We start from the raw sequence: 57,671 nt of genomic DNA, 5'->3' as shown, positions 1-57,671 counted from the left end.
TGTTCACGCTGATGGAGGACGTGGCGAATTGCGTAACCGCGCCCGAAAGCGGATTTTATTGGATTGATGCGGAAGTGGAGGATTTGGAGGTTCTTCAGCCTCTGTTCCACCTGCATGATTTGGCGGTAGAGGACTGCATGACGGAGGAAGAACAACGCCCCAAGCTGGAAATCTACGACGCTCAATATTTTATTGTCATCAACAGCATCCGGTTTGACGACGAGGAGATTTTTCTCCGCGCGCTGAACGTCTTTCTCGGGCGGCATTATATCATAACGGTAACCAAGCAGAAGATCAATGAACTGCGGAAGCTGAAGCCCATCCTCTGGGAAGAGGAGGTCAACACCTCCGACCGCTTCCTGTACCACCTGATCGACCTTGTGGTCGATAACTACTTCCTGGTCGGCGACCGGATTGAAGACCGGATCGAAAACCTCGAAGAGCAGATTCTCATGAACACCAAGAAGACGCACCTGAACGAAATCATCGGGCTGCGAAGTGAAATTCTATGGCTCAAGCGCGTCCTCGGTCCGCAAAAGGACCTGATCGCCGCTCTCAACAAGAAGGAGCTTCGGCTCATCGATAATCAGTTGCAGAAATACTTCGGAGACATCTATGAAAACGCGGTGAAGATTGCCGATACGTTCGATACGTTCCGCGACTTGATGGGCAACTTACGAGAAGCTTACCAGTCAAGCGTAGCCAACCGCGCGAACGAAATCATGCGCGTGTTTACGGCGCTCACCACCATCTTCATGCCGCTGACCTTCATCACCGGGATTTACGGGATGAACTTCGACTACTTGCCGGGCAAGGATGTTCCGGGGGGAGAATATTTCGTTCTCGGCGGCATGATCGTGATCGGCGCCTTCATGTTCTTCTATTTCCGCAAAAAGGATTGGCTATGAGCCCATCCCCTGATCCATCGCCCGAAGGCTTGTTTCGCCCTCTTATTTCGCGAATCTTCATTCGATCAAGAAAGCCCGTCTCTATCCCTTCATCCTGTTAGAGGATGCCCTAGGGGAGCGAGACGGGCTTTTTGAGCTGCCGCGCAGATCAGGCTTGAGCTGCAGCCGCTGACATGAATTCCGCCCCTTCCATCGCTCTACGGCGGTATTTCATCCGGAACAACCGCAGCCACTCATAGGCTTGGTCCAGCTCGCGGTCGCCCGGATTTGCTTTCGGCAGCAGCTTACTGACGACCGGCTTGAGATATCGATCGCCCAGCTCCTTAAACAGCTTCTCCGCAATCTCCTGCTCCTCGGGCCGCACATGCTGAAGCTCCGTCTCCACCAGCCGAGCGATGTCATAGCCATCCCGATCGAGCTCCTCCAGAGCGGTGAGAATGTCTTTGCGGCTGGTCTTCAAGGACTTAGCCAAGGCACCCAACCCGAGTCCTTGCGAGATATGCTCAAGAAGCTGCTTCCGGGTCTCCAGCTTGTCGGCTTGCTGGCGGCTCCTTTCCCTCTCCGTCTGCATCTGCCAAGCAGCGAAATCATCGGCAGGAACGGCCGCCGAAACCCAATCAAGCGGGAACGGCGTCTCCCTGACGTATTCGCGGGTGATGGCGAGAATGGAATCCCCATAGGCGTTCAGCCGACTGCCGCCGATTCCCGGAATTTGCGCGAGCTCCTCGACCGTATGCGGCAGAAACGCCGCGATCATCTGCAGGATCCGGTTCGATGCGAGGATATAAGCCGACTTGCTCTCCTGCTTCGCTTGCTCCCTCCGCCACAAGCGCAGCTTCTCGAAGGCATCTGCCTCATAGTGATTCTCGCTGTAGCAGTAGAGCCGTTGAACCCGGAGGCTCACCGCAAACGTCCGCTCATCGGAGCGCGTTTCGATCAGGGGGATGTACCCTTCCGCCAGCTTGCACTTGAGTCCGATCCGAAACACCTCAAGCAGCTGCTTCCAGGAAGATCCGAGGAACCATTCCTCCTCCTTCATTCCGTCTCCTTCTTGACTCAGCCAGAGAACCTGCCAGGCTTCCTCCTGTTGTGAAATGGTGACCTTCGCCCACTCCTTCTCTTGGCCGTCCTGCTTGCGTTCGAAGCTGTTCAAAAACACCAACGCCATTCCAACACCTCCATCGAATTGGGATCAAGACGCAAAAAAGCACCCCTGCTGCTTATGCAGCAAGAGGTGCTTCCTCTGTTTCTTGATTTGCCTTCATATTACCATTAAACCCAAGTGATGGCAATACGAAATCCAGGGGAGTTTGGATTCGAGCTTCTCTGCTATAGATCCGTAAAATTCACGGGTCCTAGAACCTCTGCGAGAAATTCTGCTAGCTCTGCCGCTTCCTCCTCCGAGAGCGAGAACAGCCTCTCCAGATGACCTTCCTGCTCCAAATCATCACCCGCCAGGATGGCGGTCTGGCCATTCTGCAAATCCGCAACCAATGTCTTACCGTAGAAGTGACCCGACTGTATCAGAGCCAGATCGAACCGACGCATCGTCGGCCCGATAAATGAGACGAAGCGGGTCGAGGTTTGCTCTGTCGTATCGTACAGGAAGTCGAGTTCACCCATCATCCGGTTCCCTCCCGGGTCAGATCTTCAAAATCCCGCCCATGCTGGCGTTGGTCACAAGCTTGGAGTAGCGAGCCAGATAACCCGACTTGATCTTCGGCTCGAAGCCCGGCCATTCGGCCCGCCGGCGTTCCAGCTCCTCGTCGCTCACCTTCAGCTCGATCCGCCGCTCGATCAGATCGAGCTCGATGATGTCGCCGTCGTGCACGAATGCGATCGGTCCACCCTCGGCCGCTTCCGGCGAGATATGACCGATGCTGATGCCGCGGGACGCGCCGGAGAAACGGCCGTCCGTGATCAAACCGACCTTGGCGCCGAGGCCCATGCCGACGATCTGCGAGGTCGGCGCAAGCATCTCGGGCATTCCCGGCCCGCCCTTCGGACCTTCGTAGCGGATGACGACGACATGGCCTTCCTTCACCTTGCCGCCTGCGATTCCGGCGAGCGCATCCTCCTGCGAATCGAAGCAGATCGCCGGGCCGACATGCTTGCCGCCGACGGACGGATCGACCGCTCCGACCTTGATGATGCTTCCTTCGGGAGCCAGGTTGCCGAACAAGACGGCGAGTCCGCCACGCTCGCTGTGCGGATTCGTCAGCGGATGGATGACGTTCTCATCCTGAATTTCACAGCCCTCCACGTTCTCAGCGAGCGTCTTGCCCGTTACCGTAATGCAGCTGCCATTCAGAGCTCCCGGCTTCTTCAGCAGCTCGTGGATGATCGCGCTGACTCCGCCCGCCCGGTGCACATCCTCGATATGATAGTCGGAAGCCGGAGCGATCTTCGCCAGATGCGGCACGCGATTCGCCACTTCGTTGATCCGCTTGATCGGATACTCGATTCCCGCTTCAGCCGCGATAGCCAGTGTATGCAGCACCGTGTTCGTCGAGCCGCCCATCGCCATGTCGAGGGCGAAGGCGTTGTCGATCACTTCCGGCGTGACGATGTCGCGCGGCTTCAGGTCGAGCTTGATCAGCTCCATGAGCTGACGAGCCGATTGCTTCACAAACTCGCGGCGCTCCTCCGAGATCGCGAGGATCGTGCCGTTACCCGGCAGAGCCAAGCCTAATACTTCAGCCAGGCAGTTCATCGAGTTCGCGGTGAACATGCCCGAACAGGAGCCGCAGGTCGGACAGCCATACTGCTCCAGCTCGTAGAGGCTGTTCTCGTCGATATGCCCCGCCTGATAAGCGCCAACGCCCTCGAACACAGAGGTCAGCGACAGCGCCTTGCCCTTGCTGTCGCGCCCCGCCTTCATCGGTCCGCCGCTCACCATAATCGTCGGGATGTTGACGCGCATCGCGCCCATGATCATCCCCGGCGTGATCTTGTCGCAGTTCGGGATGCAGACCATCCCGTCGAACCAGTGGGCGTTCACGACGGTTTCCACCGAATCGGCGATGATCTCGCGGCTCGGCAGCGAATACCGCATGCCGATATGCCCCATGGCGATGCCGTCGTCCACGCCGATCGTATTGAATTCAAAAGGCACGCCCCCCGCTTCGCGAATGGCTTCCTTAACGATTTTGCCGAATTCCTGGAGATGCACATGTCCCGGAATAATGTCGATGTAGGAGTTGCAGACGGCTATAAAAGGCTTACCGAAATCCTCTTCCTTGACGCCGGCCGCCCGCAAAAGACTGCGGTGGGGCGCACGGTCAAACCCTTTTGTGATCATATCGCTGCGTTTTTTGGCTGTTGCCATATTCGTATTCCGCCTCCCGTTGGATCCACTTACTCCGTATGGTATGTCAGATTGTCATGCTTCATTTTATCAATTCTAACATGTTTCCCCGTGGTTAGCATGCGGACGGAAGGCGGAAAGCAAAAGCTTTTTTCAATCTGCAGCATAAAAGGGTTCTATCGCTCTACGACCGCCACCATGATTCCGATATCGATCAAGACGAATCCAACCCCCAAAACCGCTCCCTCCTCTCGCGAATAAGCAAAGTACCGGACACCTGCTATACTCCGGCTCTTGTTACCCTACATTGCCTCCTTATATGAAAGGGAATCAAATGAAGGGACCTCGCCATTCTTTACAAGTCCGTGTCGAAATTGACGTATTATGGAGAAAGATCGCGAATTTACTTGAAAGAAACCGAGGAGTATGCAGATAATGAAGAAGTCATAGATAGACGATCACCGGAAATCAAACTCGAGAGGATTGCGCTATGAAAGTTGATATGAATTGCAAGAATCTGAAGGTCTCTCCTAGTCCTTCGCAGTGTATGGATCATTTTGGCTGCATCTACGAAAACAATCATCTCGTTACTCTTCTCATCGATCCAAAAAACGGCGGCATCGTCGATGCCAATCGAGCAGCCTGCACCTTCTACGGGTACACCGTGCAAGAGCTGAGAAAGCGATCGATTACCGATTTGAACGGAAAGCAAGCCTCAGAGCCGGATTCGTTTCTCCATCACGCCCTGCCAAACGGAGACTATTGGGGCAATCAGGTATTTACAGAGAAGCATCAATTGTCCGACAAGACGACAATCGATGTCGAGATCCATACCGGAATGATCACGATGCTGGGAAGATCCTGCATCTATTCCGTCGTTCACAATATCACCGAGCGGGTGCGGGCGGAGAAGCGGCTGAGGGAAAGCGAGGAACGATACCGGGACCTGGTGGAGCTGTGCCCGGAGGCCATCCTTGTTCACAACGAAGGGATCATTCGATTTGCCAACAAAAAGACGGAGAATTTGTTCGGGAAAGCCCGAATCGAGCTGATCGGCCAGAACATGCTTCACTTTTTCAATGAGGATTCCGTCAGCGGCCTTGAAGCCATCAAGCTGCGTCTCAACGAACCCGCCAGCGAGAGCTTCCGCTTTGAGCATCGGTTTGTGCGGTATGACGGCCGCATCTTTGACCTGGAGATCGCCGGCGCTCCAATCATCTACGAGGAACGGATCGCCATGCAATTGGTGTTAAGAGACATTACCAGGAGCAAGCGGGAAATCGAGCAAGCGGTGCGGCTTCAGGAGCATCGGCATACCGTTCCGTTCCCGCTGGACGGCAAGGCGGCTTTCGAGAAGCTGTACATCCCGGCTACGACGCTGAGCGGAGACTTCTTTCTTTTTCATAAGATCAATGAAGAACAGGTCATCGGCATCATCGGCGACGTAACCGGAAAGGGAATATCGGCGGCGCTCAATATTTCGGCGCTGCGGGTGCTGGTCGCAAACAGCCTGCTCATCACCCAAGACCCCGTTCGACTCCTGCATGACTTAAATCAAAAGGCCATTCAACATCTAGGCGAAGACTATATCGCAGCCTGCTGCTTTCTCTTCGATTTTGGCGAAGGTCGGCTGCTGGCTGCAGGAGCCGGGATCAACGAATTCGTCTATGCTCAGGGGGATAACGCGCAGCGGATTACGGTCAAAGGAGCTCCCCTCGGCATGTTCGCGAACAGTCAATTCGAAGAAGTCAATCTTTCCTTTCAGCGGGAGGACAAATTTTGCTTCTACAGCGACGGGATGGATCTTCTGTTCGACCTCGAAGAGTTGTGCGGTTCCGTGGAATCCTTGGAGAAGAAAATCGCCCAAGCTCATTTACAGGATGACTGCACCTGGTTGAGCTTTCAAATCAAGTAAAGAAAGGGGGGTCGAATAACATCTGTGCAAACGGAATTGACGCTATACGGTCTTGAGAATCATCTCTGCACCATAGACCGGATCATTCAGGAGCTCGGCATTGAGCCCTACTCCTTTGATGTAAAACTCATCCTGGTGGAAGCGATCACCAACGCTTTCTATCATGGAAATGGCGGTGATGGTCGGCTGCCGATCCATATCCGATGCTCGCTTGATGAAGACGGCTTGCACATTCAGGTGGAAGACTGCGGAGATGGCTCGAAGCCGGTCATGATTCCAGAGGAACTGAATCCATCCCGATTGCTTGATGAAGGGGGACGAGGGCTGTATCTGATCCGCTGCTTTTGCGATAGCGTGGAGCTTGTTCAGAATACGCTTCATATCAGCAAAAGAATCGAACTGGTTTAGTTTTTTAGCATTTTCGGTACCTGCTATTGAACTCGTTTAGGGGGGCAACCATGAAAGTAAGCCTTACGGTAAAAATCACCATCATTTTATTCTTGATTATCAGCATCCCGTTGTCCGTATCCGGGTTCATGTCCTACAACCTGGCTTCACAGGCGCTTCAATCGACCATTGAAGAAGAATTGAAGGACACAACGAATGCGGCCGCCAAAACGGTGGACAGCGATTTGAAGGAAGCGGGAAGCTATCTGCAGATCGCCAGCCAAAACGATACACTCTCCGAGCTTGCCGCCAAACCCGCGGACAGCCGTTTGAAGGCGAGCGCCTACCAATTCCTCTCCGGTATCCATAGTAACAATGAGGCTTTGATCGAATCGCTGATTCTAGCGGATGCCGACGGGAACGCCATCATCACGAGCAGCTCAGATTCCCCAAGCCTGAACGTGAAGGATCGGGACTATTTCCAGCAAGCCCTTCAAGGCAAAGAAACGACCAGCGATGTCATCTCATCTAAGGAAACAGGCAATCCGATCGTCGCGATCGCCCAGCCTTTGCAGTTGAATGATCGTGTTGTCGGCGTGCTGATCGGAACAATCGTCTTTGACACCCTCTCCGCCTCCGCTGCGGATGTCAAGGTGGGAGACGGCGGCTATGCCTATATGATCGACCATACCGGCCTCGTCGTGTATCATCCCGTGAAAGAGAAAATTCTCAAGGAAAACTTGGACGGCAACAGCAATAAAGAGTTGAACGCATTGGTTCAAGAGATGAAAGCGGGCAAAACCGATCAAGGGTTCTATACCTACGAGGGCGTGTACAAATATGTCGCCTTCCAGCCCGCCGGCAAATGGATGATCGCGACCACCGCCAATTACAAGGAATACATGGCTCCTGCGCTCGATATCCGCAACCGGACGATCCTCATCACCGTCACCTGTATCGTGATCGCCATTCTCTTCTCCTATTTGTTAACGGTTATCGGCGTGATCAGGCCGATCAAAAAGCTGGAAACGGCAATGGCTCTGGCCGGAGACGGAGACTTAACGGTACATACCTCCATTCGCACAGGTGACGAGCTTCAGGCGCTTAGCAACTCCTTCAATGCCATGATCAACAAGCAAGCGACAGTGATCAAGAAAATAAGAGCCGGGTCGGAGACGCTCACCTCCATGTCGGAAGAAATGGCGGCCTCCTCGGAGGAGATCAGCGCATCGATTCAGGAAATCAGCTCAAGCACGCAGGAGATTGCCATCGGCGCGGAGAACAATAACCAATCGGTTGTTAGCGCCTCGCAAGTATTGGTCCAACTGTCGAGCTTGGTTCAGATGGCGCAAAGCAAAGCGGCGGCGACCTCAAGCAACGCAAATGCAACGAACTTAGCCGCTCAGGAAGGCCGAGCGATGGTCACCAACACGGTGCAAGCTATGGACACCATCAACAGAAGCACGGCGGAGACGGAAACGCAGCTCCAGACGGTCCATGAGCTATCGGGTAAGGTCTCCGCAATCATCGGAACCATCAACGCGGTCGCCCGTCAAACAAACCTGCTCGCTCTGAACGCAGCCATTGAGGCGGCAAGAGCCGGCGAGCATGGCAAAGGCTTCAGCGTCGTGGCTGGTGAGGTCCGAAAGCTGTCCGATGAAACGAACATCAGCGCGAATGAAATCTCCGATCTGGTCCACGACATGATCGCCCGGATCGAAACGGCTGTAACCGCCATGAGAGGCGCTTCTGAGGCTGTAACGGGAGGCGTAACGATCGTCAACGAAACAGATCATGCCTTTGTGCATATCATCGAGTCCGTTGAAATGATCACAGCCAATGTGAAGGAGATTTTGGATATTACGAAAGACGAGGTTGCGACCTCCGATCAGATCATCAAGCTCATCGATTCGATGGGATCCATCTCGGAGCTGGCAGCAGCGAATAGCGAAAATGTATCGAGCGCAACGGAAGAGCAAGCGGCGACCGTCAACAATTTTGCCGCTTCCGCAGAGGAAGTAAGCGCCATGGCCAATGAGCTCGAGCTCCTCGTTGAGAAATTTAACATTAAGGGTGAATGATAGTGAAAGAGATCACGATTCAGGTGCCGGAGATCTTTTCGGTAGAAGAAGCCGGTCACTTCAGAGAGCATGTTCGAGCCCATATCAACAGCGGAACCATCCATTTTCTGCTCGACTTCAGCAACTGCCAATTCATCGACAGCACGGGGCTTGGGGTCATCGTCAGCTCTCACAAAAAATGCATGGAAAGCGGCGGAGGCATGAAGCTGAAGTCGCTCAACCGAAATGTCTTCAAGGTATTTGAACTGACGAGATTGACGAATGTTTTTGAGATCCTGTAACGAAAACAATGATAAAGCCAAGAAGAAGACCCTTTTGCGCTAGACGGCAAAAGGGTCTATTTCTATAGGCAGTATTAACTATTTACTACGTTGCCTAGCAGCTTAACAAGACTGCCTAATTCCAATTCATCAAATATTCTTGTGGCTGAATCATGGCGTAGATCCCACAGACAATCATTTAAATTACACTCGATAGGCACATCCAGCCGAATTCTTGCTAGGTCTCTTGAAAGATGCAACATATCTAGATTCTCTTCAATTTTCTTTTTAACACTTTTTGGGAGCAGATCCAGGCATTCTAGACAACCCTCAATAGATTTATACTCGCCAATCAACTTAAGAGCGGTCTTTTCACCAATACCCTTAACACCAGGATAATTATCTGAGGCATCGCCCATAAATGCTTTTAAATCTATGATCTGCAAAGGCGTTAATTGCTTGGTGGAATAAAGCGTCTCCAAATCATATACAGTGTAATTGGATCTTCCCTTGTTCATAATGACAACTTTAACTTGTTCCGTTATTAGCTGAAGCATGTCATGGTCACCAGTTAAGATAAACACCTCGGAGTCATTCTGAAGTGCATTTGATAAAGTTCCTATGCAATCATCTGCTTCGTATCCAACCAAACCAATGTTAGGAACCCCCATTTCCTTCACTACATCTTTAATCAAATCAAATTGAGGGCGAAGTTCTAAAGGGGCTTCCATACGATTTTGCTTATATTCGCTATAGGTCTCCGTACGAAAAGTGCTGCTCCCCATATCCCAGCAGCAAATGACATGTGTAGGGGTAAAGACATTTATTGCATCAAAAAAGTATTGTAGAAACCCATAAACAGCATTGGTGGGCAAACCGGCCTTCGTTTTTCGAATATATCCTGTAGATGAAGTTGCATAGAATGCTCTAAAAAGAAGAGCCATTCCATCAACAAGTAATACCCTTTTCTTTATTTCATTCAACATAATCTCTCCACTTCAATTTCAAATGCTTTTTCTTTATTCATAGTATCATGTTGTCAAAAGAGTATCCAACCCATCATTTACCAACCATTTTCATTTTCCACATTATCGTGCTTATCAAGTGGGATGTTAAATCACTTTTCCCGCTCCTTCTGAATCCATGCTCCAAGGATACTAAATAAACTCCCGAATAAAAATCCATGATTTATAGCTTCTAAATGAGAAAATTTACTCGAAATGTACATTTCCGACCTAATAAAGGGAATCGGAATCGAAGAAGTACCACCACCAATTATCGACATGACCGCCAAGAAAAGCGAATATAGAATTCCAATCCCTACCCCTAAGCAAATCATTTGAAACCATGTTTTTGCGTCATTTAATTTTGATGAAAGATATCCCCCTACAACAAAGGAGAAAAAGTGGATTGCAAGAATCGGAATGAATTTCATGTGAAGGAAAACACTTCCATGCAGAGAACCAATACCTGCCGTTATTTTAATCCCAACAAAATTGGTTAACAACACGACATCCGGAAAACCTCCATTACCTAAAGGAGACTTCGATTGCTGAAGAAATGCAAGATTGAAATTATCGAGGTCGGACAATAGCTTAAGTGTCAGTTTACTGTACATTTCGGTTATGATATGGCTTATAGCCAAGCTAATTCCACAAGATTATCCCCCAGGAACCCTCTTTTTAAGCCATCCAAGTACAATGGCATCGGGTACGTACGACAATTGAAAGCCGGATCTGAAGGAAACACCTCATTTTTTATTTTCAATGCGTATCCCAGTTGTTCGAACTAATCCAGAACGAGATGAGATCCAGCTTACTCGATTTAACATCGCTTCCTCCTCACTAATGTGTTTCACTCAATGCAGCTATTATATAGAACGAGTGAACTTCCGGCATCGTCCATAAGGGCAGACCGCCTTCACCCTTTGGGGCAGTTCCTAAATAACATCAAAGCACATGTGTCTCCCTATTATGGTTTTCCCCTGCCTGCTTTGCATTCCGTCTATTAAGCAGAATATTCCTAAAATAGATAAACACACTTGGAAGTTGGCCTAAAATAAAGACAGGATCTTTTCTGTAGATTGCATAAGTGGATAGAACGACACTGCCGAGAATACTGTATACCCAAAAGGACTGTGGAATAACTGTTTTTTTAGCCTTTTCACTGGCCAGCCATTGAATTATAAAGCGTAGCGAGAATAAGACTTGTCCGCTCAATCCAAACAATATCCAGAGGATTTCCCTCACTTTATAATGGCCAACTACCGTTCCCCACATAGAATCATCCCTTAATCCGATACATGATTACCCTTTTTTTGAGCCATCTGATAACAATTGCATCCATGAGTCCTACAAAAGCCCGATTCCTCACGCCATATTTGGATATACCATGTTTTCTTTCTTGATGAGTTACCGAAACCTCTATAACAGAAAAACCGTTCATTTTCGCTAATGTCGGCAAAAAGCGGTGCATCCCGTTATATAAATAAAAACTATCCGCAACCTTACGTTTGAAGAGTTTCATAGGGCAGCCCGTATCATAAATCGAATCTCCCGTGATCCAATTGCGAATTCCATTTCCAATGCGGGATGATATTTTCTTAAGCAGGGTGTCTTTCCGATCCGTCCGCTTCCCGTTTACAAAATCTACACGCTCGATGAATGGCATGAGTCTGAAAATATCCTTAGGATCCGTCTGCAAATCTGCATCCATAAGAGCAATTAATTCGCCAGTGGAAGCCTTCATTCCGGCCCAGATCGCAGCCGTTTGTCCGCAATTTCTCTCAAAATGAATGACCTTTATGGCTTTATCCATAAGGGCAATCTCATTCAGCAGCACAGCACTTCGATCTCTGCTTCCATCGTTCACAAGTATGATTTCATAACTTTCCACTTTCCCTTTCAATGCAGCAGTAATGCTTATGAAAAGATCGTATATATTTCCCTCTTCGTTATAAACAGGTACGACCACTGAAAGGCGAGTCATGGAGCAACCCCTCTCTGCCAAAGGATCTGATTGCTTATTCCATCTGAGAAACGAACACGAGGAGAATAATTAAGCAGGAGTGACGCTTTTTCAATATTAGCTTTGGTGAAATCAACATCGCCAGCTTGCGGGGGCGCTTGCTGTAATTTAGCGATTTTACCCGTCTCCGCTTCGATCGTTCGAATCATCGTCTGAAGAGAAGTGGCGGTGCCTGTTCCTATGTTCACAATTTCATAGACCTCATGGCCTTCTACATATTCAATAGCTGAGATCACGCCAGTAACCGTATCGTCGATGTAGGTATAATCCCTGGCTGTTTGGCCATCCCCATACACCGGAATTTCCAGTTCTAAGTCAACTTGTTTAATAAATTTTCTTATAGCCAGGTCTGGCCGTTGTCTCGGACCATAAACGGTGAAGAAACGCATCATCATTCCATGAATGCCATGTAAATTGTAATAGGAATACCCCATATCTTCACATGCTTTTTTTGTAGCTGCGTAAGGCGAAATCGGTCTACTGTTTAGTTCTGACTCCGAAAAAGTGGAATGTTGTTGATTGCCGTAAACAGATGAGGAAGAGGCGAATATCCATTTGCGTACGTTGAATTTCCGCATAGCCTCCAAAATATTCAAGGTTCCTTTAATATTTACTCCTTCATACAACAACGGGTTCTCAATGGAAGGTCTAACCCCCGGCATGGCTGCAAGATGGATGACAGCATCGATCTTCTCGGATTGAAATATTGCATTTACAGCTGATAAATTGCGAATATCCACCACATATAGGTGATATCTTTCAGATTTAGATAGAGAGGATAACAACTCTAGATCTCCCCCCTTGCTGACAAACGGGAACCTTCCAGTAAAATCAATCGAATAGAGCACATTGGATATTTTTGCTTTATAATCATAAAAACCCGAAAAATTATCCATGTTAATCACCCGGTGTCCCTTGGCAAGAAGACTTTTGCACACGTTTGAACCGATAAATCCGGCTCCGCCGGTTACACAATAGGTCTTCATCTCAAACCCCAACTCCAACCGCATAATAGTGAAACAATTCTGTGACGGAGTTCTCCCGAGTAAACATATTTCGTAAATCAAACAGATAATTATTGTGCATGGTCGCCAGGATTTTGGTCCATTCTAGGTTCCGGAACTGCCCCCACTCGGTTATAAGAACAAGTGCATCCGCTTGGTCTGCACATTCTGCTTCACTATCGCAGTAGAAAATACGCTCGTTTATTTCTGTCCAGGTCAATTTCGCTTGTCTCATCCCTTCTGGACAATATACTTTGACAGTGAGCCCTTGATCGAGCAGACCCTTGATGATGTCATAACTCGGTGCGCTTCGGATATCGTCTGTTTCCGGTTTAAACGAAAGACCAAGCACGCCAATAGTCAAGCAACTCAAATCATGGTGTGAAGATAATGTATCAATTATTTTTTGAACCATCCTTGTCTTCTGCGTCTCGTTCGCTGCAATTGCAGCTTCAACGATGTGGAGTTGAGCATTGTACTTTGCACCTGTTTCAACCAGTGCCCTCGTATCCTTTGGAAAACAACTCCCGCCATATCCAGCACCGGCTTCCAGAAATGTCGGAGAAATTCTCGCGTCCAATCCCATCCCCATCACGACATCTTGAATATTCGCGCCTGCTGTCTCAGAGAGCCATGCCAATTCGTTCACAAATGAAATCTTTACCGCCAGGAAAGAATTCGAGGCATATTTGATCAGTTCTGCCGTCTCATATCCAGTGTATAGAAAGGGAATCTTCTCCTGATCGTACATACGATAGATGTCCTGCAAGACTTCCCTGGCGTGCTGAGTTTCTGTGCCGATAATCACTCTGGAGGGAGAAAGACAATCCTCCACTGCCTTGCCCTGTCTTAAAAACTCGGGATTGCAGGCGACTTCAATTTGATATCCAACGTTTCTAGCCTGAAGCTGTTGTTCAATTATCTCTAACATCTTTCGGGAGGTACCAATAGGAACGGTTGACTTACATACGACCAGCTTGTTATCCAGCATGAAAGTCCCTATTTCCTCAGCCACTGTCATGACATCACTTACATCTGCGTTGCCATCGGGTCCCGTCGGTGTTCCAATGGCGATAACAATCATGTCACTGTACTTCACACACTCTTCAAGAGAAGTCGTAAAGTATAAATTGCCGGTGCTTAACCCATACTGCAGTATTGGGGGAAGACCTGGTTCATAAATCGTAGAATTGCCCAACTTCAGTTGCCCTATCTTCTGCTCGTCTTTATCCATACAAGTCACGTAGTGTCCAAAATCCGCCATAACCGCTCCATACACCAAACCAACATAACCCGTACCAATAACGCCTATCCTCAAAGCAAACCACCTCATTTTATCTAAATCAAAATAAAAAGTGGCAGCCATTGAAATCAATTCAATTCATGACTGCCACTTTTTTTAAGCAAGTTGTTTTACAGGTCCAACAAAGAATCCGAAATTAAGTTACTCCACAACTCGCAACCGCTTCTTTTCCACTTCCTTCATGACTTCTTCACCCTCTACATCCAAGTTAGGAAGTATACGGTCCAGCCACTTTGGAAAATACCAGGCAGACTTCCCAACCAAAGTCATTACGCCGGGAACAATGAGCAACCGGACTACAAAAGCGTCAAAGAGAACACCGAAGGCAAGCGCTAGCCCCATAACTTTGACCATGGGTTCCTCTGCCAGCACGAAGCCTGTAAAAACGGCAACCATGATGAGCCCAGCTGCCATTACAACTCCGCCGCTGTGTCGGATACCGGCAAGGACGGACTTTTTGGCATCTCCGCTCTTCTTGAACTCTTCCCGCATCCTGCTGACCAGAAACACTTCATAGTCCATGGCAAGGCCGAACAGAACACCGACTACAATAATCGGCAGGAAATTAAACACCGGCGCCTTCGCATAGAAGTGGAACAGATTCTGGAAATGGCCGTCCTGAACAACATAGGTGACAAACCCTAAGGTCGCGCCGAGTGACAGGATGAATCCGAGCACTGCCTTGATCGGAACCAGGATTGAGCGAAATACCAGCATTAGAAGTACAAAGGCGAGTCCAACAATAATCAGGCAGAATTTAGGCAAGGCCTGGTTCAATTTCTGAGTGATATCGATATTGACAGCTGTACTTCCGGTTACACCAATCTTGACATGATCCTGCTTCTCGATCTCCGGTGCCTTGTCACGAATTAGATGGACAAGATCTAACGTTTCAGAATCATTTGGCCCTGTTTTCGGCATAACGGTAATTAGCGAAAATTTTCCGGATGCATTGGTGATCGCCGGGTTCACCATAACGACATTGGGGTACGTTTTTACCTCTTCAATAACTTTATTGAGATTTGCCGCAGACTCTTTGCTGCCATCCGTTTCTGCCAGAATGACCAACGGTCCGTGATACCCTTCACCGTAGGCTTCAGTTAGGAGATCGTAGGCTCGGCGTTCCGTTTTATCCGGCGATTTATGTCCATCGTTACCAAGGCCCGTCTCCATGTGAAAGAACGGCAGTGCTACGGTTGCCAGCAGTGCTACGCCCAGTACTACTGCTACTAAAGGCTGTCCGGTAACAAATCGTCCCCACAAATTACCACGGCTTGCTTGTTTCCTCTCTGTGCCCTTACGCTTGGCCGACGCTTTGATCTTGTCTCCCAGTAATTCCAGAATCGCCGGAACGGCGAATATCGTCATCAAGATTGCCGTGAATACAGTAATCGCACCCGCCATCCCCATAGCGGTTAGGAACGGTACTCCCACAAAGGAAAACCCTACTAGAGCGATAATAACGGTTACTCCCGCGAACACCACTGCACTCCCGGCCGTTCCGGTCGCTATTGCGATTGCTTCCCATCTTTCATATCCTTCAGCAAGCTGTTGGCGGTATCTGGCGATGATGAATAGAGCATAGTCGATGCCTACAGCCAGACCAAGCATGCCGGCTAGCGACAAGGCAAACGATGGAATGTCAAACAGACTCGTTCCGATGATAATCAGCATAATGCCAAAGCCGAGACCTAAACCTGCGGTTAAGATCGGGAGAACACCGGTAATGATCGAACCGAGTGCTACAGCAAGAATCACTAGGGCCAGTAATACACCAACCGCTTCGGTCGGATTACCGGTTTCCATTTTGACGTAGCCGTCTCCGATCAATTCCGCCTGCCATCCGGCATCCCGTAGGCTTTCCGCAATCTTGGTAACCGAATCTTTCGATGCCTTGGTAACATCTGCACCTGGAACTTTATAAGTAATCGTGGCATAGCCGATGGTTTTGTCCGCATTCAATGAATGGTTCTCGTTAGGACCAACAACCATAGCCACCTCTTGATCTGCTGACAATTCTTTGATCTTTTCATTGATTAGCTGTTGCGCCGCTTCAGAAGATAATGTTTCATTGGCCGGAGCCTTAAGAACCAATTGGGTTTTACCGAGGCTTCCCTGCGGGTTTGGAAATTCCCTTTCCATAACCTCTAATGTTTTTTGCGAGGCAAGTCCAGGAATGCTGGTCTCCTCACCAAAATGAATTCCCATTGACAGCGCTACAATAGCAGCCACAACTACCAGAGAAATGCTTCCTACTACTACTTTGATCCGGTTTTTCGCTGACCAGAACCCCAGCCGGTATAATAACTTAGCCATTTCAGTATCGTCTCCTCTTTGCCATATAAGCTGATCTTTGATTTACTCCATGAGCACCAATTGTGACCGTGCCCTATACATTCCTGACTTCTCCTTTTCCCCTGTAGTTTTTTAGCTCAGCTTATATAGGTGTTTTCTCTATGTACTTATCATAGAGAATTTGAGACTTTTTCCGCATCGTCCAAAAGGGCAAACTGAAACCGCCCTTTTGGGCAGCCCCTTAAACAAAAGAAAGGGCTCCATGTGGAGCCCCGCTTTTAACTATCTATTCATACCTGATTCAACTTTAATTCAGCATCAACTTGCAGCTGCAGCAGATTGGCTACCGTAGGCAGGATGTCGGTCCCTGGCGCTAATACATACCCGTGGGAAGGCTAGAAGATACATGCTTTCGCAATCCCCCGATCAAGTGCAACGGCAACCGCTTTTGAACGTGAATCAACTCCACGTTTATTATAAATGTTTCTATATACTTTCATGTAAGTTCTCCTTCAGTTAAGGGCGTCTCCAACTTAATACGGGTCCCCTCCGAGTTACTGTTCACATAAATCTCTCCTCCAATTAGCCTTGCCCGCTCATGAATTCCCAGTAACCCATAATGTCCAACATCTTTGCCCATATCATTCGTTCGAAATCCAATACCATTATCCGCAATTTCGATAATGAGTCTGCCATTATGTATAGAGACAAAAACCCATACTTTATCAGCCTTTGCATGACGGGCGATATTGGTAAGACTCTCCTTCATGATATACAAGCTGTGTTCCATCAACAATCTGGATAATCGCTTGTTTAATCGGTAATCTGTAGACACAACAATTCCGGTAGCATCAGTAAAATGTTCAATCTCATAGTAAATCGCCTCTTTGAAATCAATCTCGGGTGCTGATTTCGTTCGTAGATTGTCAATTGCTCTTCGAGCTTCGGCTAATGTTCGGCGTGCCTGTTGCATCGACTGTCTAATAATTTCCTGAGCCCGCTTCGCTTGATCCTGTGACATATGGGCATCTGCAGCTTCGAGCTGCATAATGAGTCCGGCAACCCCTTGTGCGAGTGTATCATGCAAATCCCGGGCCATTCGCTGACGTTCGTTAGCGAGGGTTAACTCTTCCACCTTCTCATGTGCTTCTCTTAGATCCTCCAGAAAGCTTTGGGTTCTGAGCCGCTCTTGTACCTGTGTGAAGAACATTATTGCATAAGCCAGTACCACAATAAGCATCAGAATAAATATAGGAAGAAATATAATAAGTTCATCCGTATCTCCAACAGTCAAAGAGGAATCAAAAAAAACGATGATACTGATAAGTGATATGAACGCTACTCTCTTAACCCGAAATGAAAAACTAAGACTCTGGGCTATCAGTATAGGAAGTAGTCCGTTTAAAACTGCCTGATAACCCCCTCGCATTAAAATGGCACACAAATAAATGAAAGCGGCTTGAATCGAGAAATAAAGCCAAAAATTTTTTTGTGTAACTTTGTAGGAATTCCAGTGTAATAATACATGGACTGTAAATAATCCTGTAAATACAGCCCCCTCTAAAACCAAAGGCTCCTTAAAAAATTGAAGAATAATCGTTCCTACATATACGATTGACATCCAAATTAAAGTAGGCAGCCTTGAAGCAAATAATTCGTTTATATTCTTTATTCCGGCTTTTCCGTTCAATGGTCCTCCCCCTTATCTGTATTAAAAGCTTCTCCTCAAATGTGCTATCCGTATAAGGGAGCTCCTGATGGATACTGAGCGACATTGCTAGAAGAACGTGGGAAGCTGTCCTTTCGAGCAGCTTCCCTGCTTACCGCAGATACTATATTCCTGTACATCTCAACCTAAGGTTATGCATGCGCGAGTCAACATCGGAAATGACATCGGAGCATTCCTTTAATTGTTTGGTGAGCTCATCTTCTTCCGGATGCCGATGCTTGTATCTAAGCTGATGCTCCAGGCTCGCCCAGAAATCCATGGCAATCGTCCTGATTTGCACCTCTACCGTAATTTGTTTCTGATGTTCGGCAAAAAAAACGGGTATGCTAACGACCAAATGTAAACTGCGATAACCGTTTGACTTTGGATGAGAAATGTAATCCTTCTGCTTAATTAGCTTAATGTCGTTCTGACGTATTAGCGCATCTGCTATGAAATATATATCGTCAACATAAGAGCAGATCACACGAACTCCCGCTACATCATGAACATGATTTTCAATATGTTCAATAGTAAACGGCAGTTGCTTTTTCTCCATTTTTTTAAGAATGCTGGCTGTGCTTTTAAGTAGAGTAGCCATATAATTGATGGGGTTTCTTTGATACCGTATTTCGAATTCCGTGTTCAGAACATCAAACTTTGTCTTAATTTCTTTCATCGCACAACTGTACATCATCATTAATTCTTTGTACTCAATCATTGTGCTTATTGCCTTTTTTGACGAATTCAAATGGGGGATCATTTCGGAACTGGCTATGGATATCCGTTCATGGGAGAAGTCATGTCTAGGCGAATGAATCCCAGTTGGATAAGTATCATTGATATCCATACTGTCCGCATTCATTAAATTGTATAAGTTTACCATTTAATATGCCTCCCCTTTGTTTTATGCAACCTCTGATTCGAAAGGTACCATGATCGTTATTCCTCGGGGAATAACCTCAATATGAACAAGAGAAGTGCTGTACATCTCTCCATCAATCCCCACGTGTGCCGCATCTAGACCATACTGCGTAATGCTCAATCGTTTTGTCCTAAAATACAAAACATCCGGACGGTTAAGATGGGTTCCATTTTTGATATCAAAAAAAAGTTGCAGGGTATTGAACAACGAACTTTTTTGAATAATAAGGACATGGAGTTGTCCGTCGTCCATTTTGGCATCCGGAACCATTCCTTCTATTCCGCCAATGACCGGGGAATTCGTAACCAAATATAAGAGCGCCTCTTGTTCCTGACGCAATTCATCACACTCAATCTTGATGTGCGTCCCCGACAAAATTTTGGGAAGCTTAGGAACAGCAGATAAATAATAAGCCTTTTCTCCCATAACATTTTTCAAGTATTGATTGGTAGAATAGCTGATTGAGTTGATTGCACCGCCGGCCACAACATAATGAAAATACTCATTTCCCGCCAATCCGATATCGATCTTCTTCGTCTTCCCTTTTTCCAGCATCTCGCAAAACCTGTCCGGAGTACGCGGCAATTTCAAACTATTCCCGAAATCGTTGACTGTACCTGTCGGAAGGTAGGCTAGAGGGACATCTATGCCAAGGCGTTTGATCGTATTGACCGCAAAATGAAGAGTTCCGTCACCGCCTGCCACCACGAGCGAATCGCAATTGTCAAAGAATGAAGTCTCTACACATCTATTTTCCTGGCTTGTATAGAAAATATCATGATCCCTTAAGGCATACCTCGTTTTCAGACGTTCAATAACAGCAGCTTTACTTGCATGTGCTTTATGTTGCCCTGAAACGGGATTTATGATCATTTTTATTTTCATGATTGGATTCCTCCTCTTTGATCAGGTAAGCCTTTCATCCTTCTATCTTACAGGTACAGAGAACGGGCAACATCGTACAGAAGGGCGACCGATTTCTGCCCTTTTGGGTAAAAGGTGACAGGTCTACTCCTAACCGTCCACTTTCTTGATAGGTGTTCATACGATCCTCTCGATAATAAAAAGACCCGTCATCGCGAGATGACAGGCAACCGAGCACATACTCTATAACGGAGAAATGGCGAACCTAACCGATTACAAATATCTTCTTTTATACATCAAGGTAATTTGACCCGCTATATATTCCGCGTTATATTGGATGCCCTCCGTTATCCACCACATAATAATCCCCAGTAGTGAGGATGCAACAATATCAACGGAGGCTACCTCCTTTATGGTAATGTTTCTGGCTTCTCTACGTTTTTCTATAATCGTTTTTAACAGGTTGGACAAGCGGTTTTTGAAGCCTTTATGCTCAACCAATATCGCAAAGATTTCCCGATATTCATAAAAATAATGAAGAAACGTAACCAACTGCTCCTGCTCGTTGCTGCCCTTCACATGTAAGAGCGGTTCAAATTTCATGGATAGCTCATCAAAGATTTCATGTACGATGTGGCGCATCAAATCGTTAATATCCTCATAATGCAAATAAAACGTTGCTCGATTTAGTTCTGCACGGTTGGATATTTTTTGAACAGTCAACTGAGAAATATCGTGATTCTCCGCCAACAATGAAAAAACAGCTTCCTTCAGCATCTTCTTCGTGCGAATCACACGTGGATCTTCTTTTTTTTGTGTAGACATTTCATCCCTCGATGATCGATTATTTTTTCACTTCCTCAACTGATGAACCCATTCTGTCGATTAGTCGACATGACCAATGAAACTGTGAATAGGAATTGCTCCTTAATGCTGATATGATATATTTTATTGACACTCTGTCGAAAAAGCAACGAAGAGAGGACTACACCATGCAAGAAGGCACTAAGAAAATGAATAAAGGGATTTTACTCACCATCTTAATCTTTGGTTGTTTCTTATCCACACTCAATCAGACGTTATTGAATGTTGCCTTGAGTAATCTGATGGATGTATTTGATGTCACGGCAGCAACTATACAATGGATTTCAACGGGATTTATGTTGATCAACGGGATATTGATTCCGATTACCGCCTACTTAATGAAACGCTTTACAACACGTCAATTATTTATAAGTGCCATGTTGTTTTTATTAATCGGTTCGGTCATTTGTGCAGCGGCGCCAAGCTTTTTTGTACTCTTGGCAGGACGGATGATCCAAGCTGCCGGTGCAGGAATTGTAATGCCCCTCATGATGAGTGTTGTGCTCGCTATCTTCCCTGTTGAAAAACGCGGCAGTGCTATGGGCCTGCTTGGACTGGCAATGATCTTCGCTCCTGCCATTGGCCCGACTCTCTCGGGATTTATTGTCGAATACCACTCTTGGCGCTGGTTGTTTATCGGTCTCACCCCACTTGTCCTTATTGTCATCGTGTTGGCATTCAAGTATTTAATGAATGTATCCGAAACGTCTAAGGCGAAGCTCGATGGAGTAAGCGTCCTTCTATCCACCATCGGATTTGGCTTTATTTTATACGGCTTCAGCAGCGCAGGCAGTAAGGGCTGGGACGATCTCGTCGTGATCTTGTCGTTAGGGATTGGTATCGTTGTAACGGCTCTATTCTGTATTCGTCAGGTGAAGTCGGACGATCCCCTGTTAAACCTATCCGTCTTTAAAAATAAAATCTTTACGTTCACGTCTCTTATTAACGTGCTAATCACGATGATGATGTACGCTGACATGATCTTATTGCCCATTTATCTCCAGAAGGGTCGCGGTTTTACAGCATTTGATGCAGGGCTATTATTATTGCCTGGCGCCCTTATCAACGCATTGATGTCGCCGGTTACGGGTAAATTGTACGATCGTGTTGGAGCGAAGCCGCTGTTTATCATCGGTCTGCTGTTTATTATCCCCTCCATGTGGGCGGTAACCGATTTATCGGAATCGACAACGTATCTGTACTTAATGATTCGGACCATTTGCTTGCGAATCGGGTTAAGCTTCATTACCATGCCACTCAATACAGCCGCACTAAATGCGTTGCCTAAACAACTCGGTACGCATGGTACAGCCGTGAATAATACCGTTCGCCAAATTGCCGGGGCGATCGGGACTGCTGTCGTGGTTACGATTTTTACGGTGCAGTCAAAAGGTCATGCAGCTACGATCATGCTCAAAGATCCATCCACTCCTGCGGGGCTCCTGAAATCCCTTGCTTCCATCTCGGGTGCAAGCGATGCTTACTACTTCATGATGATTTTGTCCGTTATCGCGTTGGTCGTAACCTTGTTTATGCCCATGAAGAAGAAGGGTAAGATTGAAAAGGACATAAACGTAGTTGCTAAGGAAGAGACCATTATGTAACGGCATTTGATACAAAAATCCGATGCACTTTCCGAAAAACACCGAGGTTCCTCCTCTTATCTCATCCGTTGAAGTCATCAGGTGTCTCGGTTCCTTTCCAGCTCCGTAACAGAAAAGACAAAAACGAGCCGGGATCACCGAATCGTCACCGGGATGCAACCATCTCTTCCATCCATATGTGCTATGATGAACGGGTCGCGGCAGGTCCGTGTTGACTACATTTACCATGCGGAAGAGAGGATGAACGGCAGATGATCAAGGTTGCCATGCTCAGCTTCTGGCACGTCCATGCGAAAGATTATGCAGCACAAGTGGAATCGCATCCGGATACCGAAATCACGGCCATCTGGGATGAAATACCCGAACGGGGAAAAGCGGAAGCGGAGAAACGCGGAGTCAAATACTTCGACCGCTTGGAGGATCTCCTCGAGGACTCGTCCATCGATGGAGTCGTGATCGATACTCCGACCAACCTCCACCGAGACGTCATGGTCAGTGCCGCTTTGAACGGCAAACATATTTTTACCGAAAAAGTCATCGCAACGACAGTCAAGGAAGCACGCGAAATCATAGACGTCGCAAGGGAAAACGGTGTGAAGCTCACGGTTTCCCTACCCAGACGGAACGAGGGTTACACTCTCGCTATCGAAAAGATCATCAGCCAAGAACTTCTCGGCGATCTGACGCTGGTCCGCACCCGCCTCTCCCATGACGGAGCATTGGCCGGATGGCTGCCCGAGCATTTCTATACCAAAGAAGAATGCGGCGGCGGCGCGCTGATCGACCTTGGCTGCCACCCGATGTACCTCGCCCGGCTATTCCTGGGACTTCCCGATAGCGTGAGTGCCACTTTCGGGTACGTGACCAGCAAGGAAGTCGAAGACAACGCCGTAGCCGTATTGAAGTATCCAAACGGAGCCGCAGCCGTCGTCGAGGCAGGATTTGTCACCGCTCGCTCCCCCTTCTTCGTGGAGCTTCATGGGACGAAGGGAAGTCTGATTTATGGCGCGCCTGAGACCGACAGACTTTACTTAAGCGAAGCCGGAAAACCGGGCTGGCAGGAGCTGCCGCTAGAGCAAGATCACCCAACTGCCTTCGAGCAGTGGGTCCAACACATTCAGGACGATACCGAAGCGACCGAAAACCTGGAATTGGCACTGGACCTCACCCGCCTTATGGAAGCGGCTTATCGCTCCGTACGGGAATCTAGACCCGTTCCTCTGGCCGATTTGAAATAAGCACTCGCTAGTGAAGATAGCGAGCCGGGAAGACTCCCTCCTTGCCCGATTCGAAGCTAAACAGGCCCATGCCACGATGCATGGGCCTGTTTGTTATCGGAGCATAATCCATCCGGAGCGATTTTCGCATTTCGTAAAGTGAAAGGCTAGAATGCTTTATACTCCAGGTGGAGCAGGGGGAAGGGGCGGCCGGATCCATCAAGCTCCGACCTTCCCGTCTGAACGAATCCAAGCCGTTTGTAGAATGCGCAGGCGCCTTCGTTTTGCTCATTGACATCGACCTGAAGATGGCTTCCTTTCACTTTCTCAGCTTGTCCGATTAATCTTCTGCCGATCCCTAACCCATGATAATCGGGATCAACAAACAGCATTTCGATCTTCTTACCGTCAAGCCCGATGAATCCCGTCGGCTCCTTCTCATCGTTCAACTCCACCCAAATCTCGACTTCGTTTAAGGCGCCATTTTGCACGACCTGATGGTAGAAATGAATATCCTCTTCCGACAAAAACGTGTGGGTCTGAACGACCGCTTTATGCCAAATCTCTACCAGAGCATCATGATCTTTCTCCTGATCGAGAACAATTTCGCTGCTCATTATTCAGCCTCCGTTCCTTCTCTAGATCAATAGAATGCCTTCCCGATCGGTTTCATACACGGCGGCGACAATCGTATCCGCTACATTCCATTCCTAAGAAATATTATTCGAATATCGGGTATTTGCACAAGAGGCAAGGCCGTCCGAATGAACAGCCTTGCCCCTTTCTTGTTTACCTCTACAAGTCGATCCTACGGTTCGATGCCCCAGACCAGCTTGCCAGCCTGATAGAGCGTCACTTTGCTCCAGTCCGTATAGGTGGTCAGGGTACCCTTGTACGAGTAGTCATTGGCTTCGTCGAAGTTGGACCAGTCCGTCTTTGCCAATCGCAGCTGAATGTCACCCGTCTGCTCGCCTGCTTGGAGCGAACCCGCTCCGGCCGTAAAGCCCACTTCCACGTAGGTATCGGTGAACGTCCGTGTAATGTGGGTTCCCCCGATTGCCGCCCAATCGATCCAGGAGCTCATGCCAGCATTTCCGTCTTTCGAGAAGTAATAGCGCAGGGTCAATTCGCTCAGCTTAACTCCCGTTCCTCCGGTATTCTTGATGTTGAAGAACGGCTTGATCTGGTTGTCGGAAGCGCTCGTGTCACCCGCTTTGTATTGGACAATCAAGCCGCTTGCCGGAGTCGAGCTAGGGGTTGCCGACGATGTCGGCGTAACCGTGGATGTCGACGTTGGCGTTGGCGATCCAGTCGGCGTTGGCGTCAGGATAGGAGTTGCCGATGGAGTCGGGGTTGCTGTGGGTGTCGGCGTCGACGTAGCTGTTGGACTCGGCGAGGCCGTTGCGGTCGGCAGCGGCTTCATCATCCGGTTCAGCATCGCTTGCTTCTCTCGATTCCAGGTCTGCCAGTCATCCAAGAGCAGCCCTCCGGTATCGCCGCTGTTCGGATTCACGCACCAGTACGTCCAGTACAAATCGTTCGCTTTGATGTAATCCACCAAAGCGTTTTGCCATTTGCCTTCTACGGAAGTCGTATCGACGCTTCGACCGCCGAATTCGCCGACGATGACCGGCGCTAGATTTTGCTTGCTGATATAACCCCAATATTGGTCCCAAATGGCAGGCATGTTACTCGGAAAGGAGCCGTCATGGAACCAGGTTTGATCTGCGACACCCGGTCCGTAATCATGGGACGAATAGACGATTCGGTTGGGAACGTTCAGGCGCACAGGGTAGTTCTTGACCCCTTTTAGATTGCCGCCCCACCAGTATCCGCCCGTTTCGCCTTGTACCTTGCTGTCGATGCCTTCGACGATGATAAGCCAGTTCGGATTCACGGAGAGGATAGCATTACCCGCCTTTTCAGCGGCTAGCCGCCAATCCGTAGCGAGATCTCCGGTTCCCCAAGTGGCTTCGCCGTGTGGCTCATTGTGCAGATCTCCGCCGATCACCGTCGGATTGTCGGCATAGCGGGCGGCGAGCATTTTCCAGTCATCGATCCAGCGTTGTTCAGAATACTTGGCCGTGTACCACAGGTTCGATTGACTGTTGGAATCCGGCCGGTGTCGGTCCAAGAAGATCTTCATGCCGCGAGCTCCGGCTTTCTCCACCAATTTGTCCATCACCTGGATCGGAGTCAAGCCTACGAGATCGGGATTCTTTACCCAATCGACCCCTGCGACCTTCGCGGTGGAGTCGAACATTTCGTTACAATACGGCAAACGGATAAGATTGTAGCCATTCTCTTTGATTTGATCCAATAGACTATCCATGGACCGCGCCCAAATCCCATGAGGGGAATAGTTGGACGTCTCGAAGCCGAACCAGTTGATCCCATTAAGAACAGCGGGGTTTCCGGAAGCGTCGACAATCCGGTTTCCGACAGTATGATAAAAGCCGGATGCAGCGGATGCTTGAGTTTCCACACTCTTGACGATGCCCGTAAACCCTCCGATGACGAGCATTCCTGCCAGGGCGAATCTTCCAATCCTTTTGAACATCGTATCTCCCTCATTCCTTTACTTGGAATATCGGTACAATAGCCGGTTCATTGAATCTCTTCTTCATTTTCGGTACATTTACGGTTTGGTAAGCGTTTGCAGGAATGCGATGACTTTTCCGAACCCGAGCGTTTTTTGAACACAAACGATCCGCGTCTACTCACTCCTTCCGTCAAAATGTCCCCCGATTAAAGCACGCTAGATTCGGGAAAATAACCAATTTCAACAGGTAAGCGGTTTCAATTACGATAGTGGCAATCAAAAAGAGTCCAAGTAAGATCATTCTATCATGATCGTTACTAGCCCTACATAGTCCAAACTACCTTTTTTTGGTAATTTTCAATGATTTCACTGGAATGTACTCCCTTTTTTGACGGATGGAACCGAAGACAGGTACCATAAGGAAAAGGTCATACGTCCAAGGTGGTGCTCTCCCTGAAAAGAAGAACGGTCATTTCACTCATTCTCGTCCTTATTCTACTGGCTCTCTTCCTCTTCTCCTATGCTCAGAACAATTGGCTGTCCATCACCAAGCAAACGGTTTCTTCGGCGAAAATCCCTGCTGCCTTCAATGGGTACCGGATCGTTCATCTCTCCGATCTGCACGGTAAAACCTTTGGCTTCGGCCAGAGGCCTCTGCTAAAGGCCGTCCGAAAACAACATCCCGACATCATCGTTTTCACAGGCGATATGATCGATTCCGACACCTCCGGCAATCGGTCACGGAGTCTCACCCTCATGCGCGGTCTTGTCAAAATTGCCTCTGTCTATTGGGTTACCGGCAACCATGAGCGCATAGCCGATCTAGCTGGCCTTGAGCGGGAGCTGACGGACGTCGGCGTACAAGTGATGAACAACCGCGGGCAGTTGCTGACCCGGGAAGGTGCAAGCCTCTGGCTGTCCGGCATCGACGACCCGCGAATCGGCTCCTTGTCCGGCAGCCAGGATACCGAGGTGATCGTGAATGAGAACATGGATCGCTCCGTAGAGAATAGGCCCGACGGCTTGTACACGCTCCTGCTCTCCCACCGCCCCGAGATTCTTGATTTCTATGCGCGCAAAGGCTTTGATCTGATCTTCACCGGTCATGCTCACGGAGGACAATTCCGTCTCCCCTTCCTGGGTCCGATATATGCTCCGGATCAAGGCTATTATCCGAAGCTGACCGAAGGCGTGCATACGGAGGGAGATTCGGTGATGGTGATCAGTCGCGGGCTTGGCAACAGCGACATTCCCCAGCGTCTTTTCAACCGCCCGGAAGTTGTAGTCGTCACTTTGCGGAAGATCTAGACTACGCACGAACGGCATATGAACATCACCTTACTTAACTCAATGAAAACAATATTTCTTTGGACATTTCATCTGCATCCATCATTTCTAAGCCAATTAATGGTTTGAACTGTGGCATGGTTACGCTTTTTGCGGCTTCGTGAATCATAATTCGTTTTAGTAGCTTCTTGTATACTTATGGGTATCAAAGAACGAAACCAAAGGAGGTCACTGACTCGGTGGCCTCCTTTGGTTCAGCTGGTTATTGAACTATCGTTTTCCTAGCTGAATGAATCAGGAGTACACGTAGAAATATCATCCCCGGGAGTAGCCACGACAAACCATTCATCGCCGTTGTATCCCATGCCATCTCCTGCTTGCCAACACTCATATTTATTATGGTGTCCATTTACAAAAAGAGTCTTACCTGACTCAAATTCAATATGTAGGTGCGGGGAAAGTCCGCCAAGCTTAATATTGGCTACCTTTTCTCTTCGTAGTTCAAAAATCAATTTATACTCATCTTCTTCCGATAGCTCACTCATTTCATCTTCGGAGTTCGGAAAATCATGTGTGTCTTTTGGAAATACTCCCCATTTTGATTCAATATTTAGCCAAAGTTGGTCTGGAGAATGGTGATCATAGTGTTCAAAGCGTAATAGTAGCGCGCCGGGACCTATCCCAAATTTCACACCATCTAATTGACTGCCAATAAATAGATGCGACAGAACTTTCTCTGTAAACTCCTTATATTCTGAATCCAATTGAATCACCTCTTATTCCAAAGATCACTTTTAACAACTAAGAATCACTTCAAGATAAGTGGCAGATAGATGTCGTCCACAATCTCGGCGATGGTCTGCTCAGACACTGGCTCGTAGGACAGTAGCAGCTCATGCCGGATCAGATCGACGGGGAGAGTCCGCATCCGAGGGGTGATCTTGTCAAACTGAAGTTCGCCCCGTTCCTCAGCTTGCTTAAGCACCGTGGTCGTGGCACGCCCGGTCCGCCCATTCGGAAAAAGCAGGGTCGAAAGCGGCACTTCACCCAATTCCACCATTATTCCGTGGACGGTTTCCGCTCCAATCTCGGTTAAAATGCGGTTCATCAATCGCAGCACTTGGATGAGGTCTTCGCGAAGATTCCCCGTATTCGGAATTTCCTCATAAGGAAGCGGGATCCGCTGACGGATCGCATTCAGTACAAGCTCACCGCGATTCGGATATCGGCGATAGATCACGGCCTTGCTTGTCCCCGCCCGGTTCGCCACACCCTCTATGGTCAGACGCGAATACCCCACCTCAGCCAACTCTTCCTTGGTGGCTCGAAGGATGGCCTCCTCAAGCTGGGCTCCCCTTCGCCTTGTCTCCGGTTTGGTGCCGGTTTGATTTTTCTTGTCCATCGTCATCCTCCGCAATAAAATACGTTGCGTTTCTTATAGAAGTATTATATCATGAAGGGCAAATAAGGAACTATTCGTATCTTATCTCCGGAGAAGAGGATGACCATGAACAGCAAAATCAACGAAGCCAGTTCGCACCAACCGGCGCGCGAAAAGCTCGACCCGGCGCTCATCAAGATGGCGTGGATTCTTCTTTTTGGAACGCTGGCCCCTCTATTCGACACCACCATCACGAATGTCGCGATTCATACGCTCAGTCAAGCGTTGAACGCATCGGTGACCACCATTCAATGGGTCATGACCAGCTACTTGCTGGCGCTCGGCATGGTCATTCCGATCACCGGTTGGGCCGTGGACCGCTTCGGCGGCAAGCGGATGTGGCTGTTTGCGCTCGCCGTTTTCTTCACAGGGTCGATCCTGTGCAGCTTGTCTTGGAACGTCGGCAGCTTGATCGCATTCCGCGCAATCCAAGGAATCGGCGGCGGCTTCATGATGCCGATCATGCAGACCATGCTCGTCCGATCGGCCCGTGATCAAAAGCTCGGGAAGCTGATGGCGGTCGCCGGCCTGCCCGCCTTGCTCGGTCCGATCCTCGGGCCGGTGCTGGGAGGAGTGATCGTGGAGAACCTGAATTGGCGGTGGATCTTCTTCGTGAACATCCCGATTTGCTTGATTGCAATGATTTGGGCTTGGCGAGGACTGCCGGAGGAAGAAAACGTGAAGCGAACCTCCCGTTTGGATATCCTGGGGCTCTCGTTGATCTCTCCCGCCCTGGTCCTGATCATCTACGGGCTGGCGCAAGTAGGTACGCATCACGGCTTTGGCCATTCCGAGGTGCTGATTCCCCTCCTGATCGGTCTTCTGCTGTTGGTCAGCTTCGTGGGTTATACCCTGCGAAAGAAGGAATCTCCCCTCATCGACCTCAGCTTATTCAAGGTTCATTCGTTTACGGCTGCCTCATTCCTGTTCTTTCTATCCGGGCTTTCCACGTATGGAGCTATGCTGCTCCTGCCGATGTACTACCAGCAAATCCGGGGAGAGGGTGTTCTTGCCTCCGGTCTCTTGTTAATGCCCCAAGGAATCGGGATGTTGCTCACGCGAGCCTTGGCGGGAAAGCTGACCGACCAAATCGGGCCGCGACCGGTCGTCTTGGCGGGAACGCTCTTAACCGCATTAGGCACATGGCCTTTTACAGCAGCTGGCGCGGATACGAGTCATCTTCTTCTCGCCATGACCTTGGTCGTACGCGGGGCGGGACTCGGAGGGATCTTTCTTCCCGTGATGGCAGCTTCCTATCAGGGGCTTCGCAAGGAGCAGATCCCGGATGCCAGTAGCGCCAGCCGGATTATTCAGCAAGTCGGCGGAGCGTTCGGCGCCTCCGTGCTTGCCGTTATTTTGCAGAATCAGCTGGATGCCCATACAGCGATCGACCTCGCTGCGAAGGCGACCTCATTCAATCATACCTTCTTATGGTCGCTAGGGTTCACGGTCATCGGCCTGATCCCTGCCGCGTTCCTTCCGGGAAGAAGCGCCAGCAGCGAAGGTAGTGGGAAGTAAGTGAATCTCAGGCCTTAACAAAAAAGCGGCGTGCCCTTAACGGCCGCCGCTTCCCCATACCTTCTCGTAGTCTTCTTCCTTGAAGCCGACGGTAACTCGGCTCCCATCCGTAACAAGCGGCCGCTTGATTAGCCTGCCGTTTCCAGCCAGCAGCATCAGCTTCTCCTCCAGACTCATCCCTGGAAGCTTGTCCTTCAGCTTCAGCTCGCGGTAGACTTCTCCCGAAGTATTGAAAAACTTGCTGCTATCCAATCCACTCAGTTCAACCAGTTTGCCCAGCTCCTCCGCACTCGGCGGGGTCTGAAACAAGTCGATGGCGTCCAGGGACTGCCCCGCCGCTTCCAGCCACTGCTTTGCCTTCCGGCAGGTGCCGCATTTGGGATACCAATAGAATGTCAGGCTCATAGCCATTCTCCTTTCGCCTTGCCGTCATGCTTACGAATCGCCATCCGTATGCTGGTGCCGGATAAGCAGGTTTTTATGACCGTCTTCCGACACCACGCTTCGAAGGATGCCCCATCAGCCTATCGCATTTATTGCCCGTGCTCCTGCTTCGATTCCAAATCAAGCTCCAGGTTGATCCGATCCAGGCAGGGAATACCGTCTTCCACAATGCTTTCGGCGTATTGCTTTGTAAAATAATCTCGTTCCACTCCGGTGATGCGGAAGCCGCATTTTTGATAAACCGCCAACGCAGCAAGGCTCGAATTGCCGGTGCCGACCTGCAACGCTCGAGCTCCCAACCGTTTGGCCTGTTCCGCTGCGTGATGAATCAACCGTTTGGCTACCCCTTTTCCCCTGTGTGTGGAGTGGACAGCCAGATTCACCAGCTCGGCAGCACGGCCACCTCCATCCTCTCGGACTACGATGACATAGACACCGACGGCTTGTTCATTCTCCTCGCAGGCAACCGCGCAGAAGCCTTCGCGCAAATAAGCTTCGACGAAAGCCTGCTCCGGGTCGGCTTCCAACAGCAGGTCCATGGGAGGAGATTCACCTTGTCGCAAGCTACGGATAACCGTCATCCTTCATCGCCCTCCCTTAGCTGGGCAATCAGTTCCTCCATATCCGCCGGAAGCGGAGCGCGGAATTCGGTAAAACAGCCTGTTCCGGGATGGATAAACCCGAGCTTCTCCGCATGAAGAGCTTGTCTCGGAATGGAAGGACCGGTTTGCTGAAGCACTCCTCCGTCAATCCCGGTTGGCTCCGGGTTCTCGCTCCTGTTACTCTCCACGGAGGAAGCAGCATGGTCGCACTCTCGCCCGATGGGTTCCGACAACCCTGTCTCATCTGCGAAATCTGCCGCCCGACCCGGAATGATGCCGGTCTCCGCCTCCCCGCCAGGGCCGTACATTTTATCCCCGAACAGCGGATGGCCCAAATGCCGCATGTGAACGCGGATCTGATGCGTGCGCCCGGTCTCCAGACGGATATGAACCACCGATCCGGCAGGATGGGCTTCCGCAACCCGGTAATGGGTAACCGCCCGGTCTCCTTCCGGTGACACGATACGAACGCGTGGATTGTCCGGGTTCCGGTCGATGGGAGCATCCACCGTTCCTTCCATTTTCGTCATCTTCCCATGGACGACTGCAACATATTCCTTCGTTACGATCCCTTTTTGCATCTGCTCGGAGATGCTTTGATGGACATAGGGATTTTTCGCGATGGCGAGCACGCCCGATGTCTCCTGATCGAGCCGATGTACCGGTCGAAAGCGGACGGTCTCCCCTTTTTGCCGCCAATGCCAAACGACCCCGTTCGCGAGAGTTCCGGTGTAATGGCCGTGGGTGGGATGAACGATAAGACCGGGAGGCTTGTTCAGAATGAGCAGATACTCGTCTTCATGCAAGATCGCAAGCTCCATCTCTTCCGGCTGAATGTCCTCCGACACCTCGCGCTGCATTCTCGCCTCCACTCGATCACCCGGATGAACAACCGCATTGGTATAGGTGCGCAGCCCGTTGACGGTAAGCCCCTGCTCGGATTGCTTTAATCGGGTCATGAGCGTACGGGAGATGCCCATGCGGTTTTTCAACACGGTTCCGAGCTTCATCCCAGCATCCGCTTCCGGTACGAGATAGACTAGGGGCTCGTAATAGGCTTCTGTTTCCTTTGTCATTCACGATCTCCATTCTGGATGGTAAGTTGCATTATCCTTTGCTCTCGCCGCCGTTTCCGAAGACGTTCGCCCCACGAACATACTCCACATCGTCACGGCCTTCCCGGGCATTAGCTGCGCGGGCGGCGGCAAAGAAGAAGTCCGACAGCCGGTTCACATACCGCATGACGGCAGGGTTTACCTCATGCTCGGCTGCCAACGTGACAACCCGCCGCTCCGCTCTCCGGCACACGGTCCGACATACATGCAGGGAGGCCGCCGCCTCACTGCCTCCGGGAAGAATGAATCGACGGATAGGCGGCGCCTCCGCATCATATTTGTCAATGAGGGTCTCCAGTTGATTCGAAAGGTCCTCCGCAACTTTCCAGCCTGCTCCACCCGATGGGTCCAAATAAGCGAGGTCTCCGCCGCAATCGAACAATTCATGCTGGATCCGGGTTAGGTCGGACCGAAGGTCTTCATAGATGAGGCCCGTAAGCGAACCGATCGCTTGACCCACAAAGGCATTCAGCTCATCGATCGTGCCGTACGCCTCCACGCGGGCGTCGTCTTTACCGACACGTCCCCCAATGACCGAGGTTTTGCCCTCGTCTCCCGTACGTGTATAAAGCTTCATAGTTCCCCCTCCTAAGCGATCATTTCCTTCCGATCCATCTCATGCTTTCTCTTTATGATCTCATAGATTCCCCGATAAACCAAACCACAGCGATGTCTATTCGAAAAAAGTTGGGTTTCCTTTCGCACCCTTTTTCACCCTCGTGGACGCCGTCTCCTATCCGCACGATTCACGACGACCGACTCGCTCTATCCCAACTATCCCAACCAGGTGCAGGCGGCGACAGCAGCCAATAGAAGCAGCGCTTCCAGGCCTTCGTTCATGGCTCCGTACAGATCGCCGGTCAATCCCCCGAGCTTGCGGCTGATCCCACGTGCGGCGGGCCATCCGAAGAGAAAGCACAAGAACGCAGCCGTGAGCGCCAGAATCGCAGCCAAAGCGAGAACGGATACAGTCCCGCTTCCTATAGAGGAGGAAGCACTCGGATATCTAGTGATCCACGCGTACAATCCGGTGAGCAAAAATGTCGTCAGCACCGCCATCGCTCCGGATGCGGCCGCATGAATCCCTCTCACTTCACGAAAAAGCGAGCCCAAACCGCTTTCTTTTCGGGCATACGGCCATCCGACCATGCAAACCACCATCCACCAGCGGCTCCAAATCGGAATGACCACGAGCAGAAGGAGCGACGGACCAAATGCCGTAGAAAAGCCAAAAAGCTCAACTCCCCCGCTTGAATCGGAAAAACCGAGGCTCCCGGCTCTCAGCACCTCATATAGAAACGATGCCTTGGCTAGCAAAAGGAGAATCGCCGCCATGACGCCCATCGCGCCGACCCGGCTGTCCTTCATGATCTCCAGCATCCGCTCCGGCGACCGGTGGCTCATCAAACCATCAGCCGCATCCATCCATCCGTCGAGGTGAAGCCCTCCGGTGAGCAATACCCACAGGATGAGCGTCAGCACGGCAGCGGGGCCTAATGGAAGCAGATGGCCCGCCGCGTAGGCAAATAAGCCGAGCAGCAAGCCGATCACTCCGCCGACGGCCGGATAGAAGAGAACGCTTTGCCGGAACACGCGCGGCGTATAGTCAAACTGATAGGGAATCGGAATGCGGGTGAGAAACTGCATAGCCGCCGCAGCTGCCTGCAAGCCCGCGAGCAAGGGATTTCGAACCAAGTGAGGTCACTTCCGTTTGGATATTGAGTTATGCGATAACGCGAATCCCCGGACTCTTTCAAGAAAAAGAGCATGGTCGAATCAGGACGGCAGCCACGTCGAGAGGGTGCCGTGCCGATTAGGCCAAGGCCGTTCATGATGCGAATTCACGGTATCGCATAACGCTGCTTTCGTCAAGAAAGCAGCAAAAGGGGTCGAGGCGGATGGTACATTCGCTGTCCTTCCCTCGTCATAGCTCATCCAAGCGGAATTCCAGCCGCTTGAGATCGACGGGTATTCCGGCGGTGACGAGAAAGGCACGATTACTAAGCCGTGCCACTCTTTGGTTGAGCAGTCCCGCATAATCGCGGAACAGACGACCGAGCGGATATTCCGGTACGATTCCGTCTCCCACTTCATTGGAGACGGCGAGAACGGGATACGGACAGCCTTCGAGCGCGGAGCACAACTCCTCGATTCGGTCTTCCAATTCATCGAGTCGGTTCTCGCCCTCTAGCCTCAGCAGCCAATTGGACAGCCAGAGCGTAAGACAATCGATGAGAATCACGCGAGAATGGCCAAGATCGGTCCTGGCTTCCGCATCCGTGGTAGCTTCCGATTTCGCGAAGGCATCCGTGCCAATCGCCGTCTGATCGGGCATGTCCACGGAGCTCTCCGAGCCCAAGCCCGAGTCTGCGCTCCACTTCCGAAGGAGGGCGGCCAGCTCGTAGGGCTCCTCATGAACCCGCCAGGCGAAGCCGGATGCGGTGCGCCGGTCCTGATGCATCCGCGCGCGCTCCTCCATCTCGCGATCATACAGCTGCGCGGTGGCGATGTACTCCCCGGAGGAAGCGAGGCGGGCGGCGCAAGCTTCCGCGAAGCGGCTCTTGCCGCTTCGCGCTCCTCCCGTGATGAAGATGACCATCGCTATTCCTCCCGGGCTCCGGAGATTCCGGCACTCTCGAAGGTCGCCATCTCCCGGATGATCCGCTCGGCGGCATCGAGCAGATGGAACGCCAGCACAGCGCCGGTGCCTTCCCCAAGCCGCATGTGGAGGTCGAGCATCGGCGAGAGGCCGAGCTCGGCGAGCAGCCGGGCATGGCCGCGCTCCTCGGACACATGCGAGGCGATGATGTAGTCGTGCGCCGCCGGGCAGAGGCGCACGGCAGCGAGCGCGGCAGCCGAGGAGATGAAGCCGTCGATCACGACGAGGCTTCGATGCGCGGCGGCGCCGAGGATGACCCCGGCGAGTCCGGCCAGCTCCAGGCCGCCGACCGCCGCAAGCACGCCGAGCGGGTCCTCCGCGCTCGGCGCATTGACCGCAAGCGCCTGCTCCACCACGCGGCGCTTGCGGGCGAGCCCGGCATCGTCGATGCCCGTGCCGCGGCCGACCGCTTCCTGCGCGCTGACTCCCGTCAGCGCCATGAAGACGGCGGCGCTCGGCGTCGTGTTGCCGATGCCCATCTCACCGGTGGCGAACACGCGGCAGCCTGCGGCCGCACGCTCCGCCACCAGCTCATACCCCGCGCGAATGGCCGCTTCCGCTTCCGCGCGGCTCATCGCCGGTCCGCGCGCGATGTTTCCGGCTCCGCGGCGGATCTTGCGCTGGATGAGGTCGGGATGCGAGAGCTCCGCATCCACGCCGATATCGACGCAGAGCACCTCCGCTCCGGCCTGCCGGGCGAGCACGTTCACCGCAGCTCCTCCCGCGAGGAAGTTCATCACCATCTGCTGCGTCACCTCCGACGGGAACGCGCTGATGCCCTCCTCCGTGACGCCGTGATCCCCCGCCATCACGATGACGGCTTTCTTCGTCAGATCCGGTGTTACTTCTCCGGTCACGCCAGCTGTCTGCCAGACGAGCTTTTCCAGCTTGCCTAGGCTTCCCGGAGGCTTGGTCAAGCTGTCCAGCCGACGCTTGGCCTCCTCAATGGCTTCTGCGTCCAGCGGCATGACCCTGCCGATCATCTCATCCAAAGTTGCCATACGCTCGTTCTCCCCGCTTTCATAATCCTTCTCCGTATCGATTCGCTCCAGTCTTGTCCCTTTCCTTCTTTCCTAACAACCGTTACAGAATCACTTCCCGCCCTCTGGTGCAGAATCACCGGCGATCTTTCCCGCCGGCTGCTTGCAGCAAGAGCTGCGGCACTCCGCTGACGGGGTGGGCCAACACGAGCGGCCGCGTCCCGTACACCCGCTCAATGCGGTCCGCATCGATCAGCTCGGACGGTGCCCCTTCTCCCTCCGAGCGGCCATCGTGCAGGAGCAGCAGGCGGTCGCAATACTGAGCGGCCAGATTGAGGTCGTGCAGCACGGCAACCACAGTCAGCTTCGAAGCGGTTTGCCATTCGCGGATATAATCCATCAGCTCCACCTGATGGCCGATATCCAGGAAGGTAGTCGGCTCGTCGAGGAGCAGCAGACGCGGCTCCTGCACCATCGTCTTCCCGAGGGCGACTCGCTGCCGCTCACCTCCGCTCAAGCTGTCGATTTCTCGATCCGCAAGGGCGTTCAACGACAAGCGTTCCATCACCACCGCCAGAAGCGCGCTTGGATCATTCGGCTCTTGCCCGAACCAATCCTGATACGGATACCGCCCCATCTCCAATACCTCGCGCACGGTGAATCCGGGCGCCGCCACGCCTTCCTGGGGAAGGACCGCCAGCTTGCGAGCCAGCTCCTTGCGCGGATAATCCGCCGCCGCCCGGCCGTCGATCTCCACCGCACCCGAATCCGGGCGAAGCACGCCTGACAGAAGGCGCAAGAGCGTGGATTTGCCGCCGCCATTGGGACCGATGATCCCGTAGAAGCAGCCGTCCTCGACGGTTAAGTTCAGGCTTCGCAGCACCTCGCGGTCCCCAAGTCGGAGGGTTGCCTCGTTTACTCGTATCATCCGCTCATCCCTCCGCAGTCCGTTTCCGTTTGAGCAGCAAGTAAGCAAAAAACGGCGTCCCGATCAGCGCGGTAACGACGCCGAGCGGGATCTCCTGATTGCCGAGAGCAAGCCGGGCGAGCGTATCCGCCCAGAGCACGTAGCTCGCTCCTGCTAGTGCGGAGACGGGGATCAGCAGGCGGTTGTCCGGCCCTGCCAGGAGCCGGACCAGATGAGGAACGACCAGCCCGACGAACCCGATGGTTCCGGCAACCGAGACCGCGCCCGCCGTCAAGAGGGTGCTTGCTCCGAGCACGATCAGCTTCGTTCGGTTGACATTCGCCCCCATATGCGAGGCATGTCGTTCGCCGAGGGCAAACAGGTTCAGCTGTCGGCTGTACGCGATCAGGATCGCCAGCACCCCGATCAGGAGCGGCAGCAGCAGCCCGGAATACTCCCAGCCCCTCAGCGCAACGCTTCCCATCAGCCAAAAGACGATTTCGTTGACGACCCCATGCGAGAGGGAAATCATCAGCGAGACGAAAGCGCCGAAGAAAGCCTGCACGATGACCCCTGCCAGGATCAAGGTCTCAATGTTCCTGCGCCCGCCGCGCCCCGCAAGCGTGTATACCAGCAGGAGCGTGAGGAGGCCCATGAGAAAGGCCGCCCCCGGAACGCTCCACATGCCAAGCGCCAGCCGCATTCCGGATAGAATAGCAAAGGCCGCGCCTGCAGAAGCGCCTGAAGCGACTCCAAGCGTATAGGGATCAGCGAGCGGATTTCGGAGAACCGCCTGAAAGCCCGCTCCGGCTACGGCAAGGGACGCACCAACCAGCATGGCAAGCGCCACCCTCGGCAGCCGGACATCCGCTACGATCGTCGCGAAGGCGGGATCAGGAGCCGAAACAAGCTTGGGTCCGATTCCGGGAATGCGGTGAAGGAGAATCCCCCAGACTTCCGCAAGCGGCACATGCGCAGATCCTACCGACAGGCAGATGACCACGGAAACAAGCAGGAGAAGGCCGAAGCCTCCTCCATAAACCCACGATTTGCGCATCTTATTTCACCAAATCGGGATGAACCGCTTTGGCAATCTCGACGAGGCCATCCGTCAGGCGCGGGCCTACCCGCGTCACCAGATTGGAATCGACCGGATGAATCTCCTTGTTCTTCACGGCGTCCAGAGCAGAGAAGCCTGGGCGTTTCAGAATTTCATCATAGATGGTGTTGCCCGTATACGCATCCGTTCCATAGAGAATGACTTCCGGATTGGACTTGATGATGGATTCCGCATTGATTTCAAACCATCCCTTTTGATCCCCGGCCACATTCGTTCCTCCGGCCAGCGTCAACAGTTCGTCCAAAAACTCGCCCTTCCCGACGCTCCAGCCCGGCGAGAATTCGAGGTATACCTTTTTCTTCGGCGCATCCTTGACCGCCGCTACGACGCGATCGCGGTCCGCCTTCATTTTGATCGTCACCTGTTCCGCTTGTGCCTGCGCGTTCAAGAGCGTACCGACCGTTTGCACATGTTCAATGACCTGATCCAGCGTCTTCGGATCACCGGCATAAACCGTAACCTTCAGCTCGCGCAGCTTGTTGATGACGTCGAGCTGCAGGCCGCTGTGAGCCAGCACGAGATCGGGCTTAAGCGCGAGTACAGCTTCAACGTTGGTGTTCATGTCGCCGATCTTGGTCTTCTCGGCAGCTTCCTTCGGATAATCGCTGAATTGGTCAACCCCCATTACCCGATCTCCTGCGCCGACGGCAAAAGCCGTTTCCGTTTCGCTCGGAGCGATGGTCACAATCCGCTTAGGCTCCGCATTCAGCACCACATCCGTGCCCGTGGCATCCTTGACGGTCAGCGGATATACCGTTTCCGCCGCGGCAGGTGCAACCGAGCTTGCAGGCGTTGCAGGAGCAACCGATGCCGAAGGCGCCGTGGATGCGGACGCCTGCGGCGATGCGCTGGCTCCTTCTTCACTCTTGCTGCCGCATGCAGCCAGGCTCACGGCGAGCATCAAGGCGAGCCCCATCGCTCCAAGCCGTTTCCATCTCTTTTTGTCGTTCCCCGATACCATTTGCATGGTGTTCTTCATTCCCTCTCCTCTTTTCCTCCCAAGTGAGGCATGATCCGCTTCCGGTTCTTCCACGCTAGAACGAAAAATCCCCCGTCCGCAAGCGGGCAGGGGTCAGCATACAGGCAGCATAACAGTCGTCATACTCCGGTTAGCCGAATCCTTTTCCGCGAAGGATTTCGTCAGCTTATGTCCGCTAGGCAGGTCTCCTGACTCACGGGTCAAGCACCATCCCCGCCTTCCCGTCACGTATGACAGTGGCATGCTGGGGATGATTTCCCGAATTACAGTGGCGCGACCGTGCCGGATTTACACCGGCTTCCCTTTTAACCCGCTCCCAATGGGGGCAGGCACCTGGCGACTCGATGGATCTTTCGGTTCCAGCAGAATGCTCTCCGTCCAAAAGTATAGGGGATGCGTCCCGCTTTGACAAGTCAACTTATCGGCTTTCATCGGAGTACAAAAGCAATAAAACGCTTACGATTATTCCACAATCCACCTCACTTCTTCTTCCGGCAGCCCTTCCGCGGACGCCTTCAATACGAGTTCGCCGTGCTGTTGCCCCGACTGTACGATCACCAGGCATTTGCCGTTGCGAGTCCGTCTCCGATTGCCTTTATAAGATTCATCGCTGGTCAAGTCTCCGTTGTCGATTCCGATCATGCGTCCCGCCCCAATTGCTTCCACGGTCACCTCGACATTCGGATTCGGAACCCGATTCCCCTTGGCATCGACTATCGTCACTTCGATATGAGCAATCTCCTGGCCGTCTGCAGGCAGCGTTTGCCGATCCGCCCGCAGCATGATCCCGCAAGCTGCACCTGCGGTTGCCAGGCTGTGCTCGCAAGCGATCCGGCCTCCGTTTCTCCCGATCGCCTTGATCTCACCGGGATTGTACGGGAGGTGCCAGATCATCAAATGATCGGGGAAATGGGCAAGCTCTCTCACCCCATATGACTCCCCGTTCAAGACGAGCTCCACAGTCTCACAGTTGGTAAAGGTCACAAGCCGCAGCAGCTTGCCCGCGTACTCGGGCAGAGTCCAATGATCCACCATCGCCGGCGCTTTCCAGTGCATCGTCCACTGTGGATTGAACTCTTGCTTCCCGGCATCATCAAACACGGCGATCTGCACGACGGGCTGATCCGACCACAGGCTTTGCTGTAAATAGGAGACGGGCTTGCGGAAGCCGCAGGTGTCTATGAGTCCCGAAGACCAGCCTTTGGACGGATAAACGGATTCGCCCAAATAGTCGATCCCCGCCCAGACGAATTGCCCGATCACGTAATCGTGCCGAACGACATCGAACCAGGGATTCACCGGCACATAGCCCTTCACCCGGTTGCCTTGGCCCCGGTAATACGGGAAGGTCTCCGTTCCGACGATAAGCGTATCCGGCATCGCTTCCCTGTACGCTTCATACCATTGCTCTTGATAGTTTAAGCCGAGAATGTCAACATGCCGAGCCAGCTCCTTGGTGTGCTCCACCTTCTCTTCGATGGAGCCTTCCCTCAAGCGGATCGGAAAGTTATGCGGCTCCAAGCCGCAGGTTACGGGCCGCGTGGGGTCCAGCTCATGGCAAGCCGCGACGAGCTTATCCAGAATGGCAAGCATGGAGGCTTGCCCTTGATTCTCCACTTCATTGCCGACGCTCCACAGAAAGACACAAGGGTGGTTTCGGTCCCGGATCAGCGCCGAAGCCAAATCCTTATGCCACCACTCATCGAACAAATGCTCATAATAGAGAGACTTCCATTTATCGAATATCTCATCGATCACCAAGAAGCCCATCCGGTCGCACAGATCCAGCAGCTCGGGTGCCATTGGATTATGCGCGAAGCGGATCGCGTTGCAGCCCATCTCCTTGAGTGTCTCCAGCCGCCGTTTCATCGCGGTATCCTGATAAGCGGCACCAAGACAGCCGAGGTCGTGATGCAGGCATACTCCCTTCAGCTTCAGCCTTTTTCCGTTCAGAAACAGACCGGAGCAAGCATCCAATCGGATTTCCCGGATCCCAAACGTAGTGGAAAAGCTATCGTGCGCCTTGCCGTCGTATATAATCGTCGTTCGGGCCTGGTAGAGCACGGGCAGCTCCGGTGACCACAGCTCAGGATTAGAGATTTCTCCTTCCTGCCGGATCTCCTTCGTTTCGTGAGCCTTGAGCACCTCCCGCGTCTCCATACTCGTTGCCCGTTTCCCGTCCTCGTCGAAGACCTCCGTTACGATGCGGCATTCCACATCATGCTCACTGTGGCTCACAACCGTAGTGGCGGCGTTCACAATTGCCGCCTCCGGCGTGATTCGCGGTGTGGTGATGAACGTGCCCCATTCGGCTACATGAATCGGATTCGTTCGAATGAGCCAGACATTGCGATAGATTCCCGATCCCGAATACCACCGGTCGGAAGGAATCGGCGTATTGTCCACTTTGACGGCCAGCACATTTTCCGCATCCCACCGGATATAAGGCGTCAGATCATATTGAAAGCTGACGTAGCCGTATGGACGTTTTCCCACGGAATGTCCATTGATCCAAACCTCGCTATTATGATGAACCCCGTCAAACTGGACATAGACGCGAGGGGGACCGGACGAAGCCTCCAAGAAAAAACGCTTCCTGTACCAGCCCACCGTCCAGCGGGGCAAGCACGCCTGAAAGCCTCCGTGCGGCATGTGGGGATCAAACGGCTTTTCAATGCTCCAATCGTGTGGAACGTCCACTTGCCTCCACCCGCTATCGGTAAAGCCCTCCTGCTCGGCGCCCGCATAATTCCCTTCTGCAAACTTCCATTCCCGATTCCATTTGGTCACCACTCTGCCCGTCATGACATTCCCTCCACAGTTCAATTAACGATGCGGATGAGTCTCACACAATTTGATAGATGGGACGATCTTGCACATAATGAACCGGGATGTCCGGGTAACGAGCAGCGAGCTGTTCCGCAAGGACCTTCATTCCAGGCGCTTCGCTTTCCGCATGACCCAGCATGATCAAAGCTTTCCCTCTGCCTTGATGAACGGCATCCTTGATGTATTCAGGGGCTTCCCATTCCGGCCCTTCTCCGGCGATGATCAAATCGAGATCTTTATCTTGAAGGAGTGGAATGACCAGCTCCCCGCTGCCCCTGTAACCCGCCAACACGCCAACCTTTCTGCATAGTAGAGAAAAATCCCCCGCAACCCGCACGTAGGAAAGCTTCAACTGCCGCTTCAAATAAGCCGCAATCGCGGCAAGCTCCATTTCGGGCAACTCCAGCACCGCTGCCGTTGGCTGCTGTTCGGTCACATACGACTCCCATTTCAGCTCCCGAAGAAGCCCCTGCATGATCCCGTCTGGCTTATACCGGTGGATCCCGTCATGGAACCGGTAGATCGCAATTCCGCTTTCGCCAATCAACCGCTCCTTATCCAAATAAACCGGATCCTTCTTCAGCCATTCCTGATCCCCACGGTGACTGTAATAGATGCCCTCATGGGAAATGACCAGATTGGCTCCAAATGCAAGCGCCTGCTCGATGACGAAGTGAGAAGCAGTAAATGCCGTCACGATTCCGCTAGCCTCCGTGTCGATGCCCCCCGGGTTAAGCTCGTCAACCGTTGTCTCTCCTGTCTCCGAATCTGCTAGCAGTCCGTGGATAATTTCTCCTATTGTTGTGATTTCTGAAGACCTCCTTCAAGAGAAGAGTCCCTTCTCCATCCTGGGAAACGATATACGAAAAGTCCCTTCCCTCCGCATGATACCTTTCATTGTAGAAGAGAACGCCCCCGATGATTACCCATCATCCTATAGATGTTAGTTAGGAAATTTCATACGATAGGTGGAGTTGACGTCCATTTCCGGTCTGAACACGAAGAAGCGGCCCCTTCCGAAAGAGAAGGAGCCGCGTGGTTTTACTGGATTCTAGATTTCCTCTCGCCTGCCGAATAACAGCTTGATTCGATCGCTTCGTCAGCAGGGTTCGGATTCATCACTATGTTCGTTGTATCGGATATACTCGTTAATCTTAAGATCCAATTCATTGCTTGCTTCCACGACATGTGGCGATGTCAAGGACTGTTCTTGTTCAAATAGCTTCTCCATGCGGACGCGCAGACGATGAATTTCCTCTTCCAAAAAGGATCGCGACAGGGAGGTTGGGGCTGCCTGCTGGGACGCGGGGGATGTTCGGGGACCACGTTCCCTTATCAGGAATCCGCTGGCCGCAACAGCATTATGGCCATACATCATTCGATTCCCCTCCTTTGTCCAAATTCTTGAAAGGATGAAGCATGCCGTTCATCCTATAACGCCATACGTTTTCCCGATGGGGAATCAGAATGCACCTGTGAGCTATAAGCTCTGATCGAAGCAAGTGAATCTCGTTCTCCTTCCAAAGACCTAAAAATCAGACAAAAACGTCCAATATAACCATATATACTGGACATATCCGAATTTTGGCAGATTTTGAAAGAAGTTTCCTTGCATGATTTATTATAAATATAGCATTTTCTGCAAAAAAATCAATGCCTTTATGCACCTTTTACTTTCCGGACAAACTCTCCTATGCGTTCTAGGGCCTCATTCAATTGAGCTACGGAAGTCGCATACGAGCAGCGAATATGGCCTTCTCCGCCCAGTCCAAACACATTTCCCGGGACTGCAGCAACACGGGCTTCCGCCACTAGCCGCTGCGCGAATTCTTCCGAGGAAAATCCTGTCGAAGCAATACTCGGGAATGCGTAGAAGGCCCCCTCCGGCTCATGGCATTCTAGACCGATATCGCGGAAGCCCTTGACGATCAGACGACGGCGCTGATTGTACGACTCCATCATTCGGTCCTTCTCTTCCATCCCGTTCTGCAGAGCTTCGAGAGCCGCCACTTGCCCCATCACGGGGGCGCACATGACCGTGTACTGATGAATCTTCAGCATGGCCGAGATCAGCTCGCGATGTCCGCACACATAGCCCATCCGCCACCCCGTCATGGCAAACGCCTTGGAAAATCCACTGACGAGAAGGGTTCGATCCTTCATTCCCGGAAGCGAGGCGAAGCTGACATGCTTCTTGCCATATGTCAGCTCTGCGTAGATTTCATCGGAGATGACCAGGAGGTCATGCTCCTCGACCAGCTTCGCAATGGGAAGAAAATCGTCGTACGTCATAATTCCGCCCGTCGGGTTGCTCGGGTAGCACAAAATCAGCACCTTCGACTTCGGTGTGATCTTCGCTTTGAGAGCTTCCGCCGTCAGCTTGAAATGATCCTTGGCGAACGATTCGATGCCGACCGCGACCCCTCCGGACAAGGTCGTGATCGGGCTGTAGGAGATGTAACAAGGCTCGGGGATCAGGATCTCATCCCCCGAATTGATCAACGCGCGCAGAGCGAGATCGATGGCCTCGCTGCCGCCGATGGTGACGATCATTTCCTTCGCGGGATCGTAGCTCACCTGAAAGCTCTCGGAGAGGTAGCGGGCGATCTCCTCGCGCAGCTCGGGCAATCCGGCATTCGGCGTATATTTGGTATAACCCCGTTCCAACGAAACAACGGCGGCATCCCGAACATGCCAAGGAGTAGCGAAATCCGGTTCGCCCACCCCAAGGGAGATGATGTCCTTGCTTCCGCTTACCAGGTCAAAAAACTTGCGAATCCCGGAGGGCGCGATGTTCCGCACTCCCGGAGTCAGATAGTCCTGCATGGATTTGATTGTCGGTTCCACGCGGTGCCGCCTCCCCTCACGGTGAGATCATCATCCGCCGGTCTTCCTCCCGGTCTTCGAAGATGATTCCGTCATGCTTGTATTTTTTTAGGATAAAATGCGTCTTGGTAGACAGGACTCGATCGATCGGCGACAGCCGGTTGGAGACGAAAGCGGCGACTTCCTGCAGCGAGCGCCCCTGCACCTCGACTAGAAGGTCATAGGCTCCCGACATGAGGAAAACCGAATTGACTTCCGGATACAGGTAGATCCGCTCTGCGATGGCATCGAAGCCTCGACCGCGCTCCGGTGTAATTTGGACCTCAATCAAAGCGGTAACAGATTCATTCACCTTCGCCCAGTTGATCACCGCTGCATATTTTACGATGACATGCTCCGCTTCGAGTTCCGCAATCGCCGCTTCCACGTCCTCCCGGGTCGCGCCGAGCATGGTTGCTACGGTTTCCGCGTCCGTTCTGGCATCCTCTTTGAGGAGATCCAGGATTCTTAATTTCAGTTCCACCATAAGAATTACCTCCTGACGTTGAATGGCGCCGCAAAAACGACGAATTCCTTTCGTTTCGAAAGGACATTAGTATCACTATACAACGAAACCGCCCCTCTGCAAAGAAGCATTTGACGCCCCTTTTTGAGAGCGGTTCATTCGGGCTCCTTGAATCTCCGCGCCCTTTCTTCCGTCCTATTTAGTACCGAAGAGAGGCTCTGCTCCAAAGAAGTTCATGCTCATGTACCTCTCACCTGTGTCGGGAGCGATGCACAGCACCCGCTTGCCCGGACCGAGCTTCTTGGCTGTTTGGAGAGCCGCCCACACCGTGGCTCCGGAGGACGGACCGACCAGCAGGCCTTCCTGCGAAGCGAGCTCCCGCGTTGTCCGAAGAGCATCCTCATCCTTGACGCGCATGATCCGGTCATAGACCTTGGTGTTAAGGACGGGGGGGATAAAACCAGGGCTCGTTCCGACCAACTGATGCGGACCCGGGTGGCCCCCCGACAAGACGGGCGAACCGTCCGGTTCCACGACCACAATCTCGATATCCGGAAGCTTTTCCTTCAATACCTCGCCCGTTCCGGTGATGGTGCCACCCGTACCGGAGGACGCGACAAACGCATCGAGACGGCCGTCCGTCTGCTCGAGAATCTCAAGAGCGGTGGTCGTGCGGTGGATGTCCGGGTTCGCCTTGTTCTCGAATTGCTGCGGAATGAAGCTGCCCGGGATTTGTTCTCTCAGCTCCACCGCTCTGCGGATCGCTCCCTGCATCCGCTCGCCCGCCGGAGTGAGGACAACTTCCGCGCCGTATGCCTTCAGCAGATTGATCCGCTCTTTGGTCATGTTATCCGGCATGACGATAATCACCTTATAGCCCTTGGCCGCTCCCGCCATCGCCAGCCCGATTCCTGTGTTCCCGCTCGTCGGCTCGATGATGGTGTCGCGGCTTTTCAGCTTTCCTTCCTTTTCTGCCTGGACGATCAGGTTGTATGCCGCTCTGTCCTTGACGCTCCCGCTCGGATTAAACGATTCCAGCTTCACAAGAACCTCCGCCATGCCCTCCTCCACCAGCTTGTGGAGCCGGAGAACGGGCGTATTCCCGATCAGGTCCGTAATCCGATTGACGATTTCATGTTTCATTCCAACACTCTCTCCCCGTTCGTTTAATCGATGTGATGGCATCGTATAAAAAGAGTCCGGCAATGGCTGCAGCGGACTCCCCTCTTCTCATTCACTTAAAGTCTGGGTCAGTCGAAGTCTTCCCGGTTCCGCCAAGTACGTCTCCGTCTTGAAGCAGGATGGGCATACATATAGATCCATTTCGAGAATTTCCGGCAAAAAAGGCTTCTGCAGCTCGGCCGGCTCGGTCGGGGTAAACCGCTGTCCCGACAGGCGAACCTGCCCGCCAAACAGCATCAGCTCGCGGCAGCTCGGGCACTCCGGTGCTTCCAACTGAGTATCAATGATCGATTGAACCTTCTCCTGATAAGGGTCAGGCTCTTCGTCCTCGAAGTAATCGGTATTCTCGATTTCGCTGTTTTCCTCTTCCTCATCCTCATGCGCCGCTTCTTCCTCATCGGCGTGGCTATGATAAGATACACTGCGGTAATCCCCAAGCTCGTTCAAGCAGTGCGGACATACCTCCTCCGGCCCAATCTCGGGATCCCATACGATCTCCGTCTGGCACCAGGGGCAAATCTGCGTATCGTTCTCGCTCATGCTGTTCCTCCTTACCCTTCATATATCATTCCCTCATGATAGACTTCCTAACCCAGAAAAACAAGCCGAATAATCGGCTTCTCCATCGGTCGCCCCTTTCCAGATGCATGAAGAACTAGGACAAGGCCATACTAGAATAACCGAGTTACAGGGGGACTCATACATGTGGAGTATGCTCGCGGGATATATCCCAGAATGGAAGGTGTTCTTTCAAGGGATTGTGATCGTGCTTGTGCCGATCCTCCTGTCCTGGTCTATGAATCGGATCCGACGGATGGATGCCCCTTATTCGAATGAATCTGCCGCTAACCATGAAGAGAAGGCTTCGGCCGGAAGTGACAGTACCACCGGCAGTGATGATGAGACTAAGCAAGAAGACAGCATTCAGGTAACGGGACGCTACGAAGAGGATCTCCGGCAGTTCAAAGAAATCAGCTCCGATATGACAGATGTCAATATACGGGAGATTCGAATCGGAACCCTCAAGATCAAGGCAGCGCTCTTCTTTACAGACGGATTGACGGACAAAGTCGCCATAGACCAAAACATCTTGAAGCCATTGATGACGGCGGTCCATCCCTTCGAAGGAATGAACACGACCCCCGATTCGGAGAAGCTGAAGCAGATCCTCATTCAGGAAATCCTCCACATCTCCGAAATCGAGCCAAGCCCGAGCTTGGACCAATCGCTGGAGAAGCTCTTATTCGGCTCGGCGATTCTTCTCGTCGATGGCATGAAGGACGTTCTCGTCTTGGGCACGACCCATGCAAAGACAAGAGGTCCCGAGGAGCCGGTTTCGGAAGCGCTGCTGCGAGGGCCAAGAGTCGGCTTTAACGAAACCTTAAGCGACAATACAGCCATGCTCCGGAGGCACGGACAGAGCAGCGAACTGGCGATGCACTCCTTCCATGTCGGTAAAAGGATGAAGAAGGAGCTGGTCTTGGTTTATTTCCGAGACATCGCCAATGACGATCTCGTGAACGAGGTCAAACGGAGAATCCGCAAGATCGATTTAGATGACGTTCAGGAGTCAGGCTATGTGGAACAGCTCATTGAAGACAACTTTCTGAGTCCGTTCCAGCAAATTCAAAATACGGAGAGACCCGACCGTGTCATCGCGGCGCTATTAGAGGGAAGGGTTGCCATTCTTCTGGACGGAACGCCCTTCGCCTTGATCATGCCGGTTACCTTCGAGATGCTGCTGCAGTCGCCTGAAGATTACTACGATCGGTGGTATGCGGGCTCTCTGCTCAGGACCATGCGCTTTTTTGCGGCTGCGATGTCCCTCTTCGCTCCAGCCTTATACATCTCCTTCCTGTCGTTTCATCCCGGTATGATTCCCACCAAGCTCGCGATCTCCATCATCAATTCCAGGCAGGGGGTCCCTTTTCCAACACTGATTGAAGCGCTGATCTTGGAAATATCGATCGAGATCTTGAGGGAGGCGGGCTTACGCTTACCCAAGCCAATCGGCCCGGCCATGGGCATCGTCGGCGGCTTGATTATCGGGCAGGCGGCGGTGGAAGCCGGAATCGTCAGTCCGATTCTCGTGATCGTCGTAGCGGTTACCGCGATTTCCTCGTTCTCCATCCCCGTATACAGTGCCGGGATTACTTTACGCTATCTGCGGTTCGCCGTTATGCTATTCGCTGGGGTATTCGGATTGTTTGGCGTCGTCCTGTTCTTCCTGCTTCTCTCCAGCCATCTGATCCGGCTCAAAACATTTGGCTTCCCCTATATGAGCATGGCTTCTCCTCTTCGTATCAGTACCTTAAAGGATGCTCTAGTTCGTCTGCCGCTGCAAACGATGAAGAAGCGCCCGACTATATATAAGCCCAAGAAATCCATCCGTAAGCGTTGACCGGAATAAGTTGAGAAAGAGGTGCCGTCAAGCTTGAACAACGACACGACGGAACGAATTACAACATCGCAAGCAACGTTTGTCATCGTCAATTACGCGGTAGCTGCGGGCGTTCTGACCCTCCCCCGAATCCTTGTCCAGATCGGCAAGACCCCCGACGTTTGGATATCGGTGATCATCGGCGGTTTGCTCTCCTTTTTGGCCGGTTACCTGATCATCCGACTTGGACGCCGGTTTCCCGGACAAACCTTTTATCAATACTGCTCGAAGATCGTGGGGAGGCCCATCGCCCTCTTCATCGGATTGGCGATCGTGGTTTACTTTACTTGCATCGCAAGCTATGAGCTTCGTTCCGTTCAGGAGATCACAACCTTCTTCTTGTTGGAGGGGACTCCGGGCTGGACGATCACCGCCGTTATTCTTTGGGTCGCCGTATACCTGTGCATAGGAGGAATCAATGCGCTGGCTCGTATGTGTCGGCTCATCGTTCCGATCACATGGGTTGTTTTTTTCGGCGCCGGCTTGCTTAGCATGGAGATGTTTGATTTGGAGAATCTCCGCCCCGTATTGGCGGATGGTCTAGGACCGGTTTTAAGAGCCGTCAAACCGACGGCCCTCACGTTTACAGCCGGGGAAGATCTGCTGTTTCTGGTCGCCCTCATGGCAAAGCCTCAAAAAGCGGGAAAGGCGTTTGCTGTGGGGACAGCGATCGCTACCTTCTTCTATGTAACCTCTGTCGTGATAAGCATTGGAGTTTTTTCAACGGACGGGGTGGTTACCCGCACCTGGCCTTTTCTCGATGTGGTTCGCAGCTATGAGGTGAGCTACCTCTTTTTTGAACGGTTTGAGCCTCTGATGCTGGCGATCTGGATCATTCAAATTTTTTGCTGTATCTGCATCACTCTCTATGGGGCGGCAATCGGGCTATCGCATCTGTTTCAGCTCAATTATCGCTACTCCCTATTTGCTCTGCTGCCCTTCGTCCACATCTTGAAGGAAATTCCCCATACCATCAACGGGTTATTTGCTTTCGGAACCATACTCGGCGACTGTGCCATGCTGATGTTCGGCATAGTGCCACTGGTGCTTCTTGTCATCGCAAAGCTTCGCAAGATCTCTGCATAAGATCACTTCGGGTATATCCGAAAAGGAGGAAAACTCGAAATGAACCCTCGTATGCGAGGAACAGCGGGGATATTGACCCTCTGTCTCCTGCTCTCCGGTTGTTGGAGCAGTTCGGCCGTGGAAGATCTGGATATGGAGGTTGCCGTCGCCCTCGACAGCGTCGAACCCCACACCTCCGGTGAGGGGCAGGGTAACTCCGCGACAGGGTCTTCCCAGGAATCTAAGCTGGCTTGCACCTTTCAGATCATAAATCCAACAGGAGTAGGGGGCAAATCCGCCAAAGGGGGCCAAGGGAAGAAATCCGACATGTATTACAACATGACCGCTACAACCGACTCGGTCTTCGAAGCGGTGAGGGCGCTCTCTTTGCGCACAAACCGCCAAATCATCGGGCATCACTTGAAGGTCATTATCATCGGTGATCAATTGGCGCACACCCGAAAAATTTCGGAGCTGACTGACATGTTCAGCCGGGATAACGACATTCGCTTGAGCACACTTGTCCTGATTAGCAAGGGACAAGCGAAGAAAGTGCTAGAGGAAGCGCCTCCCGACCAAATTCCCGCTTTTCTTGTGGACAATATTTTTAAGAATCGCAAACGAAACATCCGCATCTGGAAGCCGCTCAACATAGCGAAGATAAGTGGATACCTGCATAGCAACACCAGCTTTCTCCTGCAAAATGTGATCCCTTTGGGCAAAGAACCCTTATTTTCGGGGACCGGAGTCATTAAGGGAGAGACGGGAAAGCTGATCGGCTATCTTAGCCCGCAAGAGCTTGAGGGAGTCAATTGGTTAACCGGGAACGGCAAAGGCGGAGTTCTCAAAGCCTATGATCCGGACAACCACTCTCTCCTCACCTATGAGATTAAATCGATGGAAAGCAAGCTGATCCCCAAAATGACGAACGGGAAGCTGTCCTATCTAGTCAAGATTAATTCGACAGGTCGAGTGACAGAAGCCTTCACCCCGCACGGATTGGTACTGAGTGATTCCCTTCTGAGCAAATACAATCATATGTTGGAAAAAAGGGTGGAATTCCTTGTCACAGAAAGCGTGGACAAGCTTCAGCACAACCTGCGGGCGGATCCCGTGGGATTTGGTAAGAGTCTGCACATCCATCATCCGGCAGAATGGAAAAAGGTAAAGGATCATTGGGAAGAAACCTTCAGCCAAATCCCCATTACCTATGAAATCAAGATTCTGATCGAAGAATACGGCGCTTCGGGCACGACAACGGATTGAGGCGAGTCTAAGCTCTTAAGCGACGCTGGCTCCGATCACATAGGAAACGGAGATGGAGATCACCATCGAGATGAGGCCGACCGCCTTGTTGCCGTTCTTGACCTCCTCGTCGATCTTAAAATACGGAGTGAGCAGCTCGAACAGGTAATAAGCCACGAGCAGGAGCACGAACCCGAACGATGCCCACGCCACGGATTCCAGCACCGTGTCATTGTTTAAGATGGCGAAGCGGAACAGATTGCAGATCCCGAAGATTTTGCCGCTCGTCGCCATCGCCACGGCGACGTTCCCCTTCTTGATCTCGTCCCAATCGTTGTATTTTGTAATCAGATTGAACACGAACAGAAAGACGAGCAGCGCCACAACGGCAACCGAAAAATATGCGAGCGTGTTGAGATATATGTTGTTCATCATGTAGTCCACCTCTTTGTTCATGGAACTTCGCCTCCAAACGCTGCAAGAGACTGAAGAAGGGTTCTTCAGTCTCTCGCTCTATCCTGTCCTGCCAACCTTGCTCGAGGATTTGCAGTTATTGCTGATTCTTAGCGGCGATTTTCGCCTTAAGAGCAGCGAGTTCGTCGTCGACACCGTCGTTCTGGTCGAGCTTCGCGAGCTCGTCGTCCAGGCTGCGGTTCTTGTCACGGAGTTCGCCGGAGGCTTGGGCTTCCGCTTCCAGTTGGGCAACCTTGTCGCTCATCCGATCGAAGCCACGAGCGGCATTGTCCGTCCCGAAGCCGGACATGACCTGGTTGATCGATTTTTGCGCTTTGGCCGCTTCCGCACGGGCGATGAGGAGGTCCTTCTTGTTCTTCATCTTGCCGAACTCGTCCTTCATTTCATCCAGCTGGTCGCGCAGACGATCGGCATTTTGCTTGGCGATGTCGTACTGGCCCTTCATCTCGTCGTAACGGCCTTGATGCTCCTTCTTGTCTTGAAGAGCGCGGCGGGCGAGGTCTTCGTTGCCTTGCTCCAGAGCTTTCTCCGCTTGAAGCTGACGCTTCTCGACAAGCTCCTGAGCTTCTTCAACCTGCTGCTTGAATTTCTTCTCCACAGCGATCTGCTTGGCGACGGCCGCTTCCGCGTCCAGAATGTCCTGTTCCATATCGCGCAGGAACTGGTTCAACATCTTCACCGGATCTTCCGCTTTGTCCAGCAGGTCGTTGATCGAAGCAGCCGTAAGGTCTCGCAGGCGTTTAAAAATTCCCATTGTTCATTTCCTCCCATGATCTATTGTGATGGTTTGTTCTTCGTCCTGTTCCTTGTCTTGCTTTACAAGGATTATTTACGCAGATTCGAAACCGGGGTTTCAAAATAATCGGGAGTCCTGCAAAAATTTTACGTTCGTGTGGAAGCAAATACGCACTAGTAAGCAGTCAACTAAAAGCGGTTGTTATCGCACCACTTCTCTACCGATTAACGCCGCTTCGGATCCACACGATTAAGGTTGACAGCGGACTAGTTCAATTCAACGACGGTGACTCCGGTTCCTCCCTCATTATAAGCCCCGATGCGGAAGCTCTTCACATGGCGGTGGCGACGAAGATAATCCTGAACGCCTGTGCGCAGCGCGCCCGTCCCTTTCCCGTGAATGAGGTAGACCTGAGGAAAGCTTGCGAGGAAGGATTCATCCAGGAAACGGTCCACTTCGATGATCGATTCCTCGATGTTCTTGCCGCGCAGATCCAGCTCCATACGGGCGTTCTCATCCCGCGTCCGCTTGATGCTGGAGGTCGCCTGAACGGGCTTCTGCTTGACCGGAGCGGATTTGAGCAGCTCCAGATCCTTGACGGGAACCTTCATCTTAAGGATACCGAGCTGGACGGTCGCTTCCTCCGCCCCGATATCGACAACGGTTCCCTTCTGTCCGAAGCTTGCCACCATGACTTCATCGCCCGCTTCAATGGGGCGCACTTTCTTCGCTGCCGGAGCGCCAGCACGTTTCGGAGCCAGCTCCGGTACGGCCTCGTCCAACCGGCGGCGCGCGTCGATCAGCTCATGCTCCTTGACCCGTGCGCCCTCCATGGCGAGCTTGCGCAGCTCGGAGATGACCTCGTCGGCTTCGCGCTTGGCCTTGGCCACCGCAGCCGCTGCGTCCTGCTCCGCTTTTACCAGAAGCTTGCCGCGGTCTTCCTCGAATCGACGGCGGTCTTCCTCCAGCTTTCGCTTCACGTCCTCGACCTCGCGGCGCATGCTCTCCGCACTGATCCGCTCCGCCTCGGCGGACAACCGGTTCTCCTCAAGCGTGGCGATCATGGACTCGACGCGCTGATCCTCCTCCGCCACCTGGCCGCGCGCATGCTCGATAATCCGCTTCGGCAGGCCTAGCCGCTCGGCGATGGCGAAGGCGTTGCTTCGTCCTGGCACCCCGATAAGCAACCGGTAGGTCGGGCTGAGGGTATTGATATCGAATTCCATGCTGGCGTTGATGACGCCTTTCGTATCGTAGGCGTAAGCCTTAAGCTCGCTGTAATGTGTAGTCGCCATGAGGCGGCAGCCCATCGAATGAATATAATCGAGTATGGAGATGGCTAGCGCCGAGCCTTCGGCCGGGTCGGTTCCCGCTCCGACTTCGTCGAGCAGCACAAGGCTTTTCGGTGTCATTCCACGCAGAATGGAGATCGTATTCGTCATATGGCTCGAAAAGGTACTGAGGTTCTGCTCGATACTCTGCTCGTCTCCGATATCGGCATAAATGCCGTCAAACACACAGAGCTGGCTCCCGTCCTCGGCCGGAACGAACAAGCCGGACATGGCCATCAGGCTGAGCATGCCGACGGTCTTGAGTGATACCGTCTTTCCCCCAGTATTCGGACCGGTGACGATAATGGCGGAATAATGGTTGCCGAGCTCCAACTCCAGCGGCACAACCGCATCCTGGGCAAGCAGGGGATGGCGTCCCTTCTTGATCTTCAGGAATCCCCGATCGTTCATCATCGGAAGGGTTCCTTTCATCTCCCGGGCAAGAAGTGCTTTGGCGAAGATGAAGTCCAATTCCGCGAGTACACTGAGGTTGGCGCCAAGGGCGTCCGCATCCTCTGCGACAAGAGCAGTCAGCATCATGAGAATCTTCTCAACCTCGCGCTCCTCCTTCATCCGCAGCTCACGCAGGCGGTTGTTCATCTGAACGACCGCCTCCGGTTCAATGTACATCGTTGCACCGGATGCAGACTGATCATGCACGATTCCGCCGAAATGGCTGCGGTACTCCGCCTTTACCGGAATCACGTAGCGGTCTCCGCGGATGGTAACCAGGTTCTCCTGCAGCATCTTCTGCACGGAGGAAGTGCGGATCATCTGGTCAAGCCGCTCCCTCACACGCGATTCACCGGTCCGCAACTCGCTGCGGATGCGACTGAGCTCTGGACTGGCCGAATCGACCACGTAAGCCGCTTCGTCGATGCATTGCAGAATCCGTTCTTCCGTACGCCGGTCGTCGCTGATCAATTCGGCGAGATCCGTCAGCAGCGGAATGGGATGATCCTCTGCAGCCAGCTCAAGGAAACGTCGCAAGCGCCGACCTCCCTGAATGGTGTTGGCGATGTCGAGCAGTTCAGCCGGATTCAGCACCCCGCCGAGCTCCGCCCTTCTTAGGGAAGAGCGCACATCGCGAATTCCTCCGAAAGGAGCGGTACCCTTTAATCTATCGATAGCGGCAGCCTCATCCGTTGCCTGCAGCCGCTTCTTCACTTCTTCAAGATCGCTGCTTGGCGCAAGCTCCTCGGCCTTGGCTTTCCCGAGACTCGTAGCCGCACGCGCAGCAAGCCGTTCCTTAATTTTATGAAATTCCAATGTAGCCAATATTTTGCCTTCGATTTTGCCTTCCACCTGATCCTTCTCCCATCCTGATTCCAGCATTTCGCCTCTATTATATCCAAAGGAGGGGGGATAAGCTATTCCACGGGTTATCTATAACGGAAAATTCCGTCCCCATCCCCTCCACATGAGAACGAGGAAGCCGGGGAACCTTACAAGGGGGCTGATCCGAATCGCCTCAGCTGCTCAAGGAAGGAGGTGCATGTCCATGCGCGCATTGGGAGCTGTTATGCGGTTTGTCGTTACCGCCATCGTTCTCTCCGTTACAGCCTGGCTCGTACCGGGATTTCGGGTCGGCAGCTTTGGCAGCGCACTGCTACTCGCTCTCGTGATCGCCGGTCTCGGCTGGCTGGCGGAGAACTTGATCGGCAGGGAAGTGACTCCGTTTGGCCGAGGAATCGTCGGGTTTCTGCTCAGCGCCATCGTCCTCTATCTCGCGCAGTTCATCGTTCCCGGAAGCCGCGTCACCTTGCTCGGAGCTCTTCTGGCCGCTCTCGTGATCGGGATTTTCGATCTCTTCGTCCCCGTATCCGGCATCGGCAAACGAAAGACCCCCACCGGAATCCATTAACGGATAAAACTGCCACAAGATGTTCATAACTCCGGACAACCATTCCGCATTCGATTCGCTACAATAGTTCCAATCGGCATGTATGCCCGCTGCTGTGTGTCGGCTTCATAAGCCAGTCGACAGCAACTGCGGGCTTTATCTTTGCCGGATACGAATCCGAAGGAGCTGTTGCCATTGTTCCCGCTATCTTTCGCACATTATGAAGCCGTTCTGAACGAATTGAAGAAGCTGCAGATGAACACTCTGTTTGCCCAAGCGGTCTTGGAAGACAAGGTCCCCGGGAGAATTTATACCGATGACAACTCTTCGCCGTCGGCATTTTATATCGTACACCCGTATGGAATGTCGTTCTTGTTCGGCCGTCCGGAGGATGCTTCCTTTGTTCAGTCGCTCGGAGCATACATAACGAATGAGAAGCAGCAGCGCAAGCAGGCGGAATGGTTGCAAATCGATTCGCCAGCGTGGAGCGAAGCCGTGCCGGAGCTTCGCGATTTATCATTCGGCGGTGTTGAGGAGCATGTGAGGGTCAATTTCCGCTTCCATGAGGATCGCTTTCGTGCAGGCAGGGCAGCCGTACCCGATAGCGGCCTACCTGTCCTCCAGCTTAGCCGCGAGCAAGCGATGGGCATACCGGGAACGGTCATCCCGAGTTCCTTCTGGAGGCCGGAGGGACTTCCTTCTTCTGCATGGATTCCATCACCCACTCCCGATCCGGACGCCGCATTCGGCGTTATCGAGAATGGCGTAATCGCATCGGTCGCGTTCACCTCTTATTTGTCAGACCGGGAGCTTGAGATTGGAATCGAAACTGCGGAAGGGTATAAGGGCCGGGGACTGGCTTACGAGTCCTCTTCTGCCCTAATCGAATACTGCCTGCGCCATGACCTTGAGCCGGTATGGGGCTGCCGGGAGGGCAACATCGGTTCTTATCGGCTCGCCCGTAAGCTCGGCTTTGAACCGATCCGCACTCTCCCCTACTACCATTTGCCTGCTTAGACGGATAACAGGGACTCCAACGAGTCCGTTTAGGTAATGAGTCTGTTTAGGCAACGAGCCAAGATTTGCCTTCGCTCGCGTATTGGCTCCCGCGCCACGTACTCCAGTCTTGCTGACCCGGAGGATTGACAAATACGTTCATCGCAACGGAAGCCACGGCCGCTATTCTATAGATAAGCACGGTTTTGAGATTCTAACGGAGATCCACGCAGCTAATGGGGGGAAAATCGCCGATATTCAGGCTGAAGTAAGCCGATAGCTGCAGCCATTTCCGTTAAATACACAAGGGTGCCATTCTCAGCTGAATAACGGCTGCAGTTTCCGTAAGAATGAGAGTGACCGAGTTTTCCTCCGTCAGAGAATAAACAAATAAACCGTCCCTTTTTGAAAATGGCGAGTGTAATACTTCCATTTCCCAAAGGAACGGTTTTATTCATTTTCTTTGCGCACATTCTTCAGGTGATCATCTTTTTGGGATAATCCCTTGTTAAGAGCTTGCTTACTCGGCTATATCCGTTAAGCCTTCTAAAATCCAAATAGTCGATGCTTTACGGAGCGGTGATGCCGCAGACCGGAGGCTACACGGCATCGCCGTGTTTGTCCCATTCCTTCACGGCACCGTCGGAACAGCCGATAATCACGCGATTCGCCATATTGAGGAACAATCCATTGTCCACGACTCCAACGATCCGGTTGATCGCAGTATGCAGCTCGATCGGATGTTCAATGCGGCCAAAATGGCAATCGACGGTGTAATTCCCGTTGTCCGTAAGAAACGGAATCTCTTCATGCAGCCGGAGAACCGGCTTGCAGCCAAGCTCCTGCAGGCGGCGGACCGCAAGCTCGAAACCGAATGGAACCACCTCCACCGGCAATGGAAACTTGCCGAGCTGCTCCACCGGCTTCTCATCGTCC

At 52.1% G+C, this 57,671-nt stretch carries 53 protein-coding genes and 1 riboswitch (2 of these 54 running past the window's edge); of the genes, 14 read left to right on the top strand and 39 right to left on the bottom strand.

The window, feature by feature from the left end:
* Positions 1 to 908, top strand: the 3' portion of a protein-coding gene (gene corA / locus BN2684_RS16495) for a magnesium/cobalt transporter CorA (protein WP_058303240.1). 28 nt of this gene lie to the left of the window's left edge; only the last 908 of its 936 coding nucleotides appear in the window; its start codon lies off the left edge, out of view; its stop codon occupies positions 906 to 908.
* A 148-nt stretch (positions 909 to 1,056) separates the two neighbouring features.
* Here corA and BN2684_RS16490 read toward each other — a convergent pair whose 3' ends face one another.
* The 3 genes from BN2684_RS16490 to ilvD all read right to left on the bottom strand — a co-directional run bounded on the left by BN2684_RS16490 (position 1,057) and on the right by ilvD (position 4,236).
* Positions 1,057 to 2,076 carry an HRDC domain-containing protein gene (locus tag BN2684_RS16490; RefSeq protein ID WP_058303239.1) on the bottom strand — a complete coding sequence of 340 codons (1,020 nt, stop codon included), beginning with the start codon at positions 2,074 to 2,076 and terminating at the stop codon, positions 1,057 to 1,059.
* Between the two features lie 161 nt (positions 2,077 to 2,237).
* Positions 2,238 to 2,531: a DUF3055 domain-containing protein gene (locus tag BN2684_RS16485; RefSeq protein WP_058304597.1), complete on the bottom strand. Its 294-nt coding sequence runs from the start codon at positions 2,529 to 2,531 to the stop codon at positions 2,238 to 2,240.
* A gap of 19 nt (positions 2,532 to 2,550) precedes the next feature.
* On the bottom strand, positions 2,551 to 4,236 hold the full coding sequence (gene ilvD, locus BN2684_RS16480; protein WP_058303238.1) for a dihydroxy-acid dehydratase: 1,686 nt from the start codon (positions 4,234 to 4,236) through the stop codon (positions 2,551 to 2,553).
* A gap of 469 nt (positions 4,237 to 4,705) precedes the next feature.
* Between ilvD and BN2684_RS16475 the strand changes: the two genes are divergently transcribed.
* The 4 genes from BN2684_RS16475 to BN2684_RS16460 are packed head-to-tail and all read left to right on the top strand — an operon-like array spanning position 4,706 to position 8,879.
* Complete coding sequence (locus tag BN2684_RS16475) at positions 4,706 to 6,130, top strand: PP2C family protein-serine/threonine phosphatase (protein WP_058303237.1); 1,425 nt, start codon at positions 4,706 to 4,708, stop codon at positions 6,128 to 6,130.
* 24 nt (positions 6,131 to 6,154) lie between these two features.
* A complete protein-coding gene (locus BN2684_RS16470) occupies positions 6,155 to 6,538 on the top strand; it encodes an ATP-binding protein (protein WP_058303236.1) in 384 nt (127 codons plus the stop codon).
* Positions 6,539 to 6,588: 50 nt separating this feature from the next.
* Positions 6,589 to 8,598: a methyl-accepting chemotaxis protein gene (locus BN2684_RS16465; protein ID WP_058303235.1), complete on the top strand. Its 2,010-nt coding sequence runs from the start codon at positions 6,589 to 6,591 to the stop codon at positions 8,596 to 8,598.
* A 2-nt stretch (positions 8,599 to 8,600) separates the two neighbouring features.
* Positions 8,601 to 8,879 carry an STAS domain-containing protein gene (locus BN2684_RS16460; RefSeq protein WP_199825327.1) on the top strand — a complete coding sequence of 93 codons (279 nt, stop codon included), beginning with the start codon at positions 8,601 to 8,603 and terminating at the stop codon, positions 8,877 to 8,879.
* 74 nt (positions 8,880 to 8,953) lie between these two features.
* On the opposite strand, the gene BN2684_RS16455 is transcribed toward BN2684_RS16460, so the two are convergent.
* From BN2684_RS16455 to BN2684_RS16405, 11 genes are all read right to left on the bottom strand, one after another.
* Positions 8,954 to 9,844 carry a 5'-3' exonuclease gene (locus tag BN2684_RS16455; protein ID WP_058303233.1) on the bottom strand — a complete coding sequence of 297 codons (891 nt, stop codon included), beginning with the start codon at positions 9,842 to 9,844 and terminating at the stop codon, positions 8,954 to 8,956.
* A 131-nt stretch (positions 9,845 to 9,975) separates the two neighbouring features.
* Positions 9,976 to 10,368: a hypothetical protein gene (locus tag BN2684_RS16450; protein WP_148449999.1), complete on the bottom strand. Its 393-nt coding sequence runs from the start codon at positions 10,366 to 10,368 to the stop codon at positions 9,976 to 9,978.
* Positions 10,369 to 10,807: 439 nt separating this feature from the next.
* Entirely contained in the window at positions 10,808 to 11,137 is a 330-nt protein-coding gene (locus tag BN2684_RS16445; RefSeq protein ID WP_058303231.1) for a lipid-A-disaccharide synthase N-terminal domain-containing protein, read from the bottom strand.
* A gap of 4 nt (positions 11,138 to 11,141) precedes the next feature.
* Positions 11,142 to 11,846 carry a glycosyltransferase family 2 protein gene (locus tag BN2684_RS16440; protein WP_058303230.1) on the bottom strand — a complete coding sequence of 235 codons (705 nt, stop codon included), beginning with the start codon at positions 11,844 to 11,846 and terminating at the stop codon, positions 11,142 to 11,144.
* On the bottom strand, positions 11,843 to 12,871 hold the full coding sequence (locus tag BN2684_RS16435; protein WP_082652184.1) for a GDP-mannose 4,6-dehydratase: 1,029 nt from the start codon (positions 12,869 to 12,871) through the stop codon (positions 11,843 to 11,845). Before BN2684_RS16435 ends, BN2684_RS16440 begins: the two co-directional genes overlap by 4 nt.
* Before the next feature lies 1 nt (position 12,872).
* Positions 12,873 to 14,255, bottom strand: a complete 1,383-nt coding sequence (locus tag BN2684_RS16430; RefSeq protein WP_234340259.1) for a UDP-glucose dehydrogenase family protein — start codon at positions 14,253 to 14,255, stop codon at positions 12,873 to 12,875.
* A 78-nt stretch (positions 14,256 to 14,333) separates the two neighbouring features.
* A complete protein-coding gene (locus BN2684_RS16425; protein WP_058303228.1) occupies positions 14,334 to 16,508 on the bottom strand; it encodes an MMPL family transporter in 2,175 nt (724 codons plus the stop codon).
* A 475-nt stretch (positions 16,509 to 16,983) separates the two neighbouring features.
* Positions 16,984 to 18,177 (bottom strand): sensor histidine kinase, encoded by a 1,194-nt coding sequence (locus tag BN2684_RS16420; RefSeq protein WP_058303227.1) that lies wholly within the window; start codon positions 18,175 to 18,177, stop codon positions 16,984 to 16,986.
* Positions 18,178 to 18,319: 142 nt separating this feature from the next.
* The gene (locus BN2684_RS16415) at positions 18,320 to 19,081 is read right to left on the bottom strand and encodes a GTP pyrophosphokinase (RefSeq protein ID WP_199825326.1); all 762 of its coding nucleotides are present in this window, start codon (positions 19,079 to 19,081) and stop codon (positions 18,320 to 18,322) included.
* Positions 19,082 to 19,102: 21 nt separating this feature from the next.
* Entirely contained in the window at positions 19,103 to 20,005 is a 903-nt protein-coding gene (locus BN2684_RS16410) for a diacylglycerol/lipid kinase family protein (protein WP_058303226.1), read from the bottom strand.
* A gap of 252 nt (positions 20,006 to 20,257) precedes the next feature.
* Positions 20,258 to 20,809: a TetR/AcrR family transcriptional regulator gene (locus BN2684_RS16405; RefSeq protein WP_058303225.1), complete on the bottom strand. Its 552-nt coding sequence runs from the start codon at positions 20,807 to 20,809 to the stop codon at positions 20,258 to 20,260.
* Positions 20,810 to 20,976: 167 nt separating this feature from the next.
* On the opposite strand from BN2684_RS16405, the gene BN2684_RS16400 reads away from it, so the two are divergent.
* Positions 20,977 to 22,452, top strand: coding sequence for a DHA2 family efflux MFS transporter permease subunit (locus BN2684_RS16400; protein WP_058303224.1), 1,476 nt, complete (start codon positions 20,977 to 20,979; stop codon positions 22,450 to 22,452).
* Between the two features lie 251 nt (positions 22,453 to 22,703).
* Positions 22,704 to 23,690, top strand: coding sequence for a Gfo/Idh/MocA family protein (locus BN2684_RS16395; RefSeq protein WP_058303223.1), 987 nt, complete (start codon positions 22,704 to 22,706; stop codon positions 23,688 to 23,690).
* A 146-nt stretch (positions 23,691 to 23,836) separates the two neighbouring features.
* On the opposite strand, the gene BN2684_RS16390 is transcribed toward BN2684_RS16395, so the two are convergent.
* Positions 23,837 to 24,286 (bottom strand): acetyltransferase, encoded by a 450-nt coding sequence (locus tag BN2684_RS16390; protein ID WP_058303222.1) that lies wholly within the window; start codon positions 24,284 to 24,286, stop codon positions 23,837 to 23,839.
* Positions 24,287 to 24,477: 191 nt separating this feature from the next.
* Positions 24,478 to 26,229: a cellulase family glycosylhydrolase gene (locus BN2684_RS16385; protein WP_082652019.1), complete on the bottom strand. Its 1,752-nt coding sequence runs from the start codon at positions 26,227 to 26,229 to the stop codon at positions 24,478 to 24,480.
* A gap of 423 nt (positions 26,230 to 26,652) precedes the next feature.
* On the opposite strand from BN2684_RS16385, the gene BN2684_RS16380 reads away from it, so the two are divergent.
* Entirely contained in the window at positions 26,653 to 27,519 is an 867-nt protein-coding gene (locus tag BN2684_RS16380; RefSeq protein ID WP_234340258.1) for a metallophosphoesterase, read from the top strand.
* 260 nt (positions 27,520 to 27,779) lie between these two features.
* On the opposite strand, the gene BN2684_RS16375 is transcribed toward BN2684_RS16380, so the two are convergent.
* Both BN2684_RS16375 and BN2684_RS16370 read right to left on the bottom strand, forming a co-directional pair.
* Positions 27,780 to 28,262 (bottom strand): hypothetical protein, encoded by a 483-nt coding sequence (locus BN2684_RS16375; protein ID WP_058303221.1) that lies wholly within the window; start codon positions 28,260 to 28,262, stop codon positions 27,780 to 27,782.
* 44 nt (positions 28,263 to 28,306) lie between these two features.
* Entirely contained in the window at positions 28,307 to 28,900 is a 594-nt protein-coding gene (locus BN2684_RS16370) for a TetR/AcrR family transcriptional regulator (RefSeq protein WP_058303220.1), read from the bottom strand.
* 105 nt (positions 28,901 to 29,005) lie between these two features.
* Between BN2684_RS16370 and BN2684_RS16365 the strand changes: the two genes are divergently transcribed.
* Positions 29,006 to 30,457: an MDR family MFS transporter gene (locus BN2684_RS16365; protein WP_058303219.1), complete on the top strand. Its 1,452-nt coding sequence runs from the start codon at positions 29,006 to 29,008 to the stop codon at positions 30,455 to 30,457.
* A gap of 36 nt (positions 30,458 to 30,493) precedes the next feature.
* On the opposite strand, the gene BN2684_RS16360 is transcribed toward BN2684_RS16365, so the two are convergent.
* The 17 genes from BN2684_RS16360 to BN2684_RS16280 form a co-directional block, all read right to left on the bottom strand.
* A complete protein-coding gene (locus BN2684_RS16360; RefSeq protein WP_058303218.1) occupies positions 30,494 to 30,862 on the bottom strand; it encodes an arsenate reductase family protein in 369 nt (122 codons plus the stop codon).
* Positions 30,863 to 30,990: 128 nt separating this feature from the next.
* Positions 30,991 to 31,482: a GNAT family N-acetyltransferase gene (locus BN2684_RS16355; RefSeq protein WP_058303217.1), complete on the bottom strand. Its 492-nt coding sequence runs from the start codon at positions 31,480 to 31,482 to the stop codon at positions 30,991 to 30,993.
* Positions 31,479 to 32,579 (bottom strand): RluA family pseudouridine synthase, encoded by a 1,101-nt coding sequence (locus BN2684_RS16350; RefSeq protein ID WP_058303216.1) that lies wholly within the window; start codon positions 32,577 to 32,579, stop codon positions 31,479 to 31,481. Before BN2684_RS16350 ends, BN2684_RS16355 begins: the two co-directional genes overlap by 4 nt.
* Before the next feature lie 31 nt (positions 32,580 to 32,610).
* The gene (locus tag BN2684_RS16345) at positions 32,611 to 33,195 is read right to left on the bottom strand and encodes a cob(I)yrinic acid a,c-diamide adenosyltransferase (protein WP_058303215.1); all 585 of its coding nucleotides are present in this window, start codon (positions 33,193 to 33,195) and stop codon (positions 32,611 to 32,613) included.
* A gap of 197 nt (positions 33,196 to 33,392) precedes the next feature.
* Positions 33,393 to 34,313 (bottom strand): adenosylcobinamide-GDP ribazoletransferase, encoded by a 921-nt coding sequence (locus tag BN2684_RS16340; protein ID WP_058303214.1) that lies wholly within the window; start codon positions 34,311 to 34,313, stop codon positions 33,393 to 33,395.
* Positions 34,314 to 34,542: 229 nt separating this feature from the next.
* Positions 34,543 to 35,217: a bifunctional adenosylcobinamide kinase/adenosylcobinamide-phosphate guanylyltransferase gene (locus BN2684_RS16335; protein WP_058303213.1), complete on the bottom strand. Its 675-nt coding sequence runs from the start codon at positions 35,215 to 35,217 to the stop codon at positions 34,543 to 34,545.
* Positions 35,218 to 35,219: 2 nt separating this feature from the next.
* Positions 35,220 to 36,278 (bottom strand): nicotinate-nucleotide--dimethylbenzimidazole phosphoribosyltransferase, encoded by a 1,059-nt coding sequence (cobT, locus tag BN2684_RS16330; RefSeq protein ID WP_058303212.1) that lies wholly within the window; start codon positions 36,276 to 36,278, stop codon positions 35,220 to 35,222.
* A 115-nt stretch (positions 36,279 to 36,393) separates the two neighbouring features.
* Positions 36,394 to 37,185: an ABC transporter ATP-binding protein gene (locus BN2684_RS16325; protein WP_058303211.1), complete on the bottom strand. Its 792-nt coding sequence runs from the start codon at positions 37,183 to 37,185 to the stop codon at positions 36,394 to 36,396.
* Between the two features lie 4 nt (positions 37,186 to 37,189).
* Entirely contained in the window at positions 37,190 to 38,221 is a 1,032-nt protein-coding gene (locus BN2684_RS16320) for a FecCD family ABC transporter permease (protein WP_058303210.1), read from the bottom strand.
* Position 38,222: 1 nt separating this feature from the next.
* Complete coding sequence (locus tag BN2684_RS16315; protein WP_234340257.1) at positions 38,223 to 39,263, bottom strand: ABC transporter substrate-binding protein; 1,041 nt, start codon at positions 39,261 to 39,263, stop codon at positions 38,223 to 38,225.
* A gap of 161 nt (positions 39,264 to 39,424) precedes the next feature.
* Positions 39,425 to 39,615, bottom strand: a riboswitch (cobalamin riboswitch).
* Positions 39,616 to 39,725: 110 nt separating this feature from the next.
* Positions 39,726 to 42,068, bottom strand: coding sequence for a glycoside hydrolase family 2 TIM barrel-domain containing protein (locus BN2684_RS16310; RefSeq protein ID WP_058303209.1), 2,343 nt, complete (start codon positions 42,066 to 42,068; stop codon positions 39,726 to 39,728).
* A 40-nt stretch (positions 42,069 to 42,108) separates the two neighbouring features.
* On the bottom strand, positions 42,109 to 42,900 hold the full coding sequence (locus BN2684_RS16305; RefSeq protein ID WP_058303208.1) for a Nif3-like dinuclear metal center hexameric protein: 792 nt from the start codon (positions 42,898 to 42,900) through the stop codon (positions 42,109 to 42,111).
* Between the two features lie 291 nt (positions 42,901 to 43,191).
* Positions 43,192 to 43,470 (bottom strand): aspartyl-phosphate phosphatase Spo0E family protein, encoded by a 279-nt coding sequence (locus BN2684_RS16300; RefSeq protein ID WP_234340255.1) that lies wholly within the window; start codon positions 43,468 to 43,470, stop codon positions 43,192 to 43,194.
* A 281-nt stretch (positions 43,471 to 43,751) separates the two neighbouring features.
* Positions 43,752 to 44,918: an aminotransferase class I/II-fold pyridoxal phosphate-dependent enzyme gene (locus tag BN2684_RS16295; protein ID WP_058304590.1), complete on the bottom strand. Its 1,167-nt coding sequence runs from the start codon at positions 44,916 to 44,918 to the stop codon at positions 43,752 to 43,754.
* Between the two features lie 37 nt (positions 44,919 to 44,955).
* Positions 44,956 to 45,444: an Lrp/AsnC family transcriptional regulator gene (locus BN2684_RS16290; RefSeq protein WP_058303207.1), complete on the bottom strand. Its 489-nt coding sequence runs from the start codon at positions 45,442 to 45,444 to the stop codon at positions 44,956 to 44,958.
* Positions 45,445 to 45,618: 174 nt separating this feature from the next.
* Positions 45,619 to 46,566 (bottom strand): cysteine synthase A, encoded by a 948-nt coding sequence (cysK, locus tag BN2684_RS16285; protein WP_058303206.1) that lies wholly within the window; start codon positions 46,564 to 46,566, stop codon positions 45,619 to 45,621.
* An 87-nt stretch (positions 46,567 to 46,653) separates the two neighbouring features.
* Positions 46,654 to 47,145 carry a hypothetical protein gene (locus BN2684_RS16280; RefSeq protein WP_058303205.1) on the bottom strand — a complete coding sequence of 164 codons (492 nt, stop codon included), beginning with the start codon at positions 47,143 to 47,145 and terminating at the stop codon, positions 46,654 to 46,656.
* 163 nt (positions 47,146 to 47,308) lie between these two features.
* Here BN2684_RS16280 and BN2684_RS16275 point away from each other — a divergent pair, with 163 nt between their 5' ends.
* Genes BN2684_RS16275 through BN2684_RS16265 form a run of 3 tightly spaced genes read left to right on the top strand, consistent with a single transcriptional unit; the run spans position 47,309 to position 51,376 of the window.
* Complete coding sequence (locus BN2684_RS16275) at positions 47,309 to 49,006, top strand: spore germination protein (RefSeq protein ID WP_058303204.1); 1,698 nt, start codon at positions 47,309 to 47,311, stop codon at positions 49,004 to 49,006.
* 33 nt (positions 49,007 to 49,039) lie between these two features.
* Positions 49,040 to 50,131: a GerAB/ArcD/ProY family transporter gene (locus BN2684_RS16270; RefSeq protein ID WP_058303203.1), complete on the top strand. Its 1,092-nt coding sequence runs from the start codon at positions 49,040 to 49,042 to the stop codon at positions 50,129 to 50,131.
* Between the two features lie 39 nt (positions 50,132 to 50,170).
* A complete protein-coding gene (locus BN2684_RS16265; protein ID WP_058303202.1) occupies positions 50,171 to 51,376 on the top strand; it encodes a Ger(x)C family spore germination protein in 1,206 nt (401 codons plus the stop codon).
* A gap of 15 nt (positions 51,377 to 51,391) precedes the next feature.
* Here BN2684_RS16265 and BN2684_RS16260 read toward each other — a convergent pair whose 3' ends face one another.
* The 3 genes from BN2684_RS16260 to BN2684_RS16250 all read right to left on the bottom strand — a co-directional run bounded on the left by BN2684_RS16260 (position 51,392) and on the right by BN2684_RS16250 (position 55,189).
* The gene (locus BN2684_RS16260) at positions 51,392 to 51,811 is read right to left on the bottom strand and encodes a DUF350 domain-containing protein (protein ID WP_058303201.1); all 420 of its coding nucleotides are present in this window, start codon (positions 51,809 to 51,811) and stop codon (positions 51,392 to 51,394) included.
* A 94-nt stretch (positions 51,812 to 51,905) separates the two neighbouring features.
* Entirely contained in the window at positions 51,906 to 52,583 is a 678-nt protein-coding gene (locus BN2684_RS16255; RefSeq protein ID WP_058303200.1) for a PspA/IM30 family protein, read from the bottom strand.
* Between the two features lie 248 nt (positions 52,584 to 52,831).
* Positions 52,832 to 55,189, bottom strand: coding sequence for an endonuclease MutS2 (locus BN2684_RS16250; protein ID WP_058304589.1), 2,358 nt, complete (start codon positions 55,187 to 55,189; stop codon positions 52,832 to 52,834).
* 208 nt (positions 55,190 to 55,397) lie between these two features.
* On the opposite strand from BN2684_RS16250, the gene BN2684_RS16245 reads away from it, so the two are divergent.
* Together BN2684_RS16245 and BN2684_RS16240 are read left to right on the top strand one after the other, a co-directional pair.
* Entirely contained in the window at positions 55,398 to 55,760 is a 363-nt protein-coding gene (locus BN2684_RS16245) for a phage holin family protein (protein ID WP_058303199.1), read from the top strand.
* Between the two features lie 174 nt (positions 55,761 to 55,934).
* Positions 55,935 to 56,756, top strand: a complete 822-nt coding sequence (locus tag BN2684_RS16240; protein ID WP_058303198.1) for a GNAT family N-acetyltransferase — start codon at positions 55,935 to 55,937, stop codon at positions 56,754 to 56,756.
* 578 nt (positions 56,757 to 57,334) lie between these two features.
* Here BN2684_RS16240 and rpiA read toward each other — a convergent pair.
* On the bottom strand, positions 57,335 to 57,671 hold the 3' end of the coding sequence (gene rpiA / locus BN2684_RS16235) for a ribose-5-phosphate isomerase RpiA (RefSeq protein ID WP_058303197.1). It continues 347 nt past the right edge of the window; 337 of the gene's 684 nt are visible here — the last part of the coding sequence; its start codon lies beyond the right edge, outside the window; the stop codon is at positions 57,335 to 57,337.

Source organism: Gorillibacterium timonense (genome assembly GCF_001457415.1).
Classification (GTDB): domain Bacteria; phylum Bacillota; class Bacilli; order Paenibacillales; family NBRC-103111; genus Gorillibacterium; species Gorillibacterium timonense.
Note: the sequence above shows the minus strand (reverse complement) of the source record. Positions and strands in the feature narration are given on the sequence as shown.

What these genes read in the sequence shown, in the direction of transcription:
- BN2684_RS16350 (WP_058303216.1), bottom strand. Translation starts at nt 32,579, where the DNA reads ATGACAAAGGAAACAGAAGCCTATTACGAGCCCCTAGTCTATCTCGTA.
- ilvD (WP_058303238.1), bottom strand. Translation starts at nt 4,236, where the DNA reads ATGGCAACAGCCAAAAAACGCAGCGATATGATCACAAAAGGGTTTGAC.
- BN2684_RS16290 (WP_058303207.1), bottom strand. Translation starts at nt 45,444, where the DNA reads ATGGTGGAACTGAAATTAAGAATCCTGGATCTCCTCAAAGAGGATGCC.
- BN2684_RS16425 (WP_058303228.1), bottom strand. Translation starts at nt 16,508, where the DNA reads ATGGCTAAGTTATTATACCGGCTGGGGTTCTGGTCAGCGAAAAACCGG.
- BN2684_RS16455 (WP_058303233.1), bottom strand. Translation starts at nt 9,844, where the DNA reads ATGTTGAATGAAATAAAGAAAAGGGTATTACTTGTTGATGGAATGGCT.
- BN2684_RS16260 (WP_058303201.1), bottom strand. Translation starts at nt 51,811, where the DNA reads ATGAACAAAGAGGTGGACTACATGATGAACAACATATATCTCAACACG.
- BN2684_RS16475 (WP_058303237.1), top strand. Translation starts at nt 4,706, where the DNA reads ATGAAAGTTGATATGAATTGCAAGAATCTGAAGGTCTCTCCTAGTCCT.
- BN2684_RS16310 (WP_058303209.1), bottom strand. Translation starts at nt 42,068, where the DNA reads ATGACGGGCAGAGTGGTGACCAAATGGAATCGGGAATGGAAGTTTGCA.
- BN2684_RS16335 (WP_058303213.1), bottom strand. Translation starts at nt 35,217, where the DNA reads ATGGTCATCTTCATCACGGGAGGAGCGCGAAGCGGCAAGAGCCGCTTC.
- BN2684_RS16405 (WP_058303225.1), bottom strand. Translation starts at nt 20,809, where the DNA reads ATGTCTACACAAAAAAAAGAAGATCCACGTGTGATTCGCACGAAGAAG.
- BN2684_RS16365 (WP_058303219.1), top strand. Translation starts at nt 29,006, where the DNA reads ATGAACAGCAAAATCAACGAAGCCAGTTCGCACCAACCGGCGCGCGAA.
- BN2684_RS16400 (WP_058303224.1), top strand. Translation starts at nt 20,977, where the DNA reads ATGCAAGAAGGCACTAAGAAAATGAATAAAGGGATTTTACTCACCATC.
- BN2684_RS16395 (WP_058303223.1), top strand. Translation starts at nt 22,704, where the DNA reads ATGATCAAGGTTGCCATGCTCAGCTTCTGGCACGTCCATGCGAAAGAT.
- BN2684_RS16320 (WP_058303210.1), bottom strand. Translation starts at nt 38,221, where the DNA reads ATGCGCAAATCGTGGGTTTATGGAGGAGGCTTCGGCCTTCTCCTGCTT.
- BN2684_RS16490 (WP_058303239.1), bottom strand. Translation starts at nt 2,076, where the DNA reads ATGGCGTTGGTGTTTTTGAACAGCTTCGAACGCAAGCAGGACGGCCAA.
- BN2684_RS16300 (WP_234340255.1), bottom strand. Translation starts at nt 43,470, where the DNA reads ATGATGTATGGCCATAATGCTGTTGCGGCCAGCGGATTCCTGATAAGG.
- BN2684_RS16465 (WP_058303235.1), top strand. Translation starts at nt 6,589, where the DNA reads ATGAAAGTAAGCCTTACGGTAAAAATCACCATCATTTTATTCTTGATT.
- cobT (WP_058303212.1), bottom strand. Translation starts at nt 36,278, where the DNA reads ATGGCAACTTTGGATGAGATGATCGGCAGGGTCATGCCGCTGGACGCA.
- BN2684_RS16325 (WP_058303211.1), bottom strand. Translation starts at nt 37,185, where the DNA reads ATGATACGAGTAAACGAGGCAACCCTCCGACTTGGGGACCGCGAGGTG.
- BN2684_RS16485 (WP_058304597.1), bottom strand. Translation starts at nt 2,531, where the DNA reads ATGGGTGAACTCGACTTCCTGTACGATACGACAGAGCAAACCTCGACC.
- BN2684_RS16275 (WP_058303204.1), top strand. Translation starts at nt 47,309, where the DNA reads ATGTGGAGTATGCTCGCGGGATATATCCCAGAATGGAAGGTGTTCTTT.
- BN2684_RS16370 (WP_058303220.1), bottom strand. Translation starts at nt 28,900, where the DNA reads ATGGACAAGAAAAATCAAACCGGCACCAAACCGGAGACAAGGCGAAGG.
- BN2684_RS16415 (WP_199825326.1), bottom strand. Translation starts at nt 19,081, where the DNA reads ATGGTAAACTTATACAATTTAATGAATGCGGACAGTATGGATATCAAT.
- BN2684_RS16385 (WP_082652019.1), bottom strand. Translation starts at nt 26,229, where the DNA reads ATGTTCAAAAGGATTGGAAGATTCGCCCTGGCAGGAATGCTCGTCATC.
- BN2684_RS16390 (WP_058303222.1), bottom strand. Translation starts at nt 24,286, where the DNA reads ATGAGCAGCGAAATTGTTCTCGATCAGGAGAAAGATCATGATGCTCTG.
- BN2684_RS16315 (WP_234340257.1), bottom strand. Translation starts at nt 39,263, where the DNA reads ATGAAGAACACCATGCAAATGGTATCGGGGAACGACAAAAAGAGATGG.
- BN2684_RS16430 (WP_234340259.1), bottom strand. Translation starts at nt 14,255, where the DNA reads ATGGCTGCCACTTTTTATTTTGATTTAGATAAAATGAGGTGGTTTGCT.
- BN2684_RS16440 (WP_058303230.1), bottom strand. Translation starts at nt 11,846, where the DNA reads ATGACTCGCCTTTCAGTGGTCGTACCTGTTTATAACGAAGAGGGAAAT.
- BN2684_RS16245 (WP_058303199.1), top strand. Translation starts at nt 55,398, where the DNA reads ATGCGCGCATTGGGAGCTGTTATGCGGTTTGTCGTTACCGCCATCGTT.
- BN2684_RS16445 (WP_058303231.1), bottom strand. Translation starts at nt 11,137, where the DNA reads ATGTGGGGAACGGTAGTTGGCCATTATAAAGTGAGGGAAATCCTCTGG.
- cysK (WP_058303206.1), bottom strand. Translation starts at nt 46,566, where the DNA reads ATGAAACATGAAATCGTCAATCGGATTACGGACCTGATCGGGAATACG.
- BN2684_RS16345 (WP_058303215.1), bottom strand. Translation starts at nt 33,195, where the DNA reads ATGAAGCTTTATACACGTACGGGAGACGAGGGCAAAACCTCGGTCATT.
- BN2684_RS16355 (WP_058303217.1), bottom strand. Translation starts at nt 31,482, where the DNA reads ATGACGGTTATCCGTAGCTTGCGACAAGGTGAATCTCCTCCCATGGAC.
- BN2684_RS16255 (WP_058303200.1), bottom strand. Translation starts at nt 52,583, where the DNA reads ATGGGAATTTTTAAACGCCTGCGAGACCTTACGGCTGCTTCGATCAAC.
- BN2684_RS16410 (WP_058303226.1), bottom strand. Translation starts at nt 20,005, where the DNA reads ATGAAAATAAAAATGATCATAAATCCCGTTTCAGGGCAACATAAAGCA.
- BN2684_RS16280 (WP_058303205.1), bottom strand. Translation starts at nt 47,145, where the DNA reads ATGAGCGAGAACGATACGCAGATTTGCCCCTGGTGCCAGACGGAGATC.
- BN2684_RS16295 (WP_058304590.1), bottom strand. Translation starts at nt 44,918, where the DNA reads ATGCAGGACTATCTGACTCCGGGAGTGCGGAACATCGCGCCCTCCGGG.
- BN2684_RS16435 (WP_082652184.1), bottom strand. Translation starts at nt 12,871, where the DNA reads ATGAAGACCTATTGTGTAACCGGCGGAGCCGGATTTATCGGTTCAAAC.
- BN2684_RS16360 (WP_058303218.1), bottom strand. Translation starts at nt 30,862, where the DNA reads ATGAGCCTGACATTCTATTGGTATCCCAAATGCGGCACCTGCCGGAAG.
- BN2684_RS16265 (WP_058303202.1), top strand. Translation starts at nt 50,171, where the DNA reads ATGAACCCTCGTATGCGAGGAACAGCGGGGATATTGACCCTCTGTCTC.